Raw genomic sequence first — 56,731 nt, forward strand, 5'->3', positions numbered from 1 at the left:
ACGCCCGCACGGGGCGACGCAGACAAGGACTCCTCAATGCCCGACAACGCCCAGCAATTCGCCAGCGACAACTATTCCGGCATTTGCCCCGAAGCCTGGCAGGCCATGGCCGAGGCCAACCAGGGCCATCAGCGCGCCTACGGTGACGACGACTGGACGGCCCGCGCCGCCGACCACTTTCGCAGCCTGTTCGAAACCGACTGCGACGTGTTCTTCGCCTTCAACGGCACCGCTGCCAATTCCCTGGCCCTCGCCTCCCTGTGCCAGAGCTACCACAGCGTGATCTGCTCGGAGACCGCCCACGTCGAAACCGACGAGTGCGGCGCGCCGGAGTTCTTTTCCAACGGCTCCAAACTGCTCACCGCGCGCAGCGAGCAGGGCAAGCTTACGCCGGCCTCGATCCGCGAGATCGCCGTCAAACGCAAGGACATCCACTTCCCCAAACCGCGGGTGGTCACCCTGACCCAAGCCACCGAAGTCGGCACCGTCTACCGCCCCGAGGAAATCCAGGCGATCAGCCAGACCTGTGACGAACTGGGCCTGAACCTGCACATGGACGGCGCGCGCTTCTCCAATGCCTGCGCGTTTCTCGGCTGTACGCCGGCCGAATTGACCTGGAAGGCCGGCGTCGACGTACTGTGCTTCGGCGGCACCAAGAACGGCATGGCGGTCGGCGAAGCGATCCTGTTCTTCAACCGGGGCCTGGCCGAGGACTTCGACTACCGCTGCAAGCAGGCCGGCCAGCTGGCCTCGAAGATGCGCTACCTGTCGGCGCCCTGGGTGGGCATCCTGCAGGACGATGCCTGGCTGCGCTACGCCAACCACGCCAATCACTGCGCCCAGCTGCTCGCCAAGCTGGTGGAAGACGTACCCGGCGTCAGCCTGATGTTCCCGGTCGAAGCCAATGGCGTATTCCTGCAGATGTCCGAACCGGCCATCGCCGCCCTCACCGCGCGCGGCTGGCGCTTCTACACCTTCATCGGTGCCGGCGGCGCGCGCTTCATGTGCTCCTGGGATACCGAGGAAGCACGAGTGCGCCAGCTGGCTGCAGATATCCGCGAAGTCATGGCCGCCTGAGCAAAGCTTTGGGCCGGCATCGCGCCGGCCCTCATCCACAGCCTCCGCAACGCCCCGCCGCATCACTTCCTAACTGTGGATAACCCGTTCTACCCAGCACAAAAACCGCTGCTAAATCCCGCATGGGCAAGACATGGCCACGCGCTATGCTTCGCACACCAGTGAGCACTGCTCGACTACATCCCCAGATTCCGTGGAAAGCGCTGTGCATAAACTGTCGCTAGATGGCTACGGCCCAGCATTCACGAGGGCTTCCGGCCATCGTACAAAAAACGTTCTATTTCAATAGGTTGTGAATCAGGTTACGCACAATCGTTGTGCAGGAGCGCTTTCACAAGCTGTGCATATGTGGCCTCAGGCCTTGCTACTAAAGGCCTGTAGAAAGCTGATCACATTTTGACCAGTGCCTTTAGGTGCCAAGTAATCCACAGCACCAGCCAAGTGCGTTTATCTCTTGTGGACATCCATCCCCAGCAACCGGGGACGATAATGGGGATAAGCTGTCGGAAAAGTTATGAAATCCTTGCTATCAAAGGGCTACAGCAAATCGAACAAAAAATAATCGGCAACTTCGCCTTGGCAACTTATCTACACACAGAAACTGTGCGCGCTTCTGTGCATAAGTTGTAGTGAATGGGCTGGAGGCCTCAAACCGTGCGGCATTGAGAGAGATGAACGTTTTTTGATCAAGCGTCTGCGCCCAGTATTTTTGAGGCAGCAGCGCCATGAATCCTGCAGCAGGGTGAATAACCCGCCGCCCATTTTCCCCAGACTCCGTGGATCAAGCTGTGAACAAGCTGTCGCCACCAGGCTGAAAGCCTCGTGAACAGGGGCCTCCAGCCAGAAGATCAAAAAACATACAGGCGATCAAGCCGACGCTCAGGCAGCGCGCCGTGCAGGGCTGCATAACGCTGTGAATAGCGCTGTGGATAAGCTGTTCAAGCCTGCGCTCTTGAGCGGATAGCTCGCCGTCTATCCGTTCAAGAGCCGCTGATATAAAGGGTTAGCGAAAGATGTCGCCCGCCTTTCACACAATTACTGTGCGCCGGGCTGTGGACAAACTGTTGGATAGCTGCCACAGCGCCCGTAATCCGGGCGACGCAGCGGCGTGATCATATTTTGATCAGCAGGTCAGTAATCGATGCTAACGTCGTTACGCGGCACGCTGCAGCAGGACAGGATGTAACCCTCGGCCACGTCCTCGTCGGTGATCCCGCCGTTGTGCTCCATGTCCACGTCGCCCGCCGTTTTAAGCACTTTGCAGGTACCACAGATGCCCATACCGCAGGCCTTGGGGATATGCAGGCCGAGCTTGGCAGCCGCCGCGTGCACGGTTTCGCCGGGGCCGACCTGGATGCTCTTGCCGGTGCTGGTGAAGGCCACCTGGTTGCGTTCTGCGGCCGGAACCTCCGGAGCATCAGCGGCCAGCTCGGCCAGTTCCTTGACCTCCTGGCGCACTTCGGCCGGCACCGGGCCGAAGGCTTCCTCATGATAGCGGCTCATGTCGAAGCCCTTGGCCTCGAGCAGACGCTTGACCGCGCTCATGTAGGGCGTCGGGCCGCAGCAGAAGATTTCCCGCTCCAGATAATCCGGGGCCATCAGCTCCAGCATCGGCTGGTTGAGGTAGCCCCGGTAACCCGACCAGGACTCGCCAAGGCCGTGTTTCTCGCAGATCACGTGCAGGTTGAAGTTGGCGATCCGCGCGGCCATGTGTTCCAGCTCGCGCTGATAGATGATGTCCTTGGGCGAGCGGGCACTGTGCACGAACACCATGTCGACGTTGGCGTTGGTGTCGTAGAACCAGCGCGCCATCGACATCACCGGGGTAATGCCCACCCCGCCGCTGAGGAACAGTACCTTGTCGGCCGGAAAGTCGATGGCATTGAACAGCCCGACCGGGCCGTGCACCGCCAGCTCCTGGCCCTCGGACAGGTTGTCGTGCAACCAGTTGGAAACCTTGCCGCCCGGCACCCGCTTGATGGTGATGGAGAAGCTGTAAGGCACCGACGGCGAGCTGGAGATGGTGTACGAGCGCATCACCGGCTGGCCATCGATCTCCAGCTCCAGGGTGACGAACTGCCCCGGCTTGAAGAAGAACAGCACGGGTTGGTCGGCCATGAAACAGAAGGTGCGGACGTCCCATGTTTCCTGGATGACCTTGACGCAGCGCACCAGGTGGCGGCCGTTGCTCCAGGTCTGGGTAGTGACGGGATAGAGGAAGTCGTTCGACATGTCGGTTCTCTCGCGCACGCAGGCCGCTCACCGGCCCATTCTTTGCCGCGATTGTGCGCAACGCATCTGGGCCTCATTTACCTGCCAGCGACATCGGCATGCTAACGGCGACCTGCCCCGTAGACACTGGCGTACCCAGTCGGGAAATGATTCGGCCATGTCGCCCATGGATAAGGTTCGCGCCGCGCCGGGCTCCACACTCGCCCCCAAGCCGAACAGGATAAGAGCGTCCGCCGCAGCCCCTGAGCAATGCGCCACTCGGCAGGCGATCCGGGCCAGGCGACGCCACCTTGCGTCAACCGCAACAGCCTATTTCATAGCGGCCGCAGCGCGTCCGCCACGAGGAGTTTCCCGATGACCGTCACCTCTAATCTGAGCCTTGGCGACCCGCTGGAACCGGCCCGCGCCGCAGCAGCCGAAATGCTGCAGAACCGCGAGCGCACCTTTTCCCTGCCGCAGCCGTTCTACAACGACGAGCGGGTGTTCCAGCTCGACATGCAGGAGATTTTCCACAAGGAATGGCTGATCGCCGGCATGACCTGCGAGATTCCAGCCAAGGGCAACTACCTGACCCTGCAGATCGGCAACAACCCGATCATCGTCATCCGCGGCGCCGAGGGCGTCGTGCATGCCTTCCACAACGTCTGCCGCCACCGCGGCTCGCGCCTGTGCACCAGCGACAAGGGCAAGGTCGCCAAGCTGGTCTGCCCGTACCACCAGTGGACCTACGAAGTGGATGGCCGCCTGCTGTTCGCCGGCACCGAAATGGGCGCCGACTTCAACCTGGCCGACTACAACCTCAAGCCGGTCAACTGCAAGACCGCCGGCGGTTACATCTTCATCTCCCTGGCCGAGAACCCACCGGCCATCGACGAGTTCCTCGCCACCCTGGCGCACTACATGGAACCGTACGACATGGAGAACGCCAAGGTGGCGGTGCAGACCACCCTGATGGAAAAGGCCAACTGGAAGCTGGTGCTGGAAAACAACCGCGAGTGCTACCACTGCAACGGTTCGCACCCGGAACTGCTCAACACCCTACTGGAATGGGACGACACCAACGATCCCCGCGCGACCCAGTCGTTCAAGGACCACGTGGCCGAATCCGCCGCCAAGTGGGAAGCCGAGAAGATTCCGTATCTGCACGCCGGCTTCGGCCTGCGTAACCGTATCGTGCGCATGCCGCTGCTCAAGGGCACCGTGTCCATGACCATGGACGGCAAGCAGGGCTGCAAGAAACTGATGGGCCGCATCCAGAACCCGGACCTGGGCTCGATGCGCATCCTGCACCTGCCGCACTCCTGGAACCACGCCATGGGCGACCACCTGATCGTGTTCACCGTGTGGCCGATCAGTGCCCAGGAAACCATGGTCACCACCAAATGGCTGGTGCGCAAGGACGCCGTGGAAGGCGAGGATTACGACATCGCCCGCCTGCGCGAAGTCTGGGACGCCACCAACGACCAGGACCGTCGCCTGGCCGAGGAAAACCAGCGCGGCATCAACTCCACCGCCTACCAGCCCGGCCCGTACTCGAAAACCTACGAGTTCGGCGTGGTCAACTTCATCGACTGGTACAGCGAGCGCATGCTCAGCAACCTGGGCGCCGCGCCGGCGCCGTATCTGCGGGATGTGAAGACGCAGTAAGCGGCTGAGAACAAAAAGCCCCGCCAGCTAAACCTGGCGGGGCTTTTTTGCGTCACGAGGAAGGCTCAGGGCAAGCCGATCACCCGTCCGGCATAAACAGAACGCGGCGCTCCATGCTGCGCCTCGACCAGCTCAGCAATTCGCTCAGCCACCTCACCATCGAACGGCGCCGAACGACCATTGGCCGTGTCGATATTCATCAGCATCTGTTCGCTTTCCGCCACGATCTGCCCGTCGTCGCAGCGCTCGAGCAGGTGATGGACATGCAGGCGCTTGCGGTCATGACCGAGCAGTTGGGTGCGCACCTGAACCTCGACGCCAAGCTTCACCTCGGCCAGAAAGTTGAGGTGGCACTCCAGCGTATAGAGCGTGTGCCCAGTACGCGCCCTGCCCGCTTCGTCGAGGCCGATGAGATCCATCAGCCCGTCGGTGGCAAAACTGCAGATCAGCAGGTAATAGGCGTCGCGCAGGTGGCCGTTGTAGTCGACCCAGTCGGCCTGCACCGCGGTTGTGTAGGTAACCGGCAGCATGCTCAGTCCTCGAAGGCGAAGCCGTGGCGGGCCTTGGTTTCGCGGATCGCGCCAAGCACGGCCAGCAGGCAATCGTCACGGTAGCGCTCCAGCTCGGCGAGGCTGCGCTGGCCCTGCTGGACCGATGTGCCGGCGACCACGTCGTCGATCAGCTGGTCGGTCAGCTCGGGCGCCTGCAGGTAGGTCCAGGGCAGCTTCAGCGCCGGGCCGAACTGGGCCATGAAGTGGCGCATGCCGGCGTCGCCGCCCGCCAGGGTGTAGGTCAGGAAGGTGCCCATGAACGACCAGCGCAGCCCGGCGCCGAAGCGGATCGCGTCGTCGATCTCGCCGGTGGTCGCCACGCCGTCGTTGACCAGGTGCAGCGCCTCGCGCCACAGCGCTTCGAGCAGGCGATCGGCGATAAAGCCCGGCACCTCCTTGCGCACGTGCAGCGGGCGCATGCCCAGCGCGCTGTAGACGACGATGGCCGCTTCTACCGCCTCGGGCGCAGTACGCTCACCGCCAACCACTTCGACCAGCGGCAACAGGTACACCGGGTTGAACGGGTGACCGACCACGCAGCGCTCCGGGTGCTGCGCCTCGGCATAGAACTCGCTGGGCAGCAGGCCCGACGTGCTGGAGCCGATGATCACATCGGCCCGCGCCGCGGCGCTGATGCGCGCGTGCATCGCGAGCTTGAGGTCGAGCCGCTCGGGCGCGCTCTCCTGGATGAAATCGGCATCACGCACGCAAGCATCCAGCTCGCTGAAAAAGCGCAAGCGCTGCACCGACGCCCCCGGCGCCAGGCCCTGCTTTTCCAGCGCCGGCCAGGCATTGGCGATACGCGTGCGCAGGGCCGCTTCGGCACCGGGCGCCGGGTCCCAGGCGTGCACGTCCAGGCCATGGGCCAGGGCGCGGGCGATCCAGCCGGCGCCGATCACGCCAGTGCCCAAGGCGGCGAAAATCTTGATATCGGTAACGTAGGACATGTCAGGCTCCCGTTCGCAGGCTAGCGGCCTTGCAGATTCATCTTCGCCCGGCCCTCGGCTGGGCTGAGCACACGGCCACCGAGGCGCTCGATGATTTCCACCGCCCGCTCCACCAGCGAGCCATTGCTGGCCGGCACGCCCTTGTCCAGCCAGATGTTGTCTTCCAGCCCCACGCGCACGTTGCCGCCCAGCAGCATGGCCTGGGCGAGCATCGGCATCTGCATGCGACCGATACCGAAGCCGGCCCAGGTCAGGCCCGGCGGCAGGTTGTCGACCATCGCCTTCATGGTCGCGGTATCGGCCGGCGCGCCCCAGGGGATGCCCAGGCACAGCTGGATCAGCGGATCCTCCAGCAGGCCCTCCTTGAGCATCTGTTTGGCGAACCACAGGTGGCCGGTGTCAAAGATTTCCAGCTCGGCTTTCACGCCCAGTTCGGTGATGCGCTTGGCGCCCGCGCGCAGCTGCGCCGGGGTGGAAACGTAGATGAAATCGCCATCACCGAAATTCAGCGTGCCGCAATCCAGGGTGCAGATTTCCGGTCGCAGCTCCTCGATATGGGCCAGGCGGGTCAGCGGCCCGACCAGATCGGTACCGGCACCGAACGCCAGCGGCTGCTCGCCCTTACCGATCTCCAGGTCGCCGCCCATTCCGGCAGTGAGGTTGATGATCACGTCGGTATCGCTCTCGCGAATGCGCTCGACCACCTCGCGATACAACGCCACATCGCGGCTCGGCTTGCCGGTGTGCGGGTCACGCACGTGGCAATGAGCAACGGTGGCACCGGCCTTGGCGGCCTCGATGGCGGCCTCGGCGATCTGCCTCGGTGTAACGGGAATGGCCGGGTGGCGGCCAATGGTGTCGCCGGCGCCGGTGACCGCGCAGGTGATGATGACTTCGTGGTTCACGGTCGTGCTCCTTTATCGAGGACGAACGCCGCCCCCGCGCAGTGCGCGGTGACAGCAAGGGCTTGGGTTATTGGCTGAGTTTCAGGGCCTGGGCGGCCGGCTTGCCGTCGCGGCTGGTCACGCCTTCGAGCCACCCGGCAACCACCTCGGGGTTGGCCGCGATCCACTCGCGCGCCACCTTGTCGGGCGCCTGGCGATCCATGATCGGTTGCATCAGTTCGGCCTCCTGCTCGCTGGTGAAGCGCAGGCTGGTGAGCAGGCGATTGGCGTTGGCGCAGCGCTGTGCGTAGTCCGGCGAAGTCACGGTGGACACAGTCGCGGCGCCGTCGTTGGGGCCGAACACGTCCTCGGTACCGGACAGGTAGGTGATCGGCATCTGCAGGTTCATCGGGTGCGGCTTCCAGCCGAAGAACACCACCGGCTTCTCGTTGCGTACCGCTCGGCCAACGGCAGCGAGCATGCCAGCCTCGCTGGATTCGACCAGCTTGAACTCGCCAAGACCGAACTGATCGCTGTCGATCATCTTCTGGATCGCGGTGTTGGCGCCCGACCCGGCCTCGATGCCGTAGATCTTGCCGTCGAGCTGATCCTTGAAGCGGGCGATGTCGGCAAGGGTCTTGATGCCCTGCTCGGCCGCATAGGTCGGCACGGCGAGTACCGCCACGGCATCGTCCAGCGACGGCTTGTCGGCCACCTTCACGGCACCAGCATCGAGGAAGGGCTTGATGTTGTCGTCCATGATCGGCTTCCAGTAGCCGAGAAAGGCATCGACCTGGCCCTTCTGGATGCCGGCGAAGATGATCTGCTGCGAGGCCTGGGTCTGGGTGGTTTCATAGCCCAGGCCTTGCAGCAACTGGTTGGCCACGGCGGTGGTGGCGACCACATCGGTCCAGCCGACGGCGCCGAGGCGGACGGTCTTGCAACTGGCCTCTTCGGCGGCCAGCAGGGGCGCACTGAACAGGGTGACGGCGCAGCAGGCTGCGAACGCGGTGAGCGTTTTCATGAGCGGGGCTCCTCAACGGTTTAGTCTGGTTTTTAGTACCGTGTGACCGGAACAGCGGGATTCCGATGGCGCCACCTTACGCAGTTACTCGGTTGGCAATTCGCACCATATCGACATAAAACCAGAACATAACGACTTGAAGATCGGGTCACGCTGCCGTTAGATGGAGCTCTACGCAGCGAGTACTCCAATGCCTGATCGCTTCTGCTTTCTACTGTTGCCCGGCTTTTCGATGATGGGCCTGATGTCGGCCATCGAGCCGCTACGGGTCGCCAACCGTTTTCACGCGCCCCATTACCACTGGCGGCTACTCAGCGCCGACGGACAGGCCGTGCCGGCCAGCAATGGCATGTCGCTCAATGTCGATGGTGCTCTGGATGACGACCTGACCGACACCAGCCTCTTCGTGGTAGCCGGCTTCGAGCCACTGGCGGGTTTCGGGCCGCAGCTGGCCGCCCGCTTGCGGCGTGCCGAACGCGAATGCCGGGTGCTCGGCGCCATCGATACCGGCAGCTTTGTGCTCGCCGAGGCCGGGCTGCTGGATGCCCGGCAGCGATTTACCCTGCACTGGGAAGCGCTGGATGCCTTTCGTGAACGTTATCCACAGCTGCAACCGACCCAGGAGCTGTTCGAGATCGATGGCCGGCGCATCACCAGTGCCGGGGGCACCAGCAGCCTGGACCTGATGCTCGGGCTGATCGGCCGTGACCATGGCGAGCCGCTCTCGATCCGCGTGTCCGAGCAATTCGTGCTGGGCCGCATCCGCACCCGGCTGGATCACCAACGCATGCAGGTCAGCAGCCGCTACGGCATCCACGACAAGAAGCTGGCATTAGTGATCGCCGAAATGGAGCGCTGCACCGAGGAGCCGCGCAGCCCGCAACAACTGGCCGACTCCGTAGGCATCACCACCCGCCAGCTGGAGCGGCTGTTCCGCACGCACCTGGCCACCACGCCAGTCACCTTCTACCTCGCCCTGCGCCTGGACAAGGGCCGCCAACTGCTGCGTCAGAGCGACCTCAGCGTGCTGGAAGTGGCCCTGGCCTGCGGCTTCGACTCGGCCTCCTACTTCGCCCGCCGCTACCGCGCGCGGTTTGCAGTCAGCCCGCGGCAGGATCGGCACGAAACAGCCCCACCCACTCTACGACCGTGAAAAGTCGCAAGCATCCTACGGGCTGCAAAGTGGCGCAAGCGGCCGTTATTCGATCCACTGTAGGAGCCGCGACCTCGCGGCGATTCGCTCAGGCACCGCCGAAATAGGCAGTCAGGCTGCAATCGTTTCGCCCCGAGGTCGGGGCTCCCACAGGTTGGTTTGAGTGGCTGCTCATGCCTTGTAGCTGCATACCGTGGAACAGGCCTGCCCAAAGAGGCTTATCCACCGGCGACTCCGGCTTGACGCTTTCGGCAATCCCCCCGTCGTTTTTGCATCGGGTCGCCCTGGCGTCGAGGCATATGCTGCCCACAAAGCGCCAGCAGCGAATCTGGTGCATTCATTCAAGGGGAGCCGCCTGATGAGCCCATCCGAACTGCACGCCGACAGCATCGTCATCGACGGTCTGATCATCGCCAAGTGGAACCGTGAACTCTTCGAAGACATGCGCAAGGGCGGCCTGACCGCGGCCAACTGCACCGTGTCGGTATGGGAAGGCTTCCAGGCCACCGTCAACAGCATCGCCGCCAGCAGCAAGCTGATCCGCGAGAACGGCGACCTGGTGATGCCGGTGCGCACCACCGCCGATATCCGCAAGGCCAAGGAGCTGGGCAAGACCGGCATCATCTACGGTTTCCAGAATGCCCATGCATTCGAAGACCAGCTCGGCTACGTCGAGGTGTTCAAGCAGCTCGGCGTGGGCATCGTGCAGATGTGCTACAACACCCAGAACCTGGTGGGCACCGGCTGTTACGAGCGTGACGGCGGGCTGTCCGGCTTCGGTCGCGAGATCGTCGCCGAGATGAACCGGGTGGGCATCATGTGCGACCTGTCCCACGTCGGCTCGAAGACCTCCGAGGAAGTCATCCTCGAATCGAAAAAGCCGGTCACCTATTCGCATTGCCTGCCTTCGGGCCTGAAAGAGCACCCGCGCAACAAGTCCGATGAGGAACTGAAGTTCATCGCCGACCACGGCGGCTTCGTTGGCGTGACCATGTTCGCGCCGTTCCTGGCCAAGGGCATCGACTCGACCATCGACGACTACGCCGAAGCCATCGAGTACGTGATGAACATCGTCGGTGAAGACGCCATCGGCATCGGCACCGACTTCACCCAGGGTCACGGCCAGGACTTCTTCGAGTACCTGACCCACGACAAGGGCTATGCCCGTCGCCTGACCAACTTCGGCAAGATCATCAATCCGCTGGGTATCCGTACCGTCGGCGAATTCCCCAACCTCACCGAAACCCTGCTCAAACGCGGCCACTCCGAAAGCGTGGTGCGCAAGATCATGGGTGAGAACTGGGTAAGGGTACTCGCCGACGTCTGGGGCGAATGATGAATACCTGCGCAGCCTACTGCGCCCACCGATAGCGGCGTCGCGTCCTCGCGACAAGCTCGCCGTACAGTCGTACTGCTCGCGCTTGTCGCTGCGGGTCTCCTTGCTCTCGGCGTGCTCGCTACGGCTCCACAGGCATTCATCCGCACCGTTCAAACATGCAAGACAACGAATTCTGGAGTTAACAACACATGGCCACCCACGCCCCCGAAATGCCCATTCAGGTCGACGACGAAACCGGCGTATGGACCACCGATGCCCTGCCGATGCTGTACGTGCCGCGGCATTTCTTCGTCAACAACCACCGCGGCATCGAGGAAGTGCTCGGCGCCGACAAGTATGCCGAGATTCTCTACAAGGCCGGCTACAAGTCCGCCTGGCACTGGTGCGAGAAGGAAGCCGAGTGCCATGGCCTGCAGGGCGATGCGGTGTTCGAGCACTACATGAAGCGCCTGTCGCAGCGCGGCTGGGGCCTGTTCGAGATCCAGAAACTGGACATCGACGCCGGCTACGCTGAAGTGAAGCTCAAGCACTCGGCCTTCGTGTACGTGTACGGCAAGGTCGGCCGCAAGGTGGACTACATGTTCACCGGCTGGTTCTCCGGCGCCATCGACCAGATCCTGTCCGCCAAGGGCAGCAGCCTGCGCACCGTCACCGTGCAGGAATATGGCGGCTCGGAAGAAGGCCACGACGATGGCCTGTTCGTCACCCGCCCGCTCTGAATAACAACAGGCGCGCCACTCGCTAGGCGCTCCACCCCGCATTGACCGTGAACGCAGTGCAGCCGTCGAATCGAGGAGAAGGTCATGGCCTTCGAAGCAATGTTCCAGCCGATCCAGATCGGCAAACTGACCATCCGTAACCGCGTACTCAGCACGGCTCACGCCGAGGTGTACGCCACCGACGGCGGCATGACCACCGAGCGTTACGTCAAATACTACGAAGAGAAGGCCAAGGGCGGCATCGGCCTGGCGATCTGCGGCGGCTCCTCGGTCGTGGCCATCGACAGCCCGCAGCAGTGGTGGAGTTCGGTGAACCTGGCCACCGACCGCATCATCCCGCACTTCCAGAATCTCGCCGACGCCATGCACAAGCACGGCGCCAAGATCATGATCCAGATTACCCACATGGGCCGCCGCTCGCGCTGGGACGGCTTCCACTGGCCGACCCTGATGTCGCCGTCCGGCATCCGTGAACCGGTACACCGCGCCACTTGCAAGACCATCGAGGTCGAGGAAATCTGGCGCATCATCGGCAACTACGCCCAGGCTGCGCGCCGCGCCAAGGAAGGCGGCCTGGACGGCGTCGAGCTGTCCGCCGTGCACCAGCACCTGATCGACCAGTTCTGGTCGCCACGCGTGAACAAGCGTACCGACGAATGGGGTGGCACCTTCGAAGGCCGCATGAAGTTCGGCATGGAAGTGCTCAAGGCGGTGCGCGCCGAAGTCGGCGACGATTTCTGCGTGGGCATGCGCATCACCGGTGACGAATTCCACCCCGACGGCCTGTCCCACGAGGACATGAAGCAGATCGCCGCCTACTACGACGCCACCGGCATGCTCGACTTCATCGGCGTGGTCGGCTCGGGCTGCGACACCCACAACACCCTGGCCAACGTCATTCCCAACATGAGCTTCCCGCCGGAGCCGTTCCTGCACCTGGCGGCCGGCATCAAGGAAGTGGTCAAGGTCCCGGTGCTGCACGCGCAGAACATCAAGGACCCGAACCAGGCCACGCGCATCCTCGAAGGCGGCTACGTCGACATGGTCGGCATGACCCGCGCGCACATGGCCGACCCGCATCTGATCGCCAAGATCAAGATGGGCCAGATCGACCAGATCAAGCAATGCGTAGGCGCCAACTACTGCATCGACCGCCAGTACCAGGGCCTGGACGTGCTGTGCATCCAGAACGCCGCGACCAGCCGCGAATACATGGGCGTGCCGCACATCATCGAGAAGACCACCGGCGCCAAGCGCAAGGTGGTGATCGTCGGCGGCGGCCCGGCTGGTATGGAAGCCGCCCGCGTGGCTGCCGAGCGTGGCCACGACGTGACTCTGTTCGAGAAGCAGGACAGCCTCGGCGGGCAGATCAGCATCGCCGCCCGCGCCCCGCAACGCGACCAGATCGCCGGCATCACCCGCTGGTATCAGCTGGAAATCGCCCGCCTCGGCGTCGACCTGCGCCTGGGTACGGCGGCCGATGAAGCGACCATCCTCGACCTGCGCCCGGACATCGTGGTGCTGGCCAACGGCGGCCACGCCTTCCTCGAACAGAACGAACACTGGGGCGCGGCCGAAGGCCTGGTGGTCAGCGCCTGGGACATCCTCAGCGGCAAGGTCGAACCCGGCAAGAACGTGCTGGTGTACGACACCATCTGCGAATTCACCGGCATGTCGGCGGCCGACTACCTGGCCGAGAAAGGCAGCCAGGTGGAGATCGTCACCGACGACATCAAGCCCGGTGTGGCCATGGGCGGCACCACCTTCCCGACCTACTACCGCAGCATGTACCCCAAGGAAGTGGTCATGACCGGCGACATGATGCTGGAAAAGGTCTACGCCGAGGGCGACAAGAAAGTCGCGGTGCTGGAGAACGAATACACCGGCGCCCGGGAAGAGCGGGTGGTCGACCAGATCGTCATCGAGAACGGCGTGCGCCCGGACGAGGGCCTGTACTACGGGCTCAAGGACGGCTCGCGCAACAAGGGCCAGATCGACGTCGAGGCGCTGTTTGCGATCAAGCCGCAGCCGTGCCTGTCCGAGGCGGGCGACGGCTACCTGCTGTTCCGTATCGGCGACTGCGTGGCCCAACGCAACGTGCACGCGGCGATCTACGACGCCCTGCGCCTGTGCAAAGACTTCTGATCTAAACGACGCCCTTGTGGGAGCGGGCGGGGACGCCTAGTCCATGCCCGCGATTGATTTGCGCCAAGGCTGCGCCCGGTTGCGGGCCGGCCCGCTCCCACCACATCTCGTCCGGTGAGGACAGACCGATGCTGAACACCCTTCTACCCATTCTGCTCTTCGCCGCCCTGGCCCTCGCGGTCATCGGCGCGGCCAGGCGCTTCTTCATGTGGCGCCGCGGCCGCCCGGCCAAGGTCGACTGGATCGGCGGCCTGCTGAAGATGCCGCGGCGCTATCTGGTGGACCTGCACCACGTGGTCGAGCGCGACAAGTACATGTCCAAGACCCACGTGGCCACCGCTGGCGGCTTCGTGCTGGCGGCCGTGCTGGCCATCGTCGTGCACGGTTTCGGCCTGCACAACCGCATCCTCGGCTTCGCCCTGCTGGCTGCCACGGTGCTGATGTTCACCGGTGCCCTGTTCGTCGCCAAGCGCCGCCTGGACCCACCCTCGCGCCTGTCGAAAGGGCCGTGGATGCGCCTGCCGAAAAGCCTGCAGATGTTCGCTGGCAGCTTCTTCATCGCCACCCTGCCGGTGGCCGGGATTCTGCCCGCCGACTTCGGCGGCTCGGTACTGGCGGCGATCCTCGCCGTTGGCGTGGCCTGGGGCGTTTCCGAGCTGTTCTTCGGCATGACCTGGGGCGGGCCGATGAAGCACGCCTTCGCAGGCGCTCTGCACCTGGCCTGGCACCGCCGCAGCGAACGCTTCGGTGGTGGGCGCTCCACCGGCCTGAAGGCGCTCGATCTGAACGACCCGAAAGCCCCGCTGGGTGTGGAAAAACCCACCGACTTCACCTGGAACCAGTTGCTCGGTTTCGACGCCTGCGTGCAGTGCGGCAAGTGCGAAGCCATGTGTCCCGCCTTCGCCGCCGGCCAGCCGCTCAACCCCAAGAAGCTGATTCAGGACATGGTCATCGGCCTGGCCGGTGGCAGCGACGCCAAATTCGCGGGCTCGCCCTACCCAGGAAAGCCGCTTGGTGAACACAGTGGCGGCCCGCACCAGCCGATCGTCTCCCTGCAGGGCAAGGCCCTGGTCGATGCCGACACGCTATGGTCGTGCACCACTTGCCGTGCCTGCGTCGAGGAGTGTCCGATGATGATCGAACACGTCGATGCCATCGTCGACATGCGTCGTCATCTGACTCTGGAAAAGGGCTCGACCCCGAACAAGGGCGCCGAGGTGCTGGAAAACCTCATCGCCACCGACAACCCGGGCGGCTTCGCACCCAGTGGCCGGCTGAACTGGGCGGCAGACCTGAACCTGCCGTTGATGGCCGACAAGGGCAGCGCCGAGGTGCTGTTCTGGGTTGGCGACGGCGCCTTCGACATGCGTAACCAGCGCACCCTGCGCGCCTTCGTGAAGATCCTCAAGGCATCCGGCGTCGACTTCGCCGTGCTCGGCCTGGAAGAGCGCGACAGTGGTGACGTCGCCCGCCGACTCGGCGACGAAGCGACCTTTCAGCAGTTAGCCAAACGCAACATCGCCACGCTGAACCAGTACCGCTTCAAGACCATCGTCTCCTGCGACCCGCACAGTTTCCATGTGCTGAAGAACGAATACGGCGCCCTGGGCGGCAATTACCAGGTCATGCACCACAGCACCTTCATTGAAACCCTGCTGCAGCGCGGCAGCCTCAACCTGGGCCAACACAAGGGCGGATCGGTCACCTACCACGACCCGTGCTATCTGGGCCGCTACAACGGTGAGTACGAGGCGCCGCGGGCGGTGCTCAAGGCCATCGGCATCGAAGTCAAGGAGATGCAACGCTCGGGCTTTCGCTCGCGCTGCTGCGGTGGTGGCGGCGGCGCGCCGATCACCGACATCCCCGGCAAGCAACGGATTCCCGACATGCGCATGGAAGACATCAAGGAAACCGGCGCCGAGCTGGTCGCCGTCGGCTGCCCACAGTGCACCGTGATGCTCGAAGGCGTGGTCGAACCGCGCCCGCAGATCAAGGATATTGCCGAGCTGGTGGCAGAGGTGTTGATCGAAAGCGAAGTGCCGCAGAAGAAATCCGTCGCGCAACCCACTGCCGTGGAGGTGGCCTGAATGAGTGACATCATCCGCCGTGACCCGCGTGCCGAGCGTATCGCCCGCAACCGCCTGCATCCGCTGCACGCTGCCCTGCAACCCCAGCAGATCCAATGGATGGGCCCCAACGGCATCGTCCGCAAGAACCCGCACGCCGCAGCGGCCGGCTTTATTGGCCCGGCCGGCATCAAGCGCATCGACCGCAGTGGCGCCCAACAGGGCGGCAGCGGCAAGCGCCAGACCGGCAGCGCCCAGGTACAGCTGCCGCTGCATGTGGTCGAGCAGCCGGCCTTCATCATCGCCGTGGTACCGGACATGGTCGGTGGCCGCCTGAGCAGCCACGACAAGGATCTGCTCGGCCTCGCCCATCAACTGGCCGGCAAGGATGGCGCCGTGCTGGCCGTGGTTTTCGGCGAGCACAAGGAATCCGCTTTCGACAACGCGGGGGTCGATCGCCTGCTGCAACTCGAAGGCGACGAATACAGCGGCTACTCGCCCGAGCAGCGCGTGTTGGCGCTGCGCGCCGTGGAGAACCAGTTCGGTCCGCGCCACTGGCTGTTGCCGGACAGCCGCACTGGCGGTGGCGAACTGGGCCGCCGCCTGGCTTCCGGCCTGGGCGAGCGCCCGGCCACCCGCGTCTGGCAGGTCAAGGATGGGCAGAGCACGGGCCGCGCCGGTGCCGGTCGCGAAGATATCGCGCGGGCAGCGCCGCGGCTGATCCTGGCCGCCGCCGAGTGCGCCGAGCCGGTCAGCGAAACCCGCCATGAAGCACGCCAGGTCGAGCTGTCCGCGCAGGTCCCGCGCAATCTGCCACGCATCGAAGACCTGGGCTCGGTCGCCGTCGACCCGGCGCAGATTCCCATGGCCGAATCCGAATTCATCCTCTCCGGTGGTAACGGCGTGAAGGACTGGGACCTGTTCCACCGCGCCGCCGTCGCCTTGGGCGCCACCGAAGGCGCCTCACGGGTGGCGGTGGACGACGGCCACATGCCGCGGGCCCGTCAGGTCGGCGCCACCGGCACCTGGGTTACCGCGCGGGTCTACGTGGCGGTGGGCATTTCCGGGGCGATCCAGCACCTGCAGGGCATTGGCGCCTGCGACAAGGTGGTGGCGATCAACCTGGATCCGGGATGCGACATGATCAAGCGCGCCGACATGGCGGTGATCGGCGACTCGGCGGCGATCCTCCAGGCCTTGATCGAGCGCGTGGAAGCACACCGCAACGGAGCCAAGCGCGATGCCGCATGACTCTCTCGGTCGCTTCTGGTGGGAGCGGGCCATGCCCGCGAAATCGCACACACAACGGGAGATCCGGCATGGCTGATCTGAACGTCGTCACCCTGGTCTCCATCGGTTCGCACCCCGCCTCGGGCCGCCCGCGGCGCGCCGAACAGGATGCCCGCGCCGTCGAGCTGGGCCTGCGCCTGGCCGGTGAAAAACTCAACGTCGTGCATGCCGGCGACCCGCAGGAAGACACCCTGCGCGCCTACCTGGGCATGGGCTTGCCGGGTCTTACCGTACTCGAGCAGAGCCGCGAGGCCGACGCCCTGCCAGCCCTGGCCGAACACCTGCAACTGGCCAAGGCGCAGCTGGTGCTGACCGGCAGCCAGGCAGAAACTGGCGAAGGCTCGGGCATGCTGCCCTACCTGCTGGCCGAGCGCCTGGGCTGGCCGCTGGTCGTCGGCCTGGCAGAAGTGGAAAGCATCGAAGGCGGCAGCGCCCAGGTGCTGCAGGCCCTGCCCCGCGGGCAACGGCGGCGGCTGAAGGTGCGGCTGCCCTTCGTCGCCAGTGTCGATGGCGCCGCACCGGCAGCCCGGCAGAGCGCATTCGGCCCGGCACGGCGCGGCACCCTTGAGCGTGAAGCGGTGGAACTGGTCGACGACCCGCTATATGCCGACGCGCAATGGCAGCCGGCCCGACCGCGCCCCAAGCGCTTGAAAGTGATCAAGGCCAAGACCGGTGCCGAGCGCATGAAGGCGGCGACCGCAAAAGCGGCGGGCGGTGGTGGTCAGGTAATCACCGGCGTCTCGCCACAGGAAGGCGCAGAGGCTATCTTCAAGCTACTGCTGGATGAGGGCGTGCTGCGCTGACGGTACGCCGAATTCGAACTTGCCGCGAGGACGCCCACGATGATGCATACCGAACTGATCGACCAGGAAGATCTGCGCGAACGCCTGGTCGCCCTTGGCTTCAGCGTTCCCAGCGGCGCCACCGCCGAGCAGGCCTGCGAATACGCAGTGACCGGCTTGTGCCCGGAGCGCGCCCTCGCCCTGCGCCACATGGTCGAAGACATCCTCGCTGGCAGCGCGACCGTGCTACCGACCGTGCGCGAAGCCATTTCCCGCACATTGTTGCCGGCGCTGGTGCCTAGACCACGCTGAGTTGCAATCGAAGCACACTTGCGAGAGCTGCCATTGCTGTTTCAGCTCGCCCTCGTTTTTAAAAAGTGCAACTGCTTACCTTGCTAGCAGTAGCCGATGACTTGAGTTTGGAGGCCTACGGCTCTCCAGCGCTTCACACAGCCATCAGGACTCTGCGCGTGTATTGAAAAACGCCGCATTCCTGTATCTGTCGCACTCCCCCCTCCCAGCCGCACCATCGCTCCTGTAGCGCTAGTCGGCGCACTTAAATGCCAACGCAAAACAATATAAGCACCATCATTTCTACGGATGGAAAGCGAATTTGTAAATAGCCGCAGAGCAGGCAAGTACGCCGCAGGTAGTTACTTCCCCGAGACCCTCTATTTCCAAGCCAAACGGCGCTGTGGCCTCAGGCCCCGTTTCGTTCAGGAAGGCTTTACAAGGATGTACTCATGATTAATAAATTAATAAATGAAGACAATTACGTCCAAATTGATCAGCTGTGCAGCGCCAAAGTGCAACTCAAGATCGAAGGACTTAACCCGGCAGGCTCAATCAAACTCAAAACTGCTTATGCCGTCATTTCGGATCTTGAAAGCCGCGGGCTGATCACCCCCAGAACGCGGCTGATCGAATCCTCGTCGGGCAACCTCGGCGTGGCCCTGGCGATGGCCTGCGCGGCCAAGGGCTACCAGTTCGTCTGCGTCATCGACCCGAACACCTCGGCGCCCAACCGCAAGCTGATCCAGGCCCTCGGTGCGCAGGTGATCGTGGTCGACCAACGCGACGAAAACGGTGGTTTCCTCTACTCACGCATCCGCCTGATCGAACAGATGGTCGCGCAGAACCCCGACTACATCTGGCTCAACCAGTACCAGAACCCGAACAACCCCCTGGCCCACTACAACGCCACCGCGCGGGCCATCGCCGAAAAGTTCGGGCATGTCGACTACCTGTTCGTCGGCGCCGGCACCACCGGCACGCTGATGGGCTGCAAGCGCTACTTCGCCGAACACCATCCGCGCACCAAAGTGATCGCGGTGGACTCGGTGGGTTCGGTGACCTTCGGCCTGCCCGGCGGCACCCGCCACATCCCGGGGCTCGGCACCAGCCGCCGCCCTGAGATCTACGAGCCCAGCGACATCCACGCCTTCCTCACCGTGCCCGAGGTGCGCACGGTACAGGTATGCCGCTGGCTGGCGCAGCGCTACGGCCTGCTGTTCGGTGGTTCCACCGGCACGGTGCTGGCCGGCGTGCAGCAGTGGGCGGCGCAGATCCGCCCGGACGATGTGGTGGTGGCGATCTCCCCGGACATGGGCGAGCGCTATCTGGAACCCCTCTATTCAGACGATTGGGTCAGCCAACGCTTGGGCCCGGACGCGCTGCAACCGTTGTTCCCCGAACTCCCTCTCTCCCTTACGGCGTAACCAGTCATGACCGCACAAGCTTCGATTCCCACGTTTCACGTGATCCCCGGCGCCACCGTCAAGGACATCCTTGCTGGCATGCGCCAGGAGGCCATCGAGGTGGTCGCGCAGACCTACCTCACCCACGAGCGCGGCGAAACCGTAAACCCGGACAGCTATTTCCTGCGCTTCCCCGAAGAGTCGGCCAACCGCATCATTGCCCTGCCGTCGGCGATCGTCGACAAACAGGGCAAACAGTCGGTATCAGGCATCAAGTGGATCGCCAGCTACCCGGACAACATCCACGCCGGCATCCCAAGGGCCTCAGCAGTACTGATCCTCAACGACCCACAAACCGGCTACCCCTACGCACTGCTGGAAGGCGCGCTGATCAGCGCCGTACGTACCGCCGCCTCGGCCGTGCTGGGCGCCTGGCTGCTCAATAACAAACAAAAGCGTGCCGGTAGCCTGTCGATCATTGGCGGCGGCGTGATCGCCCGCAACATCCTCGACACCTTCATCGTCGGCGACTGGTCGTTCGGCCAGGTCGGCGTGCATGACCTCAACCGCGAATCAGCCGAAGCACTGGCCGGTTTCGGTGAGCAACTGGGCCTGCCGCAGGTGCAACTCTGGTCGCTGGAAGAAGCGCTCAAGGCCGATATCGTGGTGTTCGCCACCAGCGCCGGCACCCCCTACGTCAGTGGCGACGATATCTTCCACCCAGGCCAGATCGTGCTGAACATCTCGCTGCGCGACATCGATGCCGGCATCGTCGCCGCCAGCTACAACTACTTCGACGACGTCAGCCACTGCCTCAAAGCCAACACGTCGCCGCACCTAGCCGAGCAGCGCTTCGGCCACCGCGATTTCGTCACCGGCACCGTGGCGCAGATCCTGCGCGGCGAACTGCAGGTTAACCGTGACAAACCCCTGATCTATTCGCCGTTCGGCATGGGCATCCTCGACCTGGCCCTGGGCCGGCGTATCCATGACGTCGCCCTTGAGCAAGGCTCGGCTTTCGAGGTGCCGTCGTTCTTCGGGGAGGAGCGCAGATGGTGAGCAAATCCCTGCACATCGGCCTGGTAGGCTGCGGCTCGCGCGGGCTGTCGATCTTCGAGCGCCTGCTGAGCATCGCCGAAACCCGCCCGCAACAGCCGCTGCTGATCGACATCTTCGACCCCAATGTTTTCGGCACCGGTGCCCACTGGCCCAACCAGCCGGACTACCTGCTGCTAAACACCGTAGCCGGACAACTCGGGGTGTACCCCGACGCGGCGGCCTTCGGCCCCCTGCACGATGCCCGCGAACGCTCGGGCCCGGATTTTCTGGAGTGGTGCCGGGCCAAGGGGGTCAAGGTCGACCCGAAGACCGGCCTGGTTGCCGACGACGGGCGCGCGGTGGAGCCAGAGGACTTCCTCCCGCGCCGGCTGCTCGGCGCCTACCTGGCCGACGCTTTCTCGCACATCCTGAGCAGCGCGCCAGCCTGGGTGGCGGTGCGCCTACACCCGCACCCGGTGGTCGGCCTGCGCACCGATGCGCAGCAGGCCTACCAGCTCAAGCTGCCGTCGGGCGACTCTGTAACCGTTGGCCGCTTGATCCTGACCGTCGGCCATACCGGGCGGGTGCGGGCAGACGAGGAAGGCCGGGTGGGTGATATCTACCCGCTGCCGGGCAGCCTAGACAGCATCGCCGCCGGCGAAGCCGTGCTGCTCGAAGGGCTGGGCCTGGGGGCGATGGATACCCTGGCGGCGCTGACCGCTGGCCGCGGTGGCGCCTACCACCGTATGGCTGACGCCAGCCATGTGTACTTCCCATCCGGCAAGGAGCCGGTGATCTATATCCAGTCGCGTGACGGCCTGCCGTTCCGCGCGCGACCCAATGGCCTGACCCGGGCGCCACGGCATAAGCCGATCTTCCTCACCAGCACCCACATCGATGCGCTGCGCCAGCAGGCGCCAAACGGCCAGCTGGACTTTGAACGTGACGTGCTGCCGCGCATGCTCTTGGAAATGCGCGTGGCCGGCACGGCGGTGCTGCACGCCAAGACCGACCCGGCGCGCCAACGTGAAGTGCTGGAACAACTGCGCACAGTCAGCCTGCAAACGCCCACCGATACCCGCGAGAGCGAAAGCCTGCTGCGTCACTACGAGACGCTGTCCGGCGCCATCGACCCGCATGCGCTGATCCTGCACAGCCTGCCGGCGCAGGTGAACGCGCACAACTACCATGCGTGGATCTACGACGCCATCGAGGCCGACCTGCACGAGGCCCGCATCGGCCGCACCGAATCGCCGGTCAAGGCGGCCATTGAGGTGTGGCGCGACCTGCGTGACCGGCTGCGCGAGGCGGTCGACTTCGACGGCCTCACCGAGGCTTCGCACCGGCAGTTCTACGGCCGCTGGCACAAGGCGATCAACCGCCTGGTGGCCGGGCCGCAGAAGGAGCGCCACGCCGACCTACTGGCCCTCAGCGACGCCGGGCTGCTGACCTTCCTGCCGCCGGGCGCCGTGCCAGTCGCCAAGCCTTACCGGCGAGTGGCCGGTTACGTGCAGGGCAGCGGCGTGCGCGACAGCGACTGCGCCCCGGTGCGCGACCTGGCGCGGCTTGGCCTGATCCGCCCGCGCACTGACGTGCCGGCCCTGGATGGCATCGATGTCGACGCGGCCTGCCACCCTCGCGCCAGCAGCGGCGAATCGGTGCGCAACCTCTGGGTGCTCGGGCCGCTGGCCGAGGGCTCGTGCTACTACAACCACTACGTCACCTCGGCCGGCGCGCCGTCGCGGCTGTTCATCGACGCCCACAAGGTCGCCTCGGCCATCCTCGACACAAGGACCGCCCCATGAAGCTCTACTACCAGACCCACTCGCCCTACGCCCGCAAGGTGCTGGTGATGGCCCATGAACTCGGGCTCGCCGAGCGCCTGGAGGTGATCCACCACGAGACCAGCCCCACGACCCGCAACGAGACCATCTACCAGGCCAACCCGCTGGGCAAGGTGCCGGTACTGATGCTGCCCGAGGGCGAGGCGCTGTTCGACTCGATCGTGATCTGCGACTACCTCGATACCTTGCACCAGGGGCCGAAGCTGATCCCGCTGCAAGGCCCCGAGCGCTACCAGGCCCTGCGCCTGCAGGCGCTGGCCCAGGGCCTGTGCGATGTCGGCATCAAGCTGCGCTGGGAAGTCGAGCGCCGCCCGGCGCACCTGCGCTACCCGGCCTATGGCGAGGGCCAGAAGTACAAGCTCGAAGAGTCGTACCGCTACCTCGAACAACAAGTCGAACTCGACGGCCCGCTGAACGTTGGCCACGTTGCCCTGGGCACCGCTCTGGACTGGATCGTGTTCCGCGAGCTTTGCGACTTCGCCCAGCACCTACGCCTGAACGCCTGGTACCAGCGTTTCTGCGACCGCCCCTCGATGCGCGCTACCGAGTACAGCGGTCAGACCCACGATTAAGGAACACAGCACATGGCTGCTCTCTTGTTGCAAATGTCGCCCATCGGCCTGGTGATCGCCCTGATCCTGCTGGTGCGTCGCCCGCCGGTGCAGGCAGCGCTGGCCGGCGTCGCGGTGGTGTTCCTGCTGTGGGGCATGGGCGCCGCGGCACCGCTGTCGGCCGCCGCCAGCTCGGCGATCATCAAGGACACGATGATCCTGTTCCTCAGCACCGCCTGCGTGATCGTGCCGGGGCTGGCTTTCGTCATCCTGGTGGAGCGCGGCGGCGCGCCGCAGGCCATCGGTGCCTGGGTGCGCGAGCTGGGCTGGAAGCCACCGGCGCAGGTGATCTTCATCGTGCTGGGGTTGGCGCCGCTGCTGGAAGCGATGACCGGCTTCGGCGTCTCGCTGATCGCCACCGTGCCGCTGCTGATGGGGCTGTTCTCGCGCCAGGCCGGGATGAAGATCGCCCTGGCCGGCATGGTCATCATGCCGTGGGGCACCCTGGGCCTGGCCACGGTAATCGGCGGCTTGCTCACCCATGTGCCGGCCAACGAGCTGGGCAGCCATTCGGCGCTGATCAGCGCGCCGGTGTTCCTGGTGCTGGCGGGCATCGCCCTGTGGCAGGCCGGCATTCGCAGCGCCCTGCCATGGCTGGGCTTATGTGCGGTATCGGTGCTGTTCAGCGCGGTGCTGTACGGTATCAACCGCTTTGTCGGGCCTGAGGTATCGGGGGTGCTGGCGGGGCTGACCGTGGCCGCCGTGGGCCTGGTGATTTCGTACCTGCAGCGCAAGCGCCTGGTGCGCTGGCCGGCGGCAGCCTGGCCGTACCTGGCGCTGCTGGGGGTGATCGTCGCCTCGCGCGCGGTGTTCGTACTGTCGGGCTGGGATGGCGTGTGGGTGATCAGGGGCGAGCATGTTTCATGGAAGCCGCTGGCCTCGCCAGGGCTGGCGCTGCTTATCGTCACCGTGCTGATGACCCTGCGTCAGCGCGCCGACGGCAGCTTCCCGTGGGCTTCGCTGCTCAAGCGCGCCAAGTTCCCGGTGGCGACCATCTTCCTGTTCCTACTGCTGTCGCAGGTGATGGTCAACGCGGGCTTTCTGGTCGAAGCGCAGCGCGCCCTGCAATCGCTGTCGGGGATTTCCCTGGCGCCGACCGTGGCGCTGCTGGCGGGTATCGCGGGCTACGTCACCGGCTCCAACGTGGGCGGCAACACCCTGGTGATGCCGTCGATCGCCGCCCTGGGCAGCGACTACGGGCCGTGGCTGGCGGCGATGGTCAACAGCGCCGCCGGGCATGGTGCGCTGGGTTCACTGTCGATCCTGTCGCTGATCACCGGGCTGGCGGCCGCCAACCGCGATGAAGAGCACGGGCTGATCCGCTTCGCCTTCGGCCTGGTGGCGCTGAACATCGCCATCGTTGCTGCAACCGGGGTGGTTTTACTTTATGTTCTGGGAGGTCATTCCTGAGCTGACAAGAGACCCCATGGATCGGTTTGAAACTCCTGATAAACGCTGGCGGAGAGTCAAGGACTGGATCATCCGCCAGATCGACAGCGGTGAATGGCCGGCGCGAACCAAGCTGCCGTCGATCCGCACCCTGGCACGCCTGTTCGACACCAGCATCACCACCGTACAGAGGGCCCTGGCCGACCTCGAGGCCAACGCCTATGTGCTGACCGAGCCGCGGGTCGGCTACTTCGTCTCGGCGACTGGGCGCGCCAACCCGGCCAGCCGCTTCGACTTCTCCAGCGTCACGGTCAACGTCAACCACGCGGTGGTCGCCATGCTTTCCCAGGCGGCCAGCCGCACTACCCTGTCGCTGAGCTCGGCCGTGCTGCACGGCGACCTAACCCCCCACGTGCTGCTCAACAAGTGCATGGCTGCACTGGCCAGCAAGGCCGACCTGACAATCGCCGGACTGGTTACGCCACCCGGGCATGCGGCGCTACGTCGGCGCGTTGCCGGGCTGATGCTGGCCCGGGGCGTGGTCTGCGGTCCGGACGAAGTGCTGGTGACCTCCGGCGATACCGTCGCCCTGGAACTGGCTCTGGAGGCCGTGGCCCAGCGCGGTGCCACGGTGGCCATCGAAACTCCCACCTACTATGGCATCCTGCAGACCATAGAGCGTTTGGGAATGCGCGCACTGCCCATAAGCACCCATGCCGAAAGCGGAATCGATATAGATCATCTGGAGGAGGCACTGACGCAGAAGAAGGTCGATGTGATCTTTCTCAACCCTACACTGCAGAATCCACGCGGCTTCATCATGTCCGAAAATGACCGCGCTAAGCTTTCGCAGCTAGCCCGTGAAGCCGATATACCGATCATCGAAGACGATATTTTTTTCGATCTGGTGCCGGAGGGCGAACGGCCAAAAGCAATCAAGAGCTATGACCGAACCGGGCAAACCATCTACTGCTCATCGTTCTCCAAAACCGTCGCACCGGGTTATAGAGTGGGTTGGTGCGTCGCTGGCAAGTACCGCGATGCGATCCTCGCACAGATGTTTTCGCGCAACCTGGCGGTGTCGAGTCTCGCGCAATGCACACTCAATGAGTTCATTGGGCGCGGCTATCTGGAAGAACACTGCGCTCAACTGCGTAAACAACTGACGGCCATAAACAATATGGTACAGGCACTGGTGCACTCAGCATTCCCGCCAGGGACGACATACGTGCCACCGCGTGGGGGATTCATTCACTGGCTGGAATTGCCGGAAGAGACAGATATGGCCCGCTTGCAGCAGCTTGCCCAAGTGCGGGACTACCACATCGCCGACAGTGGAATCTTCTTCGCAGATGGCCAAGCCACCAAGGGACTAAGACTATGCCTAGGCAGGCCGCTTTCTCCAGAACTGGTTGCGGGCCTAACAGTATTAGGTGAGTGCGCCATGCAGGCTCAGCAGATTCGGCTAGCAACGGCCTGATATTTGGGCACATGAAATCGAAGCCAAATGGCCCCGGCAGCGCATGGGTTGAAAGACGCGGGCGTTGCTCCAAACACTGTGCGCAGGCCTGTGGATAAACTGTTGGATAACCGCGCAACGACAGGGTATCGGGCACTCCGCCAACTGGCGATTTATTGCTCAGCCCCTAACCGGCACGCTCAGCGAAACGGCCGGTTTGATTGGGTTTCAGGCAGGTCTCACCGGCAAGCCCCGCGGTATTCGGCTCACTGGTATCTTGCGCACAAATACTCTGTGCATAACTGTGGATAATCTGTGAAAGGCCGCGCAGACGCCGCGGATGGCGGGCGTCTGCGCCAGTTGCGCATTTTTTGCGCAGGCCGCCAGAATGGCGGGTCAGATCACCCGCACGCTGGCGAACGTCGACTCGCCCTGGGCACGGCTCAGCGCCGCCATGGCCGATGACGACTCGTGCAGCAGTTCATCGTGTACCGGCACCAGTGCCACGACGTTGGAGCTGCTGCCGGCACGCTCGTCACGCGGTGGAATGCCGAAGTACTCGCGGTAGCACTTGGAGAAGTGCGGCGTGGATACGAAGCCGCAGACCGAGGCCACTTCGATGATCGACATGGACGTCTGCTTGAGCAACTGGCGAGCACGGATCAGGCGCAGCTTCAGGTAGTAGCGCGACGGCGAACAGTGCAGGTATTTCTGGAACAGCCGCTCCAGCTGGCGACGCGATACGTCCACGTAGAGCGCCAGTTGGTCGAGATCGATCGGCTCCTCCAGGTTGGCTTCCATCAGCGCGACGATTTCCTGCAGCTTCGGCTGGTTGGTACCGAGCATGTGCTTGAGCGGCACACGCTGGTGATCCTGCTCGTTGCGAATGCGCTCATAGATGAACATTTCGGAAATCGCCGCCGCCAGCTCGCGGCCATGCTCGCGGCCGATCAGGTGCAGCATCATGTCCATCGGCGCAGTGCCGCCGGACGAGGTGTTGCGGTTACGGTCGATGGAGAACAACCGCGTGGTGATGGCCGCGCGTGGAAAGGCCTCCTGCATGGCGGCGAGAAATTCCCAGTGCACGCTGCAATCGTAGCCGTCGAGCAGGCCGGCCTTGGCCAACGCCCAGCTGCCGGTGCATACCGCGCCCATTTGCCGACCCTGACGAGCCTGGGCCTGCAGCCATTGCACATGATCGCGGGTGACGCTGCGCTGAATATCCACACCACCGCAGACGATCACGGCGCTCAGTGCCGGGGCGTTGGCCGTGCTGGCATCAGGGGTGATCTTCAAACCGTCGCTGGCGCATACCGGCTGGCCGTCGAGGGTCAGGGTGTGCCAGCGATACAGTTCCTTGCCGGAGAGCTGGTTGGCCATGCGCAGGGGTTCCACCGCCGAGGCCAGGGAGATCAGGGTGAAGTTGTCCAGCAGCAGAAAACCGATGGACTGGGGAACGCGACTCTGGAGCTGCGCTCCCTGATTGAACTGGGACATCAATGAACCCTCACGCTAACCAGGTTATGAGCCTTCATGGCGAGGCTCTGTTTTCTTGTAATTACGCCCGACTGGCAGTCAAGCAGATGACCTATGTAACGCAAAGGCCATGCCGACATTGAACGCCCGTTCAAACAAGAGCTGGCAGTAACTGAGAAGGCCGGTTGTCGGGCCTTGAAGGCACCCTGAAGCGGCAACGGGAAAAGGGCGCAATGTGCCATGCCACAAGGGCTTGAGCATTTTGGTAGCAGTAGCTGGCGTAACGGTGTTTCCGCACAGTCTGCAGGGGTAACCGAGCAGCACGACAAGAATATGACTGACCGGTCACGCAGGCGACATATCGGCCAGAAGCACCCATGCACCAAAAGCTGGCGAAAGCCCGCTGCGCTGAGCAAAAAATGCTCACTGCCGTGGGGCATCGACGCTTTTCTATCGGCTGGCCGATCGCTCCTCGGCTGCAGCCGCTGGCGGGTGCGATGAATGCCGGAAAAGCGCCGGCGGTTAGATGAAAACCACCGCCAACTATTCGCCCTCCGACGGTGGAAGACGCCATCGAACGGCTCGAAAACGACCGCAGCTGATACGCTTTTTGCTCACTACCAACAGCTTTACATACGTTTTTTTGAAATTAGCTGTAGCCCGCATGGCCCCTGGCCTTCACTGTGCTGAGGGCTGAAAACCGCGCCATGCGCGGCCTCCAGCCTTGGGCAAGTACAGAAAGAATCTGTTATGGTTTTTTTAGGCGAGGGCTCCGTGTCGTCGCCCAACACGTCAGGGTCGTAATTCGATAATTGCCACGACCGCAAGACTATATCGTTGAGTCAGCCGATTTCGTCGCTGCCGCTCTTGACCAGAGCGGCAGACTGGGGCCCACCGCCCCGGACCGAAGAACAGATAAGTGCTGGCTACCGCAACAGGGCGCCAGCCCAACAAGAAATTTCGGATGTACGCGCATCTCGGATGAGATGTGAATACCCAAAGGATTGGGCTTCGTAACACTGCCAGAGGGTTTGGAAAGCAGTTTGCAGCACGGCCACGCATTACATCATTCGTCACGTTCACCTATTGCGCTCGCCTCGGCGACCGCTCTGGGACGCGCTCGAGTGCCTGCAGAACGCCTTGTGACAGAACGCTGTCCAAACCCAGGAACCGTGTATATACCCACAAGCAAGAACAGTCTGCATCGCATGACGGGTGCCCGGTGGGCGCTCGGCAAGCTGCGTGTGACTGCTCTGATGTCTACTGAAGGGGAAACATCCCATGCAGTCTGGAAAAATCGTCGTCGAAAACCTCTACAAGGTGTTCGGCGACAAGCCGCAAGAAGCCATCGACCTGCTCAAGCAAGGATGGAGCAAGGACAAGATCCTCGCTGAAAAAGGCGCCGTGATCGGTGTCAGTGACGTGTCGTTCAGCGTCGAAGAGGGCGAGATCTTCGTCCTGATGGGCCTCTCGGGCTCGGGTAAATCCACCCTGATCCGCCTCATCAACCGGCTGGTCGAACCCACCGCCGGCAATGTCTACATCGACGGCCAGAACGTCGCCAAACTTCCCAAGGACCAGCTCATCGACCTGCGTCGTCGCGACATGAGCATGGTCTTCCAGTCCTTCGCCCTGATGCCCTCGCGCACCGTGCTCGAAAACGCCGCCTTCGGTCTCGAAGTCGCCGGCAAGGGCCGCAAGGAGCGTGAAGAACGCGCCATGCAGGTGCTCAAGCAAGTCGGCCTGGACACCTTCGCCAGCAAATTCCCCCACGAGCTGTCCGGCGGCATGCAGCAACGGGTCGGCCTGGCCCGCGCGCTCTCCGTGGACCCGTCGATGATCATCATGGACGAAGCCTTCTCGGCCCTCGACCCGCTCAAGCGCCGCGAGATGCAGGACATCCTGCTGGAGCTGCAGAAGACCCATCGCCGCACCATCATCTTCGTATCCCACGATATCGAAGAGGCCATGCGCATCGGCAACCGTATCGGCATCATGGAGGGCGGCAAGCTCGTCCAGGTCGGTACACCGCAAGAACTTATCGACAATCCTGCCAACGAATACGTACGCAACTTCTTCGATACGGTCGACACCAGCCGCTATCTAACCGCTGGTCAGCTGAAGGCCAACAGTGTTCCGGTCTACGTGCACAACGGCAAGGCACCCGATGCGCAGACCGTGTGCCGTGAACTGCAGGCGCAGGACAAGCACTACGCCTTCATCGTCGACGAAGACAACAAGTTCCGCGGCTCCATCAGCCTGGAGAAGATCGCATTGCTGGTCGAAGGCGGCGACTCCCCGGCACTCGATGGTGACGTGCTGAAAGCCATCAGCCCGGTTCCCGAAGACCTGCCTCTGGATCAGGTGATCAACCGCCTGGTGGACAACGAAGGTCCGATCCCGGTGGTCGACCAGGATGGCCATTACAGCGGCGCCATCAGCAAGGGCCGCCTCCTGACCCGCCTGCAGGGAGAATGACATGAGCGAGAAACTGGATCTGGGTAGCTGGGTCAACGACGCGGTCCAGCACATGCTGGACAACTACAGCGGCGTGTTCGACAGCATGGGCAGCGTGGTCAGCGGCTTCTCCGAAGCGATCGAGAACGTGCTGATGCTGCCACCGGCGTGGCTGCTGATCGCCATCTTCGTGGCCCTGGGCCTGTGGCGCATCGGCTTTCGCTTCGCGGTGTTCACCACCGTGGCCTTCGTGCTGATCGTGATGACCGGCTTCTGGGAGCAGACCGTGGTGACCCTCGGGCTGACCTTCTCGGCGACCCTGATCAGCCTGCTGATCGGCATTCCGCTGGGCATCTGGGCAGCCAAGAGCGAGCGCGTGTCGACCATCATCCGGCCGATTCTGGACTTCATGCAGACCATGCCGGCGTTCGTCTACCTGATTCCGGCGGCCATGCTGTTCGGCCTCGGCCGCGTGCCCGGCATCATCGCCACGGTGATCTTCGCCATGCCGCCGGCCGTGCGCCTGACCAGCCTGGGCATCCGCCAGGTCAACAAAGAAATCGTCGAGGCCGGCCAGTCGTTCGGCTGCAACAGCCGCCAGCTGCTGTTCAAGGTGCAGCTGCCCAATGCCATGCCGTCGATCATGGCGGGCGTCAACCAGACCATCATGATGGCCCTGTCGATGGTGATCATCGCCTCGATGGTCGGTGCCGGCGGCCTGGGTAACGACGTGCTGGCGAGTATCCAGCGTCTGGACATCGGCCTGGGCTTCGAAAGCGGTATGGCCGTGGTGCTGCTGGCGATCATTCTCGACCGCATCACCGAAAGCTTCGGTACACCGCAGACCGCCGCAAACCGCGCGGGTTGGCTGAGCTGGTTGAGTGCGCGACTGCAGCGCCAGTAAAAGGCCATACTCAGCTTCCTCTCAATCACACAAGGATTCGCGGATGAACATATTCCACAAGGCAGCGGGTGTCGGTTTGTTGTCCTGCGCCCTGGTGCAGGGCGCCTGGGCGCAGGAGCCGGCGAGCTGCAAACAGGTACGCTTCGCCGAAATCGGCTGGGCCGATATCGCAGCCACCACTGGCGTGGCCATGACCCTGACCGAAGGTCTCGGCTACACGCCGCGCAAGACCATGGCCTCGGTGCCGATCGCCTTCACCGGCGTGAAGAACAAGCAGATCGACGTGTTCCTCGGCTACTGGGCTCCCTCCATGGACTCGGTGATCGAACCGTTCACCAAGGACAACAGCGTCAAGGTGCTGGCCAAGCCGAATCTGGAAGGCGCCAAGTACACCCTGGCGGTGCCGACCTACGCGGCCGAAGCGGGCCTGAAGAGCTTCCAGGACATCGCCAAGTTCAAGGATCAGCTGGGCGGCAAGATCTACGGCATCGAGCCGGGTAACGACGGCAACCTGCTGATCGACGGCATGATCAAGGAAAACAAGTTCGACCTGGGCGACTTCAAGATGGTCGAGTCCAGCGAAGCCGGCATGCTGGTGCAGGTGCAGCGCGCGATCCGCAAGAAGGAGCCGGTGGTGTTCCTCGGCTGGGCGCCGCACCCGATGAATACCCAGTACGACATGACCTACCTGTCCGGTGGCGATGACGTGTTCGGCCCGGACTACGGCGCGGCCAAGGTCTACACCGTGGTGCCCACCGACTACGAGGAGCGTTGCGCCAACGTCGGCAAACTGCTGAACAACCTGCAGTTCAACGTCGAGATGGAAAGCCAGCTGATGGAGAAAGTCCTCGAGAAGCAGGACCCTGCCGACGTCGCCAAGCAATGGATCAAGGCCAACCCGCAGGTGCTCGATGCCTGGCTGCAAGGCGTGACCACCTTCGACGGCCAGGATGGTGCGGCCGCCGTGAAGAAATTCGTCGGGCTCTGAGCCCGCACTCACCGCGACCCGCCTGCACCTGGGCGGGTCAGGTACAGCAGGCGAGGCGGCACGCATCGCCTGTCAGCCGGGGGCCCAGGCCCTCTGCGCCGGTGCCAACAGGGCTATGCCCTGCTCTGCACAGCTGGTGCCGCAAGGCCCGCGATCAGAACGAGCCAGTAAACCACCTGAACTGCCACTCACTGACGGAGCAAGACCTATGCACAACTTCAAACGCCTCTGCCTGCAGAGCCTCGGTGCTGCTGCCCTGGCCCTGGGCATGTCCGGTGCCATGGCCGCCGACAAGCCGGCCCTCAAGATCGGCTACGTGAACGGCTGGGACGACAGCGTCGCAGTCACCCATGTCGCCGGTGAAATCCTCAAGACCAAGCTCGGTTACGACGTGACCCTGCAACCGGTCGAGCCGGCCATCATGTGGCAGGGCATCGCCCGTGGCGACCTTGACGCCACCCTCTCCGCCTGGCTGCCCGCCACCCACGGCGAGTACTACGAGAAACTCAAGGACAAGGTGACCGTGCTGGGCACCAACTACGACGGCGCCAAGATCGGCCTGATCGTTCCCGAATACGTTGAAGCCAAGACCATCGCCGACCTGGAGAAATACGCCAAGGACTTCGATGGCAAGATCACCGGTATCGACGCCGGCGCCGGTGTGATGCGCCGTACCGAAGACGCGATCAAGGAATACGACCTCAAGAGCATCAAGCTGATGCCGAGTTCCGGCCCGGCCATGACCACCGCCCTGACCCGCGCCGAGAAAGCCCAGAAGCCGATCGTGGTGACCGGCTGGATCCCGCACTGGATGTTCGCGCAATGGAAACTGCGTTTCCTGGAAGACCCGAAGAACGTCTTCGGTGAAGCCGAGCACGTCGACACCGTGGCCAACCCGGGCCTGGAAGCCAAGGCACCGGAAGCGGCGGCCTTCCTGAAGAAGATTTCCTGGAGTGCCGAGGAAGTCGGTTCGGTAATGCTGTCCATCCGCGACGGCGTGAAGCCGGATGAAGCGGCCAAGCAGTGGATCGCCAAGAACCCGGATCGCGTGGCCGAGTGGCTGAAGTGATCTGAGCGTTCGCTAGCGCGACGTCCCGCAAATGCCAGTCAGCCACCTGACTGGCATTTTTCGTTCAATGCCCCTCGTGACTGCCTGCCCGATCAAGTTTGGCTTCCCTACCGTCATATATTTTTGTATATAGCGGTAGCAAAAGTGGCCGCCATCTGCGGCCCTCACCCAGGAGCCATTCATGCACAGCCGCCTCGTTCGTCCGCTTCTTCTGCTTTGCGCCAGCTTCGCCCTGGCCGGCAACGTCCTCGCCGACCAGGTTCAGGTCGCGGTCGCCGCCAACTTCACCGCCCCCATGCAGGCCATCGCCAGCGCCTTCGAGAAGGACACCGGGCACAGCGTGCAGGCGTCCTACGGCGCCACCGGGCAGTTCTACGCGCAGATCAGCAACGGCGCACCGTTCGAAGTGTTCCTCTCTGCCGATGACAGCACGCCCGCCAAACTCGAGCAGGAAGGCCAGAGCGTAAAAGGCTCGCGCTTCACCTACGCGATCGGCACGCTGGTACTGTGGTCGCCGAAGCAAGGCTTCGTCGATGACCAGGGCGCGGTGCTGAAGAAGGGCGAGTTCAAGCACCTGTCCATCGCCAACCCGAAAGCGGCACCCTATGGCCTCGCCGCCACCCAGACCCTCGACAAGCTGGGCCTGAGCGACGCGCTCAAGGGCAAGATCGTCGAGGGCCAGAACATCACTCAGGCGCTGCAGTTCGTCTCTACCGGCAACGCCGAGCTGGGCTTCGTCGCCCTTTCCCAGGTCTACAAGGACGGGACGATCACCAGCGGCTCGGCCTGGGTGGTGCCGGAGACGATGTACGAGCCGATCCGCCAGGACGCGCTGATCCTCAAGAAGGGCGAAGCCAACCCGGCCGCCAAGGCGCTGGTCGAGTACCTGAAAGGGCCGAAAGCCGCCGAAATCATCAAGGCCTACGGTTACCAGCTCTAGAGAGCATGTCGGAACCCTTTGCGGGTCGATGCCGCAAGGGGCTGCTAGGTGGCGGTAGCGGCCGTTATCCGATCCATTGTGCCGCGACCTCGCGGCGAATCGCTCAGGCACCGCCGAAATAGGCAGTCAGGCTGCAATCGTTTCGCCCCGAGGTCGGGGCTCCCACAGGTTGGCTTGAGTGTCTGCTCCTGCCTTTTTACAGCCCTCCATTTGCAATGCCGGAACCAGCGTCGGAAGATCGTCAGCCGGCTATGGCACCCGTCTCACCGCCAACTTTTGAAAGGCCACCGAATGCCCCTGGGCCCCAATGACTTCGCCGCCATTCTCCTCACCCTGGAGCTGGCGACCCTGACCACCGTGCTGTTGCTGCTGGTCGGCACGCTCATCGCCTGGTGGCTGGCGCGCACAGACTCGTGGCTGAAGCGGCCGATCGGCGCCATCGTCGCCTTGCCGCTGGTGCTGCCACCAACCGTAATCGGCTTCTACCTGCTGATCAGCATGGGGCCCAACGGTTTCTTCGGCCAGCTGACCCAGGCGCTCGGCCTGGGCACCCTGACCTTCACCTTCGCCGGGCTTTTGATCGGCTCGGTGTTCTATTCCCTGCCGTTCGTGGTGCAGCCGCTGCAGAACGCCTTCGAGGCCATGGGCAGTGCCCCGCTCGAGGCTGCCGCCACGCTGCGCGCCGGGCCCTGGGATACCTTCTTCAGCGTGGTACTGCCGCTGGCCAGACCGGGTTTTCTCACCGCGGCGATTCTCGGCTTCGCCCACACCGTCGGCGAGTTCGGCGTGGTGCTGATGATTGGCGGCAACATCCCCGGCAAGACCCAGGTGGCTTCGGTACAGATCTACAACCATGTGGAAACCATGGAGTACGCCCAGGCCCACTGGCTGGCCGGCGGGATGGTAGCGTTCTCGTTTCTGGTGCTGCTGGCGCTCTACTCCAGCAACCGCCGCGCGCAGAAGGCCTGGACATGAACGACCTGCAGATCCACGCCCGCTTCGCCCTCAGCCATCCTGGCTTCACCCTGGACGTCGACCTGCAACTGCCCGGCCGCGGCGTCAGCGCGCTGTTCGGGCCCTCCGGCTCGGGCAAGACCACGGTACTGCGCTGTGTTGCCGGGCTGGAGCGATCTGGCAGCGGTTACCTGAAGGTCAACGGCGAAACCTGGCAGGACAGCGACAATGGCATCTGGCTGCCGGCCCACCAGCGCCCGGTTGGCTACGTGTTCCAGGACGCCAACCTGTTTCCCCACCTTTCGGTGCGGCGCAACCTGGAGTTCGGTTTCAGGCGCATCGCCAAAACCGCGCGCCGCGTGCCCTTCGAGCAAGCGGTCGAGCTACTCGGCATCAGCCACTTGCTCGAACGCCTGCCCGATCGCCTCTCCGGCGGTGAGCGCCAGCGCGTCGGCATGGCTCGCGCCCTGCTCACCAGCCCGCGCCTGCTGCTGATGGACGAGCCCCTGGCAGCGCTGGATCTCAAGCGCAAGGGCGAGGTGCTGCCCTATCTGGAGCGTCTGCACGACGAGCTCGACATTCCGATTCTCTACGTCAGCCACGCGCCGGATGAGGTAGCACGCCTCGCCGATCATCTGGTAGTGCTCGACGAAGGCAGCATCACGGCCAGCGGGACGCTCAAGGAAACCCTGATCCGCAATGATCTGCCATTCATCTTCGAGGACGAGGCAGAAGCGGTGATCGACGGGCTGGTCGCCCACCATGATGGCCACTATGGGCTGCTCGGCATCGACCTGGCCGGCACCACGGCAAGCCTGCGGCTGGCGCACGCGCCGCTGCCAGCGGGGCGGTCGGTGCGCATCAAGATAAAGGCCCGCGACGTCAGCCTGAGCCTCGAGCAGGCACGCGACAGCAGCGTACTGAATCTGCTCCCGGTGACGGTGCAGCGCTGGTTCGATCTGCCCAACCCGGCGCACCGTCTAGTGGAACTGCAGCTGGGCGAACAGCGCATCATCGCGCGCATCACCCGCTATTCGTTCGATCAGTTGAGCATCCAGGCCGGCCAGGCCTTGTGGGCACAGGTGAAGTCGGTGTCGCTGCTGGCGTCATAGCGCGCGCCAGAGCAACCCACCGTGGGAGCGGGCGGGGACGCCTGGTCCATGCCCGCGAAGCGATTTCGCGCATGCCGCCCCCAGGGAGTCGCTACCATCGCGTCCCGGGTGGGTGGAGCGACGTCAAACCAAGAATTGGCGATAACCGCGAGTCCAAGCACCGCGTAGCCCAACAGGCATCAACCTCCAAGCCGACGCTCGGCCTGTCGCAACACGTCGCGCAGCGCTGCCAGTTGATTCGCGTCGCCAGCCTCAAGCAGCTGCTCGAACGCCTGCTCGATCCGCTTGAGCGGTGGCGTGGCCGGCAGGTTGAGGTGCCGCGCCTCGATCTGCTCGGCTCCGCACACCAGCAGGGCAAAGTGCACCACGTTTTCCAACTCCCGCGTGTTGCCCGGCCAGTCATGCCGTTCCAGCACCTTCTGGGCAGCATGGCTGATGTTCGGCAACGGCAGGCGCAAGCGCTGGGTGTAAATACCCAGGAAATACTCGGCCAGGGGCAACACATCGCCGACCCGCTCACGCAGTGGCGGCAGTTCCAGATGGCCGTCACTGAGGTAATGGGCCAGACGCTCGTCGAACTTGCCGGCCTCGACCGCCCGCCACAGGTCGATGCTGGTCGCCGCGACCAGCCGCACATCCACGGGTGTCGGCGCCGATGCGCCGGCGCGCCAGGCCTCGCCGGTTTCCAGCACGCCCAGCAACTGCGCCTGCAACGCCAGGGGTAGGTCGGCGATCTCGTCCAGATACAGGGTGCCGCCATTGGCCGAGCCCAACCAGCCGGCGCGGCTGCTCGGCGCACCTTGATGGGCACCCGCGGTGTAGCCGAACAACTCGGCCTCGCCATGGTTGGGACTCAGGCCGCTGCAACTCAGGGCCACGAACAGGCCGGGGCGCTCACTGGAGCGATGAATATGGCGGGCCAACAGCTCCTTGCCGGTACCGGTTTCACCCTCGATCAGGATCGGCACTGGCAAGCCGGCGAGGCGCTCGACCTCCTCACGCAGCTTCCGGGTACGCGGGTCGATGAATACCAGCGCCTTGGCACGAATGCTCAGCGGGCTCTTGTCGGCGTCGGGAAAAATCAGCAGCGACGGGTCAGCTGCCGTAGACGGGCTCATACATGACTCTCCATGACGGTCAGGCCGCAAAAGGCCAGGCAGCGGCTACCGATCAGGCACGCAGGCGCAACTGCTGTTCGATGCGGCTCTGTAGGCGGAACAGGTAAGCGAAACCCTGATCCCAACGCTGGTGACCGGATTTCACGTTGATGTGCCCGGCACCGCTTAGAATGGCGACTTCACTGCCCCAATCCCGGGCCAGTTCGATGGCACGTGCGGCGCTGGCGGCCGAGTCGTTGTCGGAGCCCACCAACTGGCTGGGAAATGGCAGCGCCTGGCGTGCGATCGGCGCGAAGTTGCGCAGGGCCTCCGGGCAGTTGGGGCGCTCCACGTCGGCCGGCGCCACCAGCAGCGCGCCGCGCACGCGGCGTATGGATTCCGTCGACGCTTGAGCAGCCCAGCGGGCGACGGTGACGCAACCCAGGCTGTGGGCGATCAGGATCGCCGGGCGCGGATCGGCAGCGATCTGCCGTTCCAGCGCAGCGATCCAGTCCTGTTGGCGTGGCGCCAGCCAGTCCAGCTGCTCGACCCGCGCACTATTGGGCAGGCTGCGTTGCCAGTGGCTCTGCCAATGGTCATCACCCGAGCCCTGCCAGCCAGGGACGATCAGGTAGCGAACCGCTTCACTGCGCATAGAGCGCCCTCCGTATCTACATGACTTGCAGTGTACGAGGGCAAAATCCGATGTAAAAAGAATAAGAACTTATTTGCTTATTCCCTAATACGGCTCGTCGACTGATAGAAGCAAAACACTCGCATATTCTTAAAAGATATATAAATGTTCTTAAACAGTATTTTTAAGAATATTTCTAGCTGCTTAGTATCCGCTCCACGCCCCGCCACCGACAGCCGTCGCACCACGATTCGAGGGCAAGGAGCCAAAACCATGACCGCCACGCTTCGCAATCTGGAAGGCCAGGATGACGCCACCATCTTGCGCGAGATCCAAAGCGCCCTGAACGGCCTCAAGTTCGGCTCGGTTGAAATCACCGTGCACAACGGCCAGGTGGTGCAGATCGAGCGCAAGGAAAAATTCCGCCTCCAGCAGCCCGGCAGCAAGAACGCCTGAGCGCCTGAGCGCCTTTCGCCAACCCGACCACGGGCAGCCAACCATGAACCGCTACCAGTACTGCCGATGTAACCCGCGAATGCCGGCCTAGAGAGCAGACATCGCCTCGCCAGACACACAACACCGAATTCAGTATTTAGGAGCATCACCATGTCCATCCGCCGTTTCGCACTCGCTGCACTCGCCAGCGCCCTGGTTGCCGGCCCGGTAGCGGCCCAGACCCTGCTCAACGTGTCCTACGACCCGACCCGTGAGCTGTACGTGGAATTCAACAAGGCCTTCAACAAGCACTGGCAGGAACAGGGCAACGAGCCGCTGACCATCCAGCAGTCCCACGGTGGTTCGGGCAAGCAGGCTCGCGCGGTGATCGACGGCCTGCAGGCCGACGTGGTGACCCTGGCGCTGTCCGGTGACATCGACGCGATCAACCTCAACCAGCCACTGATCGACAAGGACTGGCAGAAGCGCCTGGCCGACAACAGCACGCCGTACACCTCGACCATCGTGTTCCTGGTGCGCAAGGGCAACCCGAAAGGCATCAAGGACTGGGATGATCTGGTCAAGGATGGCGTCGAGATCATCACCCCGAATCCGAAAACCTCCGGTGGTGCCCGCTGGAACTTCCTCGCCGCCTGGGCGTACGCCAAGAAGAAGTACGGCAGCGACGAAAAGGCCCTGGAATACGTGACCGAGCTGTACCGCCATGCACCGGTGCTTGACACTGGCGCCCGCGGCGCGACCATCAGCTTCGTACAGCGTGGCCTGGGCGACGTGCTGCTGGCCTGGGAGAACGAGGCCTACCTGTCGCTCGCCGAAGAAGGCGGTGACCAACTGGAGATCGTCACGCCGTCGCTGTCCATCCTCGCCGAGCCACCCGTGGCCGTCGTCGACAAGAACGTCGACCGCAAAGGCACCCGCAAGGCGGCCGAGGCCTACCTGCAATACCTGTACAGCGAAGAAGGCCAGCGCATCGCCGCGAAGAACTTCTACCGCCCGCGTGACGCCAAGGTGGCGGCCGAATTCAAGGATCAGTTCAAGAGCCTGGAGCTGGTCACCATCGACAAGGACTTCGGCGGCTGGGCCAAAGCTCAACCCAAGTACTTCGATGATGGTGGTGTGTTCGATGACATTTTCAAGAAGATCAACCAGTAAGTTCAGCTGATCGATCTGGCCCGCCATTGCGCAACTCAATGGCGGGCTTTGTTGTGGACCTGATCAAAAGGACTCTCCATGTCTCGTCGAACTTCCTCGGTCATACCCGGCTTCGGGCTGACTCTGGGCTTCACGCTTACCTACCTGGCGCTGATCGTGCTGATCCCGCTGGGTGCGATGTTCCTGTTTTCCATGCAGCTGTCCGCCGAACAGTGGTGGAGCCTGCTCAATAACCGCCAGCTGCAGTTCTCTCTGAAGCTGTCGTTCGGCACTGCCCTGGCCGCCGCGCTGCTCAATGGCATTCTCGGCACCATCATCGCCTGGGTGCTGGTGCGCTACACCTTTCCCGGCCGACGCCTGATCGACGCCATGGTCGACATGCCGTTCGCCCTGCCCACTGCCGTGGCCGGCATCGCCCTCACCGCGCTGTACGCGCCAAATGGCCTGATCGGCTCGCTGTTCCCGTTCAAGATCGCCTACACACCGCTGGGTATCACCCTGGCCTTGGTGTTCGTCACCCTGCCGTTCGTGGTGCGCACCCTGCAGCCGGTGCTGGCCGACATCCCCAAGGAAGTCGAGGAAGCCGCTGCGTGTCTGGGCGCCAAGCCGTTGCAGATATTCCGCCATGTGCTGCTGCCCAGCCTGCTGCCGGCCTGGCTGACCGGTTTTGCCCTGGCCTTCGCCCGCGGCGTGGGTGAGTACGGCTCGGTGGTGTTCATCGCTGGCAACATTCCTCTGAAGACCGAGATTCTGCCGCTGCTGATCGTCTCCAAGCTGGATCAGTACGACTACCCGGGCGCCACCGCCATCGGCGTGATCATGCTGGTGGTCTCGTTCATCCTGCTGCTGCTGATCAACATTCTGCAGCGCCGCATCCAGCCGCAACTCTGAGGAGCCCGTCATGAGCCTTGCAACCCTTGGCAAGAACGCGGCGCGCCCAGCGAGCCGCTCCCCCGGCGCCATCGCCCTGATCGTCGTGGCCTGGGCGGTATTCGCGGTGATCCTGCTGCTGCCGCTGTACATCGTGCTGACCCAGGGCCTGAGCCGCGGCCTGGAATTCTTCTGGGAGGCGATCCGCGAGCCGGATGCCATCTCCGCGCTCAAGCTGACCCTGCTGGCCACCGCCATTTCGGTACCGCTGAATCTGGTGTTCGGCGTCGCTGCCGCCTGGGCGGTGACCAAGTTCGAGTTTCGCGGCAAGAGCATCCTGGTCACTCTGATCGACATGCCCTTCTCGGTGTCGCCAGTGGTCGCCGGCCTGATCTACGTGCTGCTGTTCGGTGCGCAGAGCAAGCTCGCGCCGTACCTGCAGGACCATAACCTGCAGATCATCTACGCCGTACCGGGCATCGTGCTGGCGACCATCTTCGTGACCTTCCCTTTCGTCGCCCGCGAGCTGATCCCGCTGATGGAAGAACAGGGCACCACCGAAGAGGAAGCCGCGCGCCTGCTCGGCGCCAATGGCTGGCAGATGTTCTGGCATGTCACGCTGCCTAACGTAAAATGGGCGCTGGTTTACGGTGTGGTGCTATGCACCGCCCGGGCGATGGGCGAGTTCGGGGCGGTGTCGGTGGTGTCCGGCCACATCCGCGGTTACACCAACACGCTGCCGCTGCATATCGAGATTCTCTACAACGAATACAACATCGTCGCTGCGTTCAGCGTCGCCATCCTGCTGCTGGTGATGGCCCTGATCGTCCTGCTGCTGCGCCAATGGAGCGAAGCGCGGCTTAGCCGCCAGCTCAAGGCCAACGACGACTGAAACCCTTTTCGCCGGCGCCGCGCCCCTGCGCGAACCGGCCAGACCGACACAGGTGTATCCCATGAGTATCGAAGTCAGCGGCATCAACAAACACTTTGGCCAGTTCAAGGCGCTCAACGACATCAACCTCAACATCCAGAGCGGCGAGCTGGTCGCCCTGCTCGGCCCGTCCGGCTGCGGCAAGACCACCCTGCTGCGCATCATCGCCGGCCTGGAAACCCCTGACAGCGGCAACATCGTGTTCCACGGTGAAGACGTTTCCGAGCATGACGTGCGTGATCGCAAGGTTGGCTTCGTGTTCCAGCACTACGCCTTGTTCCGCCACATGACGGTGTTCGACAACGTCGCCTTCGGCCTGCGCATGAAGCCCAAGGGCGAGCGCCCGAACGAGAGCACCATCAAGAAGAAGGTCCACGATCTGCTCGGCCTGGTGCAGCTCGACTGGCTGGCCGACCGCTACCCGGAGCAGCTCTCCGGTGGTCAGCGCCAGCGTATCGCCCTGGCCCGAGCCCTGGCGGTCGAGCCCAAGGTGCTGCTACTCGACGAACCCTTCGGCGCCCTCGACGCCAAGGTGCGCAAGGAGCTGCGGCGCTGGCTGGCGCGCCTGCACGAAGAGGTGCACCTGACCAGCGTGTTCGTGACCCACGACCAGGAAGAAGCCATGGAAGTGGCCGACCGCATCGTGGTGATGAACAAGGGCGTGGTCGAGCAGATCGGCTCGCCGGCCGAAGTCTACGAAAAGCCGGCCAGCGACTTCGTCTACCACTTCCTCGGTGACGCCAATCGTCTGTACGTCGGTGACGACCACCACGTGCTGTTCCGCCCCCACGAAGTGAGCCTGTCCAGCGAGGCGCTGGAAGGCCATCAGGCCGGCGAAGTACGTGATATTCGCCTGCTCGGCGCCATCACTCGCATCACCCTGAAGGTCGAGGGACAGGACGAGCTGATCGAAGCAGAAGTAGCCAAGGACCACCTCAGCCTGGACAACCTTGCCCGTGGCACCACCCTGTACTTCAAGCCCAAGGGCGGCAAGCCGGTAAGCATCGCTAGCTAAGCGATCCGTGGGCGCCCGCACCTGATGCGGGGCGCCTGCGGCCAATCCCACGGCTGATCGGCGGAAGCCGCAAGTTCGGGCAAATGCAGTATCCTGCGCATCGTTCTAGACGACTGCCAGAACTGCCTTGACCCTAATCGCCTCCAGCAAGAATCTCGTGCTCCGGATCATCGCGCTGATGCAGCGCCATCCGGGCGCGATCGCCATTTTCGGATTTCTTTCCGGTGTCGCCAGCTTCGTGCTGGTCGATCGCCAAGCCGGGCTGGCCAAGGTGCTGGCCCTGGTGCTGCTGGTCAGCTGGCTGTGGCTGATTCTGGAAAACGTGCTGCGCGAACGCATCGCCGCGCGTTTCGGCTTCGAGCTGCCCCGGCCGTTGCTGCGCTACGCCACGCAGATGATTCACCAGGAAAGCCTGTTCTTCGTTCTGCCGTTCTTCTTCATCACCACCACCTGGAACAGCAGCCAGGCGTTGTTCAGCGGCTTGCTCGCCGCCGCCGCACTGGTATCGATCACCGACCCGCTGTACTACAAGTGGCTGGCACCGCGGCGCTGGATCTTTCTGGCCTACCACACACTGGCCCTGTTCGCGGTGATGCTCACGGCGCTGCCAATCATCTTCAAGCTCAACACCACCCAGAGCTACCAGTATTCACTGGCCGCAGCGGTGGTGCTGTCGTTTCCCAGCCTGTTCACCATCATCACCGTACGCAAATGGTGGCGTGGCCTGCTGCTGGTCGGCCTGACCCTGGCCATCGGCGCCTTCGGCTGGGTGACCCGCACCTGGGTGCCGCCGGCCACGTTGTGGCTGACCGAGGTGGCGATCACCACCGAATTCGACGACCAGAACCGCTCACCTGGTGAAGGCATCGATCAGTTGACCGTCAGCCAGCTACGCAGCACCGGGCTTTACGCCTACACGGCGATCAATGCGCCGCGCGGGCTGGACGAGCGCATCTATCACGTCTGGGAACACAACGGCCAGGAGCTGGAGCGCATCGCGCTGGACATCCACGGCGGCCGCGAGAAAGGTTACCGCGCCTGGACGCACAAGCAGAACTTCCCACAGGACGTGGAAGGTGACTGGCAGATCCAGGTACTGACCGACGCCGGGCAGTTGATCGGCGTACTGCGCTTCGAGGTCACCCCGGATGCCGACGCGGCGCAGAGCAGTGAAAAGACTCAGGACGAGTCCTTCCAGGAGCCCGGGCAGCCAGACGCCACGCCGCAAACCGAGCCAGAGCCGTCAGTCGATTCCATACCTGAACCTGCCGAGCCGGCGGATCAGCCGTCAAGCCCGCCGGATGGCGAGCCCGCCGCTCAACCGAAGAACCAGTAGCACACGGCGATCGCGGCAACTACGCCGGAGAACTCGGCCAGCAGCGCACACCCCACCGCATGCCGGGCACGCTGGATCCCCACCGCACCAAAATAAACGGCCAGCACGTAGAAGGTGGTTTCGGTGCTGCCCTGGATAATTGCCGCGGCCAGGGCCGGGAAGCTGTCGACGCCCTGGGTCTGCATGGTTTCGATCAGCATCGCCCGCGCCGCGCTGCCGGAGAAGGGTTTGACCATCGCCGTTGGCAGCGCATCGACGAAGCGGGTATCCCAGCCGCCCCAGGCGACGATCCAGCGGATGCCGTCCAACGCCAGTTCCAGGGCACCGGATGCACGCAGCACGCCGACCGCGCAGAGCATCGCTACCAGGTAGGGCAGCAGGCTCTTGGCTACGTCGAACCCTTCCTTGGCTCCTTCGATGAATTGCTCGTAGACCTGCACCTTGCGTAAAGCACCGATCACCAGAAACGCGATGATGATGCCGAACAGCGTCAGGTTGCCGAGCAGCGAAGAAAGCGCCGCCAGTGCCGTGGCGGACATGCCGGCAAGCATGGCCATGAAACCGCCGAGCAGCAGTGCGCCGGGAATCATGTAGGCCAGTACCACCGGATCCCACAGGCGCAGGCGCTGCATGATGGCCACCGAGAACAGGCCAACCAGGGTCGACACGCTGGTGGCCAGCAGAATAGGCAGGAATACCAGGGTCGGATCGGGCGCCCCCTGCTGGGCGCGGTACATGAAAATGGTGACCGGCAGCAGGGTCAGCGACGAGGCATTGAGCACCAGAAACAGGATCTGCGCGTTGCTCGCCGTGGTGCTGCTGGGGTTGAGCTCCTGTAGCGAGCGCATGGCCTTGAGGCCGATGGGCGTGGCGGCGTTGTCCAGGCCCAGGCCATTGGCCGCGAAGTTCATGGTGATCAGCCCAAGGGCGGGGTGGCCGCGCGGCACCTCCGGCATCAACCGTGCGAACAGCGGCCCGAGCACGCGCGCCAGTGCGTCCACCAGGCCAGCCTTCTCGGCGATGCGCAATAGCCCGAGCCAGAGGGTCAGCGTGCCGAACAGCAGCACCATCACTTCGACGGACAGCTTGGCCATGGCGAACAGGCTTTCCACCATCGCGCCGAATACGGCCGGATCGTCAGCCAACAGCCAACGGCTGAGCCCTGCTACCGCTGCCACTACGAAAAAGCTCAGCCACAAGCCATTGAGCATAAGTCACCCCCTAGAACATGGGGCGATGATAACGCGGGGAAAGGGGGAAAGAGTAAGGGTTGGAGGACGCGCAAAGCACGATTTGGTAAATGCCAGACGGAGCAACGGCGCCAATAGGCGCCGTCAGTAGCATCAGTACCAGTTGGGGTCTTTCTTCAACTGTTCCTGCAGCAGCTGCTTGACTCCATCGTCCGGCTCACCGAGCCAACGCAGATCAGCGTGCTTGCTGGGTGCCTTGTCCTGCGGCAAGCCGTCGGGCACCTGAACCCACAACGCGTAGGCATCATCCTTGTCAGGCGTGAAGGCGACATAAAGGCGCTGATTGAAACAATTGGAGGTTTCGCACAACTGCCCGACCAGATACTGGTCGCCGTCCTCTTCCAGCGTTTTCATCGGAGTGGCGACGCCGCTGAGGTTGATCACCCATTCGGGTAGTCGTTCCTCGTCCTGGATCAGATCCTGCCAGGCTTCACGATAGTCCGGGTTGCTCCCGAGCAGTTCGTTCAAGCGAAACTCGCCATCCGTGTTGGCGGCCAAGGCCGCCGCGCTGCCACCCAGCATCAGGGCAGCAGCGAGCGTCTTGAATCGATTCATCGTCATGCCTCGCCTAGCCCCGTGGGCGACGACCCATGATGAACGAAACGATGAACATGACCAGGAACACCACGAAAAGGATTTTCGCGATACCTGTGGCAGTGCCTGCGATACCACCGAAACCCAGTACAGCGGCAACAATGGCGATGATCAGAAAGGTAATGGCCCAACTCAGCATGGCGTTTCTCCTTGGTTTTTTGAGGTCTTGCGGGTGTAACACTAAAAATTTGGTCAGAAGGTCTCAGAACACCCAGCGGGTCTGCTTGGCAGGTGCTTCGACGGAGTCGGCGCGGACCCAGTCGCTATCGCTGTGCGTCTGGGGTGCGCTGATGGTCTGAAAAGTGGCCGGTACGGCCTGAATGGCTGCGGCGCGTGCCTCGGCAGGCGCTTGCATGGATACCGGCACCACCGCCTGGCCCGATACCTGCGGCGCCACGACCCGCTGCACGGGGGCTTTGGTCGCCACGCTCACCAGCAGGACCATCACAGCGGCGACGGCCAGAATCAGGATCTCGGTATGGGCGCGGTGAAGGTTCATGCTGGGCTCCTCAAGATCGTCGTCGAACGGCTTGGCGTTCAGTTCATGAGGAGATAATTGCAGCCTGCGTGCCAGCTTTTTGAAAAAATAAAATTTTTATAAATCAATAAGTTAAATTATGTAAAACAAATGCCATCGTTGGCATCCTGCACGATGGCCGTCTGCGGCTCGGGCGTTTTGCACGACGCCGCAGACGCCGCGATCAGCCGTTCTTGAGCTCGCGCATGCGCTGGTGACAGGCGCGTACCTTGGGCATTTCCACGGCGAGCAGCGCGCGGACATCGGGCTGAGCGGATTCCATGGCATCTTCGAAAGCCTCGAGAATGCGGTCTTCGGCCTCTTCGAGCTGCGCAACGTAGGTCGCCTCTTCGTCACTCGACAGCGTGGCGCGGGCGTCGGCATAGGCTTGGCGCAACTTGCCGACCAGGGTTCCGCTGCTGGTGGGCTCCTCGTGATTGGCGGCGACCTTGACGGCAAGCGCCTGGATCACCTGATGCTTGGCCTGCGCCATTTCGCGGAACAGGGCCTGCAGGCGCACGTCCTCGATCTCGTCGTGGGCATGCTCATAGAAGCGCTGGCCATCACGGATGATGGCGATCAGTTCGTTCAGTTGCTCGGTCTTGTAGCTCATGGTGGCTCTCCTGAAGAGGTTGGCGGCGCCGGCGACGCTGCAAAAAGTCGGCAGGCCGGGCGGCCTGCCTTGCTGTAGCGGCGTTAGCTGGCGATACGCAGGGCGTCGGCATCGACGCCTCGCACGCCACGAATGTTGCGGGCGGTCTCCACGGCCAGGCGCTTTTCGGCATTGCTGAGCACCGTGCCGCTGAGGCTGACGAAGCCCTCGCGGGTATCGACCTTGATGTTCAAGGCGTCGAGGTTGCGGCTATAGAGGAAGCTGGCCCTCACCTTGTTGGTGATCCAGCTGTCGCTGATCGAGGCCGCTGCATCGTTGGCGGCGTTCTGCGCTTCGGCGGTGGCGCTGTCGGCAGTGTTGATGCTCAGGTGGTTGTGCACCTCGCGTACGCCGTCGGTATTGGTCACCAGGTCACCGGCCAGTTCCTTGGCAGCCGGCGCTCCGGCATTGCCGCTGAGGCTTACCACGCCGTTCTCGGCACGCACCTGGATATCGAGCCCTTCGGTATTGCTGTTCCACAGCAGCTTGGATTTCACCGTGGCAGCCAGCGTCGCGTCGTCGAAACGTTGGGCCAGGGTCTTGTCGGTGACGAGCCTGGCCTGCTCCTCGAGGACCGGCGGGGCCAGGTCGGGATCGATCTGCAGCTTATTGTCGACTTCACGGACGCCTTCGATGCTGCCCGCCAGCTCACTGGCCAGCTCATGTTCGGCAGTGTTCTCGACCGCACCACTCAAGGTGGCGACGCCATCCTCCACGGATACCTGGATATCGAACGGATCCAGATGCCGATTGAGCGCGAATGCAGTGTCGATGGCCCCCTGCTGGCGGGCATCGCTCAATTGCCGTGACAGATCGCCTTCGGCTGCCTGCACCAGCGGAGCCAGGGTGATCAGACCGGCAATGGCCATGGCCAACGTGGATTGTCTCAACAGCATGTAACGCCTCCTTCTTTGCCAAAAAAGCCGCTCGAAAGCGGACCGGTTAAGGTCGCAAGTGATATGCCAGCCACCTGTAAAAATAAAAACCAACTAAAATCAGCTGGTTAAATCCAATGCCTGGCTAATGACCGCTTGCACGATGCAAGATCGCGCCATACTAGCCGTGCAACTTGCACGAAGATTTCCAGATAATCTCTGCCATTCACCCCATGGAGCACGTAAATGGAAGCAACAGGTCAGAGCGGGCGCATCCTATTGGTCGACGACGAAGCGGCTATCCTGCGTACCTTCCGCTATTGCCTGGAGGACGAGGGCTACCAGGTCACGACCGCCAACAGCGCTGCGCAAACCGAATCGCTGCTGCAGCGCCAGGTATTCGACATGTGCTTTCTCGATTTGCGCCTGGGGGATGAAAATGGCCTGGACGTGCTTGCCCAGATGCGTGTCCAGGCACCGTGGATGCGCGTGGTGATCGTCACCGCGCACTCGGCCATCGACAGCGCGGTGGATGCCATGCAGGCCGGCGCCGCCGATTATCTGGTCAAGCCGTGCAGCCCCGATCAGCTGCGCCTGGCCGCTGCCAAGCAGCTCGAAGTGCGCCAGCTCTCCGCGCGCCTCGAGGCCCTGGAAGGTGAAGTGCGCAAGCCCAGCGACGGCATCGACTCGCACAGCCCGGCGATGATGGCGATTCTGGAAACCGCGCGGCAGGTGGCCACCACCGACGCCAACATCCTCATCCTGGGCGAATCGGGTACCGGCAAGGGCGAACTGGCGCGCGCCATTCACGGCTGGAGCCGACGCGCGAAGAAATCCTGTGTAACCATCAACTGCCCGTCGCTGACTGCCGAGCTGATGGAAAGCGAATTGTTCGGCCACAGCCGCGGCGCGTTCACCGGCGCCAGCGAAAGCACCCTGGGCCGGGTCAACCAGGCGGATGGCGGTACCCTGTTCCTCGACGAGATCGGCGACTTCCCGCTGACCCTGCAGCCCAAGCTGCTGCGTTTCATCCAGGACAAGGAATACGAGCGCGTCGGTGACCCGGTGACCCGCCATGCCGACGTGCGCATCCTCGCCGCGACCAACCGCGACCTCAACGAAATGGTCAGGGAGGGTCACTTCCGCGAAGACCTGCTGTACCGCCTCAACGTCATCACCCTGACCTTGCCGCCGCTGCGCGAACGGGCCGACGACATACTCACCCTGGCCAACCGTTTCCTGGCCCGCTTCGTCAAGGACTACGCTCGCCCGGCCCGCGGCTTCAACGAAGATGCCACCAAGGCGCTGCTCGCCTACCAGTGGCCTGGCAACATCCGCGAACTGCGCAACGTCATCGAGCGCGCCAGCATCATCTGCCCAGGCGAATGGGTGGATGTCGCTCACCTGGGCATGAGCGCGCCGGCAACCAACAGTGCGCCGCGGGTCGGCGCCGACCTGAGCCTCGAGGAACTGGAAAAGGCGCATATCGCCGCCGTGCTGGCCAACAGCGACACCCTTGACCAGGCGGCCAAGACCCTGGGCATCGACGCCTCGACCCTGTATCGCAAACGTAAGCAGCTCGGCCTATGAAGCTGCGCAGCAAGCTGTTTCTCAGCACCAGTGCGCTGCTTACCGTTGCCTTGCTGGGGTTGAGCCTGGGGATATTCAGCGTGCTGCAACTGACCCAGTCGCAAAGCCGTTCGCTGGCGCACAACCTGGAAGTCATCAGCACCAGCCTCGACCTGCGCCAGGAACTGGGCAGGCAGCTGTTCATGATGCTCAGCGAGGATTTCAACGAGCGCACCGTGCAGACCCTGCAGGACTCCGACCGGCGCGTTCGCGGCTGGCTCGACGACAGCCTGAACGGCACCGTGAACGAGGGTGACCGCCAGGCGATCCTGGAAATCCAGACGGCCTATCAGAAATTCAGCACCCTGCTCGAAGACCCCATGACGGTTCGCCACGAGCTGCTGACCAACGACGATTTCGCCAAGACCATCGAGACCGTTCGCGATCGACTCAACGCCTTGCAGATTCGCTACGTATCCGCCGTCAAGGACGCGGAGGCGCAATCCCAGGAGCGTGCCTGGCTGATCGCCGGGCTATTGGGCTTGGTCGGCCTCGCGGTGCTGGTGATCGGTTTCATCACCGCCCACACCATCGCCCGCCGCGTTGGCCAGCCGATCGACGCCTTGGCCCGGGCCGCCGACCAGATCGGCCGCGGCGATTTCCAGGTCACGCTGCCGATCACGCCGGTTGCCGAGCTGTCGGCGCTGAGCCGCCGCTTCGGCCTGATGGCCGAGAGCCTGCGCCAGCTCAAGAGTAGCAACGTCGAAGCGCTGATGTCCGAGCAACGGCGCCTGCAGGCGGTACTCGACAGCATCGACGATGGCCTGCTGATCTTCGGCCGCGACGGCCTGCTGGAACACTTCAATCCGGTCGCTCAGCGCCAACTGGGCTGGGACGATCAGCCGCTCGGCCAGCGGCCCAGCCAGGCACTGGGCCGCCCCGAGCTGGACGAGCAGTTACAGCACGTTCTGCAGGGCCACAACCTGGAGCAGCGCCTGGCGGACCTGCAGGTCGAGGCCAACGGCGAGACGCGCCTGCTCAACTACAGCCTGACACCGGTAAGCCACAGCCAGGGGCACATTCTCGGCGCGGTGATGGTGCTGCATGACGTGACCGAGCAGCGCGCCTTCGAACGGGCGCGCAACGAGTTCGTGCTGCGCGCCTCCCACGAACTGCGCACGCCGGTGACCGGCATGCACATGGCCTTCGGTCTGTTGCGCGAACGCAGCAAGTTCGCCGAAGAGTCCCGCGAAGCCGATCTGGTGCGCATCGTCGATGAAGAAATGGAACGGCTGGTGCATCTGATCGAGGACCTGCTGAACTTCTCGCGCTATCAGAGCGGCGTGCAGAAACTCGAACTGGCGCCCTGCGACATCCCGGAGTTGCTCGAAAACGCAGCCAAGCGCCACATCGGCAAGGCCCAGGCCAGCAAGATTCACATGGAGTTGGAAGTAGCCGACGGCCTGCCACGCACCCACCTGGATCGGGCACAGATCGAGCGCGTGCTCGATCACCTGATCGACAATGCCCTGCGCCACAGCCCGGAAGGCGGAACGGTGCGGCTATCCGCCCAGCGCCAGGACGAACGCCTGCTGATCAGCGTCGAGGACGAAGGGGAAGGCATCGCATACGGCCAGCAAGCCCGCCTGTTCGAGCCGTTCGTGCAGATCGGCCACAAGAAAGGCGGTGCCGGCCTGGGCCTGGCGCTGTGCAAGGAGATCGCCCAGCTCCATGGCGGGCGTATCGGCGCCGAATCCCAGCCGGGCCAGGGCGCGCGCTTCCACCTCGCCCTGCCGCTGTAACCACTGCCCGGTGCTGCCGGGCTGCGGCTCAGCCCTTGGCCAGGCGGTTGACTTCCAGCAGCAGGGCCGCAGTTTCCGCGTCCGGCTGCCCGTCATAGAGCGCCTGGCGATACTTCATCTGGAAGGCACGAATTACGTTGCGCGTGGCTTCGTCGAGCACACCCGTGTTCGGCACCGTATAGCCCTGCTCCGCCAGCTGCTCCTGGAACCAGGCAACGCTCGGCAGGCTGGCGCTGAACACCGCCTGCTGGCGAGCGACCACCTCGGCATTCGGCCAGGGCATCAGCCCCGCGTCGGCCAGTTGCTTCCAGGGAAACAGCGGGCCTGGATCGACCTTGCGCTGCGGGGCGATGTCGCTATGCCCGATGATGCTGCCTGGCGGCAGATGGTGGCGCTGCATGATGTCCTTGAGCAGCACGATCAGCGTATCGATCTGCGCCTGGGCGTAAGGCTGCCAATAGCGGCCCTTGGGCGTGTCGAAATAACCCTGGTTGATCAGTTCGATACCGATGGTCGTGCCATTGAGCCAGGTGCGCCCCTGCCATTCGCTGACCCCGGCGTGCCAGGCGCGGCGGTTTTCGTCCACCAGTTGGTAGACGGTCGGCGGCACGGCGTTGATCAGATAATGGGCGCTGACTTCTTCCTTGGTCAGCAACTCCAGCGAGTGCGGCAGATCGGCCGAGGTGTAATGAAGCACGATGTACTGCACACGGCTGCTTTGCCCGCTGGCCGTGTAGCTGTGGTCGATGCGTGGGCCACTGCTGCAGCCGGCGAGCAGGATGGCGAACAAGGCAAGGCTGAGAACTTTCATGGCTGGATATGCAATACGCTCTGAATGTTGTCCAGCAGCATGTCGACGCTGAGCATGATCAACAACATGCCCATCAATCGCTCCACTGCGGTCAGCCCGCGAGGGCCGAGGAACCGCTGCAGCAAAGACGCCTGCAGCAGGATGAATGCGGTCGCGGCCCAGGCCATGATCAATGCCAGGTAGAGTTCCCAGAGCGCGCCTTCGTGGGTGTTGCGCAAGGTCATCAGCACCGCCAGCGCCGATGGCCCGGCCACCGCCGGTGTGGCCAGCGGCACCAGCATCGGCTCGCCGTCCGGCACGTCACCCAATACGCCTTGGGGGCTGGGAAAGATCAAGCGCATGGCGATGACGAACAGGATGATACCGCCGGCGATGGCCGTTGCCTCCCGCGACAGGCCCAGCGCGCTGAGCACTTTGTCACCAAAGGTAAGGAACAGCAGCAGCAGCGCCAGGGCGAACAGCAGTTCGCGCGCGGCCACCCACAGGCGTCGCTCGGGCGCGACGTTCTTCAAGGCGGCGATGAAGATGGCGATATTGCCGAACGGGTCGGTGACCAGAAACAGCAACACGGCGATGCTGAAGATATCCATTGTGCAAGGGCTCCTGAAAACAGCCGCGCAGTTTAGAGCTTACGGGCCGTCACGTCAGTGCCACGACCTTTGATCGCCGCCGGACGGCGCTGAACTTGTCATATCTCTACACGATCCAAATGCGGTCACTATGAGGGAATATGTCATGCGTGCGCTGCTCTGGTTCAAACAGGATCTTCGTCTCGATGATCACCCTGCCCTGCAGGCCGCACTCGGGTCCAATTGCCTGCTGCCGCTTTACGTGCTCGACCCGGCGCTGCTGCAGTTCGACGAATTCGGCAGTCGGCGCATCGGCGTGCATCGCGCGCGCTTCCTGCTGGAAAGCCTGACCGCCCTGGACAGTGCACTGCGCCAGCGCGGCTCCAAGCTGCTGGTAGTGACCGGCAAGCCGGAAGAAGTGATCGCTCAATTGGTCGGCCAGTTCGACATGCGCCAGGTGCTGACCCTCGACGAAATCGCCCCTCAGGAACGCGCCGTGCTCGCCCGCGTGCGTGAAAGCCTGGGCACGGTGCCGTTGCGCACCGCCCAGGGCAATGGCCTGTTCAGCGAAGCGGAATTGCCGTGCACGCTCGATCAACTGCCCCAGGTCTACAGCCAGTTCCGTGCGCTGATCGACGCCCGCCAATACGTGTTCCAGCCGCAGTCGGCTCCCGACCAGCTGCCGCCGTTACCGGAAGGCCTGGATGCGCAGGCATACGCGCTGCCGACCCAGTCGCAGATGGGCCTGGGCGATGCCCTGAGCCTAACGCCGAGCGCCTTCCCCTTCTCGGGTGGCGAAACCGCCGCTTTGGCGCGCCTGCGCGATTACCTGTGGGACAGCCAGAACGTGCGGGCCTACAAGGAAACCCGCAACGGCATGATCGGCAGCGAGTACTCGTCCAAGTTCTCGCCATGGCTGGCCAACGGTTCGCTGTCGCCACGCCGCACCGCCGCCGAACTACGCCGCCATGAGTCGCTTTACGGCGCCAACGAATCCACCTACTGGCTATGGCTGGAGCTGCTGTGGCGCGAATTCTTCCGCTGCACGCTGCAACGCTATGGCCAGGCGCTGTTCGAAGCTGGGGGCCTGAAGGCCACCGAGCGGGCACCGCAGCAGATCGACGAGCGCTTCGAGCAGTGGACTCAGGGCCGCACAGGCATGCCGCTGGTGGATGCCAACATGCGCGAGCTGATCGCCACCGGCTACATGTCCAACCGCGGTCGTCAGGTGGTCGCCAGTTATCTGGTCAGCGACCTGCAGCAGGACTGGCGCCACGGCGCGGCCTGGTTCGAGGAGCATCTGATCGACTATGACCCATCGAGCAACTGGGGCAACTGGGCCTACCTGGCCGGAGTCGGCAGCGATCCTCGGCTCAAGCGCACCTTCAACGCGCTCAAGCAGGCCCGTGAATACGACCCCAAGGGGGAATACGTAAGCTTGTGGATACCGGAGCTGCGTGCCTTGCCAGAGCACCTGCGCCATACGCCGTTCCTGCTGCAGGCGCAGCAGCTCGACGCCATCAACTACCCACGGCTGGAGCGGATTCCGGATTCCTGGCAGCGCCACCTCAACGAAGTGGCCTGAGGGCGAGCCGAGCCTGTCTCAAGACAGCTCGGCGCCTGGCAGCGCCTGTTCAAGCCCCGGGCGTGAAGTGCTTCTGGGTGGTGCCGCGTGCGATCAGGCGGGACAGATAGTCCAGCTTCTGCGGGTCGCGATCAACGAAGCGAAACACCACCTGCAGCCATTCGCTGTCCGGCTTCGGCTCGAACGCCGCAATGCTGTGCAGGTAACCGTTGAGGCGAGCCACTTCCGAGGCTTCACCCTGCTCGAGGTCGAGCACCGCGCTTTCCAGTACCTGGGGCAACAACTCGCCGCGCTTGACCACCAGCAACGCTTCCTTGAGGCTCAAGGCCTTGACCACGCAGGCCATCATGCCGCCCGGCAAGCGCAGCTGGCCCTGGCTACGGCCCACCGGTGCCGCCGCGGCGGCCTTGGCAGGCGCAACGGCCGGGGCGGGTGCAGCGGTCGGCTGCGCAGGCGCGGTTGGGCGCACCACTTCGCTCTTGCCTCCGGTCAGGGCGGCCAGCGAATCATTGGCGAAGGCACCAGTGCTGAGCATTTTCGGCGGAGCGGCCGACATCAGCGCAGCCAACTTGCCGGCGCGCTGCAGGGCCTTCTTGACCTTGGTGATCAGTTGCTCGTTGGAGAACGGCTTGCCGATGAAGTCCGAGACGCCGGCCTGGATGGCCTGCACGACGTTTTCCTTGTCGCCACGGCTGGTGACCATGATGAACGGCACGCCCTTCAGCGCTTCCTGCTCACGGCACCATTGCAGCAGCTCGAGGCCGGACATTTCCGGCATCTCCCAATCACAGAGAATCAGGTCGATCGGATTTCGGCCGAGAATCTGCTGGGCCTTGCGCCCGTTGACCGCTTCCTCGATCTGGATACCAGGAAGGTGGTCACGCAGCCCCTTCTTCACCAGATCGCGGATAAAGGTGGCGTCGTCCACCACCAGTACACTGACTTTGCTCATCGACCACTCCCTCGAATGGCCATTAGCATAGACGTGTGCACTGGCTCATTGCCAACACTAAAGCATAACCCTGCGGGACTGAGCACAGCGTGCCGCAGGGCCGGGCGTCACTGCTTGGCGCCGCCCTGCACTTCTTCCTGCATGCGGGTCAGGCCAATGTGTTTGACGTCGGTGCCGCGCACCAGGTAGATCACCAGCTCGGCGATGTTGCGCGCGTGGTCGCCGATGCGCTCCAGCGAGCGCAACGCCCAGATCACGTTGAGCACGCGGGAGATCGAGCGCGGGTCTTCCATCATGAAGGTGACCAGTTCACGCAGGGCGGTCTTGTACTCGCGGTCGACGGTCTTGTCGTACTGGGCGACCGACAGCGCCAGGTCGGCGTCGAAACGGGCAAAGGCATCCAGCGCTTCCTGCACCATCTTGCGCACCTGATCGCCGATATGACGAACCTCGACGTAACCGCGCGGCGACTCACCCTCTTCGGTCAGCAGGATCGCGCGCTTGGCGATCTTGGTGGCTTCGTCGCCGATACGTTCGAGATCGATCACGGACTTGGAGATACTGATGATCAGGCGCAGGTCCGAAGCGGCCGGCTGACGTCGGGCGAGAATGCGCACGCACTCCTCGTCGATGTTGCGTTCCATCTGATTGATCTGATCATCGATCTCGCGCACCTGCTGGGCCAGACCGGAGTCGGCCTCGATCAGCGACGTGACCGCGTCATTGACCTGTTTCTCGACCAGGCCGCCCATGGCCAGCAGGTGGCTGCGCACCTCCTCCAGCTCGGCGTTGAACTGCTGGGAAATGTGGTGGGTCAGGCTGTCTTTGTTGATCATCTGTGTCGCTCCGCGGGCTCAAAGCTCCAGGCTCCGAGCTCCAAATTAATCGTCGTCAGGTTCGCGTACCGCTCGCCACGTACGGTTTGCTGGGGCAATCAACCATAACGGCCGGTGATGTAGTCTTCTGTCTGTTTCTTGGCCGGGTTGGTGAACAGCGCGTCGGTATCACCGAACTCGATCAGCTTGCCCATGTACATGAACGCCGTGTAGTCGGAAACCCGCGCAGCCTGCTGCATGTTGTGGGTCACGATGACGATGGTGTACTTGGATTTCAATTCATAAATCAGCTCTTCGACCTTCAACGTCGAGATCGGGTCGAGTGCCGAGCACGGCTCGTCGAGCAGCAATACTTCCGGCTGCACCGCCACGGTACGGGCGATCACCAGGCGCTGCTGCTGGCCGCCGGACAGGCCCAGGGCCGATTCATGCAGGCGATCCTTCACTTCGTCCCACAGGGCGGCGCTCTTCAGGCCCCACTCGACGGCTTCGTCGAGCACGCGCTTCTGGTTGATGCCCTGGATGCGCAGGCCGTAGACCACGTTCTCGTAGATGCTCTTGGGGAATGGGTTGGGCTTCTGGAACACCATGCCGACGCGACGACGCAGCTCGGCCACATCCTCGCCCTTGCGGTAGATGTTGCGCCCGTCGATGTTGATCTCGCCTTCCACGCGGCAGCCGTCGACCAGGTCGTTCATGCGGTTGAAGGTGCGCAGCAGGGTCGACTTGCCGCAACCCGATGGGCCGATGAAAGCCGTCACGCGCTGCTTGGGGATGTTCATCCTGACGTCGTACAGCGCCTGCTTGTCACCGTAGAACAGGTTCAGGCCGGGCACTTCGATGGCGACGGTTTCATTGGCCAGGTTCAGGCTCTGCCTGTCACGGCCCAGGGCCGAAATGTCGATGCCGTGGGTAGCGGTTTCGTTTTGCATCAATAATCTCCTTCGGGGCTACAGGCTTCAAGCGGCAGCGCTGGCCGGCTCACACTCGGCGCCTCGCGCTGCGGCCTGTAGCCACCTTAATGATCCAGGGCCTTGTACTTCTCGCGCAGGCGGTTGCGCAGGTAGACGGCCGTAAGGTTGAGAATCGCGATGACCATGACCAGCAGCAGCGCAGTGGCGTACACCAGCGGGCGAGCGGCCTCGACGTTGGGGCTCTGGAAGCCGACGTCATAGATGTGGAAGCCCAGGTGCATGATCTTCTGGTCGAGGTGCAGGTAAGGATAGTTGCCATCCACAGGCAGGCTCGGCGCCAGCTTGACCACACCGACCAGCATCAGCGGCGCCACCTCACCGGCGGCGCGGGCCACGGCGAGAATCAGGCCGGTCATCATCGCCGGGCTGGCCATTGGCAGCACCACCCGCCACAGGGTTTCTACCTTGGTCGCACCGAGCGCCAGGGAACCCTCGCGCAGCGAACGGGGAATCCGCGCCA

Annotated in this window: 52 protein-coding genes (1 of these 52 only partly in view); 32 read left to right on the forward strand and 20 right to left on the reverse strand. The window is 63.6% G+C overall.

The window, feature by feature from the left end:
* Nucleotides 1-36 precede the first annotated feature (36 nt).
* Nucleotides 37-1,077, forward strand: a complete 1,041-nt coding sequence (locus tag BVH06_RS06095; protein WP_075933530.1) for a low specificity L-threonine aldolase — start codon at nt 37-39, stop codon at nt 1,075-1,077.
* Nucleotides 1,078-2,208: 1,131 nt separating this feature from the next.
* Here BVH06_RS06095 and gbcB read toward each other — a convergent pair.
* Nucleotides 2,209-3,309 (reverse strand): glycine-betaine demethylase subunit GbcB, encoded by a 1,101-nt coding sequence (gene gbcB / locus BVH06_RS06100; RefSeq protein ID WP_075929737.1) that lies wholly within the window; start codon nt 3,307-3,309, stop codon nt 2,209-2,211.
* A 354-nt stretch (nt 3,310-3,663) separates the two neighbouring features.
* On the opposite strand from gbcB, the gene gbcA reads away from it, so the two are divergent.
* The gene (gbcA, locus tag BVH06_RS06105) at nt 3,664-4,956 is read left to right on the forward strand and encodes a glycine-betaine demethylase subunit GbcA (RefSeq protein ID WP_075933531.1); all 1,293 of its coding nucleotides are present in this window, start codon (nt 3,664-3,666) and stop codon (nt 4,954-4,956) included.
* A gap of 65 nt (nt 4,957-5,021) precedes the next feature.
* Here the strand turns inward: gbcA and BVH06_RS06110 are convergent, their stop codons facing one another.
* The 4 genes from BVH06_RS06110 to choX form a co-directional block, all read right to left on the reverse strand.
* Nucleotides 5,022-5,486, reverse strand: coding sequence for a thioesterase family protein (locus BVH06_RS06110; protein WP_075933532.1), 465 nt, complete (start codon nt 5,484-5,486; stop codon nt 5,022-5,024).
* Nucleotides 5,487-5,488: 2 nt separating this feature from the next.
* On the reverse strand, nt 5,489-6,454 hold the full coding sequence (locus BVH06_RS06115) for an L-carnitine dehydrogenase (protein WP_075933533.1): 966 nt from the start codon (nt 6,452-6,454) through the stop codon (nt 5,489-5,491).
* 20 nt (nt 6,455-6,474) lie between these two features.
* Nucleotides 6,475-7,359 carry a 3-keto-5-aminohexanoate cleavage protein gene (locus BVH06_RS06120; RefSeq protein ID WP_075933534.1) on the reverse strand — a complete coding sequence of 295 codons (885 nt, stop codon included), beginning with the start codon at nt 7,357-7,359 and terminating at the stop codon, nt 6,475-6,477.
* 67 nt (nt 7,360-7,426) lie between these two features.
* Complete coding sequence (choX, locus tag BVH06_RS06125) at nt 7,427-8,362, reverse strand: choline ABC transporter substrate-binding protein (protein ID WP_075933535.1); 936 nt, start codon at nt 8,360-8,362, stop codon at nt 7,427-7,429.
* A gap of 190 nt (nt 8,363-8,552) precedes the next feature.
* Between choX and BVH06_RS06130 the strand changes: the two genes are divergently transcribed.
* The 14 genes from BVH06_RS06130 to BVH06_RS06195 all read left to right on the forward strand — a co-directional run bounded on the left by BVH06_RS06130 (nt 8,553) and on the right by BVH06_RS06195 (nt 25,915).
* Nucleotides 8,553-9,515 (forward strand): GlxA family transcriptional regulator, encoded by a 963-nt coding sequence (locus BVH06_RS06130; protein WP_075929745.1) that lies wholly within the window; start codon nt 8,553-8,555, stop codon nt 9,513-9,515.
* Nucleotides 9,516-9,873: 358 nt separating this feature from the next.
* Nucleotides 9,874-10,851 (forward strand): dipeptidase, encoded by a 978-nt coding sequence (locus tag BVH06_RS06135; protein WP_075933536.1) that lies wholly within the window; start codon nt 9,874-9,876, stop codon nt 10,849-10,851.
* Nucleotides 10,852-11,042: 191 nt separating this feature from the next.
* Entirely contained in the window at nt 11,043-11,573 is a 531-nt protein-coding gene (locus BVH06_RS06140; protein ID WP_075933537.1) for a DUF5943 domain-containing protein, read from the forward strand.
* 84 nt (nt 11,574-11,657) lie between these two features.
* Nucleotides 11,658-13,718 (forward strand): dimethylglycine demethylation protein DgcA, encoded by a 2,061-nt coding sequence (dgcA, locus tag BVH06_RS06145; protein WP_075933538.1) that lies wholly within the window; start codon nt 11,658-11,660, stop codon nt 13,716-13,718.
* Between the two features lie 128 nt (nt 13,719-13,846).
* Nucleotides 13,847-15,805 carry a dimethylglycine demethylation protein DgcB gene (dgcB, locus tag BVH06_RS06150; RefSeq protein WP_075933539.1) on the forward strand — a complete coding sequence of 653 codons (1,959 nt, stop codon included), beginning with the start codon at nt 13,847-13,849 and terminating at the stop codon, nt 15,803-15,805.
* Nucleotides 15,806-17,035 (forward strand): electron transfer flavoprotein subunit alpha/FixB family protein, encoded by a 1,230-nt coding sequence (locus BVH06_RS06155; protein ID WP_075933540.1) that lies wholly within the window; start codon nt 15,806-15,808, stop codon nt 17,033-17,035. It abuts the gene before it with no gap.
* A 68-nt stretch (nt 17,036-17,103) separates the two neighbouring features.
* Nucleotides 17,104-17,877: an electron transfer flavoprotein subunit beta gene (locus BVH06_RS06160; protein WP_075933541.1), complete on the forward strand. Its 774-nt coding sequence runs from the start codon at nt 17,104-17,106 to the stop codon at nt 17,875-17,877.
* Between the two features lie 39 nt (nt 17,878-17,916).
* Nucleotides 17,917-18,168 (forward strand): hypothetical protein, encoded by a 252-nt coding sequence (locus BVH06_RS06165; protein WP_075933542.1) that lies wholly within the window; start codon nt 17,917-17,919, stop codon nt 18,166-18,168.
* Between the two features lie 431 nt (nt 18,169-18,599).
* Nucleotides 18,600-19,574, forward strand: coding sequence for a 2,3-diaminopropionate biosynthesis protein SbnA (gene sbnA, locus BVH06_RS26010; RefSeq protein ID WP_075933543.1), 975 nt, complete (start codon nt 18,600-18,602; stop codon nt 19,572-19,574).
* Between the two features lie 6 nt (nt 19,575-19,580).
* Entirely contained in the window at nt 19,581-20,612 is a 1,032-nt protein-coding gene (gene sbnB / locus BVH06_RS26015) for a 2,3-diaminopropionate biosynthesis protein SbnB (protein WP_075933544.1), read from the forward strand.
* Nucleotides 20,606-22,396, forward strand: a complete 1,791-nt coding sequence (locus tag BVH06_RS06180; protein WP_075933545.1) for an FAD/NAD(P)-binding protein — start codon at nt 20,606-20,608, stop codon at nt 22,394-22,396. The genes sbnB and BVH06_RS06180 overlap by 7 nt, the downstream gene beginning before the upstream one ends.
* Nucleotides 22,393-23,007: a glutathione S-transferase family protein gene (locus tag BVH06_RS06185; RefSeq protein WP_075933546.1), complete on the forward strand. Its 615-nt coding sequence runs from the start codon at nt 22,393-22,395 to the stop codon at nt 23,005-23,007. Before BVH06_RS06180 ends, BVH06_RS06185 begins: the two co-directional genes overlap by 4 nt.
* Before the next feature lie 12 nt (nt 23,008-23,019).
* Nucleotides 23,020-24,456 (forward strand): L-lactate permease, encoded by a 1,437-nt coding sequence (locus BVH06_RS06190; RefSeq protein ID WP_075933547.1) that lies wholly within the window; start codon nt 23,020-23,022, stop codon nt 24,454-24,456.
* Between the two features lie 16 nt (nt 24,457-24,472).
* Entirely contained in the window at nt 24,473-25,915 is a 1,443-nt protein-coding gene (locus BVH06_RS06195) for a PLP-dependent aminotransferase family protein (protein ID WP_075933548.1), read from the forward strand.
* Nucleotides 25,916-26,290: 375 nt separating this feature from the next.
* Here BVH06_RS06195 and BVH06_RS06200 read toward each other — a convergent pair whose 3' ends face one another.
* A complete protein-coding gene (locus BVH06_RS06200; RefSeq protein WP_075933549.1) occupies nt 26,291-27,391 on the reverse strand; it encodes a GlxA family transcriptional regulator in 1,101 nt (366 codons plus the stop codon).
* Nucleotides 27,392-28,651: 1,260 nt separating this feature from the next.
* Between BVH06_RS06200 and BVH06_RS06205 the strand changes: the two genes are divergently transcribed.
* The 7 genes from BVH06_RS06205 to modC all read left to right on the forward strand — a co-directional run bounded on the left by BVH06_RS06205 (nt 28,652) and on the right by modC (nt 35,794).
* Nucleotides 28,652-29,848, forward strand: a complete 1,197-nt coding sequence (locus BVH06_RS06205) for a glycine betaine/L-proline ABC transporter ATP-binding protein (protein WP_075929754.1) — start codon at nt 28,652-28,654, stop codon at nt 29,846-29,848.
* A 1-nt stretch (nt 29,849) separates the two neighbouring features.
* Complete coding sequence (locus BVH06_RS06210) at nt 29,850-30,731, forward strand: proline/glycine betaine ABC transporter permease (RefSeq protein ID WP_075929755.1); 882 nt, start codon at nt 29,850-29,852, stop codon at nt 30,729-30,731.
* 43 nt (nt 30,732-30,774) lie between these two features.
* Nucleotides 30,775-31,719: a choline ABC transporter substrate-binding protein gene (locus BVH06_RS06215; protein ID WP_075929756.1), complete on the forward strand. Its 945-nt coding sequence runs from the start codon at nt 30,775-30,777 to the stop codon at nt 31,717-31,719.
* Between the two features lie 208 nt (nt 31,720-31,927).
* Nucleotides 31,928-32,788, forward strand: a complete 861-nt coding sequence (locus BVH06_RS06220; RefSeq protein WP_075929757.1) for a glycine betaine ABC transporter substrate-binding protein — start codon at nt 31,928-31,930, stop codon at nt 32,786-32,788.
* A gap of 181 nt (nt 32,789-32,969) precedes the next feature.
* Nucleotides 32,970-33,728 (forward strand): molybdate ABC transporter substrate-binding protein, encoded by a 759-nt coding sequence (gene modA / locus BVH06_RS06225; RefSeq protein WP_075929758.1) that lies wholly within the window; start codon nt 32,970-32,972, stop codon nt 33,726-33,728.
* 291 nt (nt 33,729-34,019) lie between these two features.
* Nucleotides 34,020-34,703, forward strand: coding sequence for a molybdate ABC transporter permease subunit (gene modB, locus BVH06_RS06230; protein ID WP_075933550.1), 684 nt, complete (start codon nt 34,020-34,022; stop codon nt 34,701-34,703).
* Nucleotides 34,700-35,794 carry a molybdenum ABC transporter ATP-binding protein gene (modC, locus tag BVH06_RS06235; protein WP_075933551.1) on the forward strand — a complete coding sequence of 365 codons (1,095 nt, stop codon included), beginning with the start codon at nt 34,700-34,702 and terminating at the stop codon, nt 35,792-35,794. The genes modB and modC overlap by 4 nt, the downstream gene beginning before the upstream one ends.
* 179 nt (nt 35,795-35,973) lie before the next feature.
* On the opposite strand, the gene BVH06_RS06240 is transcribed toward modC, so the two are convergent.
* Together BVH06_RS06240 and BVH06_RS06245 are read right to left on the reverse strand one after the other, a co-directional pair.
* Nucleotides 35,974-36,912 carry a sigma-54 dependent transcriptional regulator gene (locus tag BVH06_RS06240; protein ID WP_075933552.1) on the reverse strand — a complete coding sequence of 313 codons (939 nt, stop codon included), beginning with the start codon at nt 36,910-36,912 and terminating at the stop codon, nt 35,974-35,976.
* A 52-nt stretch (nt 36,913-36,964) separates the two neighbouring features.
* Entirely contained in the window at nt 36,965-37,546 is a 582-nt protein-coding gene (locus BVH06_RS06245) for an alpha/beta hydrolase (RefSeq protein WP_075929762.1), read from the reverse strand.
* 252 nt (nt 37,547-37,798) lie between these two features.
* Between BVH06_RS06245 and oscA the strand changes: the two genes are divergently transcribed.
* The 6 genes from oscA (at nt 37,799) to BVH06_RS06275 (ending at nt 43,285) form a co-directional block, all read left to right on the forward strand.
* Nucleotides 37,799-37,981, forward strand: coding sequence for a sulfur starvation response protein OscA (oscA, locus tag BVH06_RS06250; protein ID WP_013793331.1), 183 nt, complete (start codon nt 37,799-37,801; stop codon nt 37,979-37,981).
* A 150-nt stretch (nt 37,982-38,131) separates the two neighbouring features.
* The gene (locus BVH06_RS06255; RefSeq protein WP_075929763.1) at nt 38,132-39,133 is read left to right on the forward strand and encodes a sulfate ABC transporter substrate-binding protein; all 1,002 of its coding nucleotides are present in this window, start codon (nt 38,132-38,134) and stop codon (nt 39,131-39,133) included.
* Nucleotides 39,134-39,211: 78 nt separating this feature from the next.
* A complete protein-coding gene (cysT, locus tag BVH06_RS06260; protein WP_075929764.1) occupies nt 39,212-40,024 on the forward strand; it encodes a sulfate ABC transporter permease subunit CysT in 813 nt (270 codons plus the stop codon).
* Between the two features lie 10 nt (nt 40,025-40,034).
* Nucleotides 40,035-40,895, forward strand: coding sequence for a sulfate ABC transporter permease subunit CysW (cysW, locus tag BVH06_RS06265; RefSeq protein WP_075929765.1), 861 nt, complete (start codon nt 40,035-40,037; stop codon nt 40,893-40,895).
* 61 nt (nt 40,896-40,956) lie between these two features.
* Complete coding sequence (locus BVH06_RS06270) at nt 40,957-41,949, forward strand: sulfate/molybdate ABC transporter ATP-binding protein (protein WP_075929766.1); 993 nt, start codon at nt 40,957-40,959, stop codon at nt 41,947-41,949.
* A 136-nt stretch (nt 41,950-42,085) separates the two neighbouring features.
* A complete protein-coding gene (locus BVH06_RS06275; protein WP_075933569.1) occupies nt 42,086-43,285 on the forward strand; it encodes a DUF5924 family protein in 1,200 nt (399 codons plus the stop codon).
* On the opposite strand, the gene BVH06_RS06280 is transcribed toward BVH06_RS06275, so the two are convergent.
* The 6 genes from BVH06_RS06280 to BVH06_RS06305 form a co-directional block, all read right to left on the reverse strand.
* Nucleotides 43,267-44,496: a nucleoside recognition domain-containing protein gene (locus tag BVH06_RS06280; RefSeq protein WP_075933553.1), complete on the reverse strand. Its 1,230-nt coding sequence runs from the start codon at nt 44,494-44,496 to the stop codon at nt 43,267-43,269. The two genes, BVH06_RS06275 and BVH06_RS06280, sit on opposite strands and share 19 nt — an antisense overlap.
* A gap of 132 nt (nt 44,497-44,628) precedes the next feature.
* The gene (locus BVH06_RS06285) at nt 44,629-45,096 is read right to left on the reverse strand and encodes an inhibitor of vertebrate lysozyme family protein (RefSeq protein ID WP_075929768.1); all 468 of its coding nucleotides are present in this window, start codon (nt 45,094-45,096) and stop codon (nt 44,629-44,631) included.
* A 7-nt stretch (nt 45,097-45,103) separates the two neighbouring features.
* On the reverse strand, nt 45,104-45,268 hold the full coding sequence (locus BVH06_RS06290) for a DUF1328 domain-containing protein (RefSeq protein WP_013789335.1): 165 nt from the start codon (nt 45,266-45,268) through the stop codon (nt 45,104-45,106).
* Nucleotides 45,269-45,331: 63 nt separating this feature from the next.
* The gene (locus BVH06_RS06295; RefSeq protein ID WP_075929769.1) at nt 45,332-45,628 is read right to left on the reverse strand and encodes a hypothetical protein; all 297 of its coding nucleotides are present in this window, start codon (nt 45,626-45,628) and stop codon (nt 45,332-45,334) included.
* 202 nt (nt 45,629-45,830) lie between these two features.
* Entirely contained in the window at nt 45,831-46,259 is a 429-nt protein-coding gene (locus BVH06_RS06300) for a PA2169 family four-helix-bundle protein (protein WP_075929770.1), read from the reverse strand.
* A gap of 83 nt (nt 46,260-46,342) precedes the next feature.
* Nucleotides 46,343-47,194, reverse strand: a complete 852-nt coding sequence (locus tag BVH06_RS06305; protein ID WP_075933554.1) for a BON domain-containing protein — start codon at nt 47,192-47,194, stop codon at nt 46,343-46,345.
* 225 nt (nt 47,195-47,419) lie between these two features.
* On the opposite strand from BVH06_RS06305, the gene algB reads away from it, so the two are divergent.
* On the forward strand, nt 47,420-48,763 hold the full coding sequence (gene algB, locus BVH06_RS06310; protein WP_075929772.1) for a sigma-54-dependent response regulator transcription factor AlgB: 1,344 nt from the start codon (nt 47,420-47,422) through the stop codon (nt 48,761-48,763).
* Entirely contained in the window at nt 48,760-50,544 is a 1,785-nt protein-coding gene (locus tag BVH06_RS06315) for a KinB sensor domain-containing domain (RefSeq protein WP_075933555.1), read from the forward strand. Before algB ends, BVH06_RS06315 begins: the two co-directional genes overlap by 4 nt.
* A gap of 28 nt (nt 50,545-50,572) precedes the next feature.
* Here BVH06_RS06315 and BVH06_RS06320 read toward each other — a convergent pair whose 3' ends face one another.
* The gene (locus tag BVH06_RS06320) at nt 50,573-51,355 is read right to left on the reverse strand and encodes an N-acetylmuramoyl-L-alanine amidase (protein ID WP_075933556.1); all 783 of its coding nucleotides are present in this window, start codon (nt 51,353-51,355) and stop codon (nt 50,573-50,575) included.
* On the reverse strand, nt 51,352-51,945 hold the full coding sequence (locus BVH06_RS06325) for a MarC family protein (protein ID WP_075929775.1): 594 nt from the start codon (nt 51,943-51,945) through the stop codon (nt 51,352-51,354). The genes BVH06_RS06320 and BVH06_RS06325 overlap by 4 nt, the downstream gene beginning before the upstream one ends.
* 145 nt (nt 51,946-52,090) lie before the next feature.
* Between BVH06_RS06325 and BVH06_RS06330 the strand changes: the two genes are divergently transcribed.
* Nucleotides 52,091-53,509 (forward strand): DASH family cryptochrome, encoded by a 1,419-nt coding sequence (locus tag BVH06_RS06330; protein ID WP_075933557.1) that lies wholly within the window; start codon nt 52,091-52,093, stop codon nt 53,507-53,509.
* 49 nt (nt 53,510-53,558) lie between these two features.
* Here BVH06_RS06330 and BVH06_RS06335 read toward each other — a convergent pair whose 3' ends face one another.
* From BVH06_RS06335 to pstA, 4 genes are all read right to left on the reverse strand, one after another.
* Entirely contained in the window at nt 53,559-54,461 is a 903-nt protein-coding gene (locus BVH06_RS06335; protein WP_075933558.1) for a response regulator, read from the reverse strand.
* A gap of 107 nt (nt 54,462-54,568) precedes the next feature.
* Entirely contained in the window at nt 54,569-55,297 is a 729-nt protein-coding gene (gene phoU / locus BVH06_RS06340; protein WP_075929778.1) for a phosphate signaling complex protein PhoU, read from the reverse strand.
* 98 nt (nt 55,298-55,395) lie between these two features.
* Entirely contained in the window at nt 55,396-56,229 is an 834-nt protein-coding gene (gene pstB, locus BVH06_RS06345) for a phosphate ABC transporter ATP-binding protein PstB (RefSeq protein ID WP_075933559.1), read from the reverse strand.
* An 86-nt stretch (nt 56,230-56,315) separates the two neighbouring features.
* Nucleotides 56,316-56,731, reverse strand: the 3' portion of a protein-coding gene (gene pstA, locus BVH06_RS06350) for a phosphate ABC transporter permease PstA (protein WP_168172889.1). It continues 1,261 nt past the right edge of the window; only the last 416 of its 1,677 coding nucleotides appear in the window; its start codon lies beyond the right edge, outside the window — the gene reads right to left on this strand; the stop codon is at nt 56,316-56,318.

This window comes from Pseudomonas sp. PA27(2017), from assembly GCF_001945445.1.
Taxonomy (GTDB): Bacteria; Pseudomonadota; Gammaproteobacteria; order Pseudomonadales; family Pseudomonadaceae; genus Aquipseudomonas.

Excerpts from the sequence above, each read along its gene's own strand:
- BVH06_RS06095 (WP_075933530.1), top strand. The coding sequence starts at position 37 with ATGCCCGACAACGCCCAGCAATTCGCCAGCGACAACTATTCCGGCATT.
- gbcB (WP_075929737.1), bottom strand. The coding sequence starts at position 3,309 with ATGTCGAACGACTTCCTCTATCCCGTCACTACCCAGACCTGGAGCAAC.
- gbcA (WP_075933531.1), top strand. The coding sequence starts at position 3,664 with ATGACCGTCACCTCTAATCTGAGCCTTGGCGACCCGCTGGAACCGGCC.
- BVH06_RS06110 (WP_075933532.1), bottom strand. The coding sequence starts at position 5,486 with ATGCTGCCGGTTACCTACACAACCGCGGTGCAGGCCGACTGGGTCGAC.
- BVH06_RS06115 (WP_075933533.1), bottom strand. The coding sequence starts at position 6,454 with ATGTCCTACGTTACCGATATCAAGATTTTCGCCGCCTTGGGCACTGGC.
- choX (WP_075933535.1), bottom strand. The coding sequence starts at position 8,362 with ATGAAAACGCTCACCGCGTTCGCAGCCTGCTGCGCCGTCACCCTGTTC.
- BVH06_RS06130 (WP_075929745.1), top strand. The coding sequence starts at position 8,553 with ATGCCTGATCGCTTCTGCTTTCTACTGTTGCCCGGCTTTTCGATGATG.
- BVH06_RS06135 (WP_075933536.1), top strand. The coding sequence starts at position 9,874 with ATGAGCCCATCCGAACTGCACGCCGACAGCATCGTCATCGACGGTCTG.
- BVH06_RS06140 (WP_075933537.1), top strand. The coding sequence starts at position 11,043 with ATGGCCACCCACGCCCCCGAAATGCCCATTCAGGTCGACGACGAAACC.
- dgcA (WP_075933538.1), top strand. The coding sequence starts at position 11,658 with ATGGCCTTCGAAGCAATGTTCCAGCCGATCCAGATCGGCAAACTGACC.
- dgcB (WP_075933539.1), top strand. The coding sequence starts at position 13,847 with ATGCTGAACACCCTTCTACCCATTCTGCTCTTCGCCGCCCTGGCCCTC.
- BVH06_RS06155 (WP_075933540.1), top strand. The coding sequence starts at position 15,806 with ATGAGTGACATCATCCGCCGTGACCCGCGTGCCGAGCGTATCGCCCGC.
- BVH06_RS06160 (WP_075933541.1), top strand. The coding sequence starts at position 17,104 with ATGGCTGATCTGAACGTCGTCACCCTGGTCTCCATCGGTTCGCACCCC.
- BVH06_RS06165 (WP_075933542.1), top strand. The coding sequence starts at position 17,917 with ATGATGCATACCGAACTGATCGACCAGGAAGATCTGCGCGAACGCCTG.
- sbnA (WP_075933543.1), top strand. The coding sequence starts at position 18,600 with ATGATTAATAAATTAATAAATGAAGACAATTACGTCCAAATTGATCAG.
- sbnB (WP_075933544.1), top strand. The coding sequence starts at position 19,581 with ATGACCGCACAAGCTTCGATTCCCACGTTTCACGTGATCCCCGGCGCC.
- BVH06_RS06180 (WP_075933545.1), top strand. The coding sequence starts at position 20,606 with ATGGTGAGCAAATCCCTGCACATCGGCCTGGTAGGCTGCGGCTCGCGC.
- BVH06_RS06185 (WP_075933546.1), top strand. The coding sequence starts at position 22,393 with ATGAAGCTCTACTACCAGACCCACTCGCCCTACGCCCGCAAGGTGCTG.
- BVH06_RS06190 (WP_075933547.1), top strand. The coding sequence starts at position 23,020 with ATGGCTGCTCTCTTGTTGCAAATGTCGCCCATCGGCCTGGTGATCGCC.
- BVH06_RS06195 (WP_075933548.1), top strand. The coding sequence starts at position 24,473 with ATGGATCGGTTTGAAACTCCTGATAAACGCTGGCGGAGAGTCAAGGAC.
- BVH06_RS06200 (WP_075933549.1), bottom strand. The coding sequence starts at position 27,391 with ATGTCCCAGTTCAATCAGGGAGCGCAGCTCCAGAGTCGCGTTCCCCAG.
- BVH06_RS06205 (WP_075929754.1), top strand. The coding sequence starts at position 28,652 with ATGCAGTCTGGAAAAATCGTCGTCGAAAACCTCTACAAGGTGTTCGGC.
- BVH06_RS06210 (WP_075929755.1), top strand. The coding sequence starts at position 29,850 with ATGAGCGAGAAACTGGATCTGGGTAGCTGGGTCAACGACGCGGTCCAG.
- BVH06_RS06215 (WP_075929756.1), top strand. The coding sequence starts at position 30,775 with ATGAACATATTCCACAAGGCAGCGGGTGTCGGTTTGTTGTCCTGCGCC.
- BVH06_RS06220 (WP_075929757.1), top strand. The coding sequence starts at position 31,928 with ATGCACAACTTCAAACGCCTCTGCCTGCAGAGCCTCGGTGCTGCTGCC.
- modA (WP_075929758.1), top strand. The coding sequence starts at position 32,970 with ATGCACAGCCGCCTCGTTCGTCCGCTTCTTCTGCTTTGCGCCAGCTTC.
- modB (WP_075933550.1), top strand. The coding sequence starts at position 34,020 with ATGCCCCTGGGCCCCAATGACTTCGCCGCCATTCTCCTCACCCTGGAG.
- modC (WP_075933551.1), top strand. The coding sequence starts at position 34,700 with ATGAACGACCTGCAGATCCACGCCCGCTTCGCCCTCAGCCATCCTGGC.
- BVH06_RS06240 (WP_075933552.1), bottom strand. The coding sequence starts at position 36,912 with ATGAGCCCGTCTACGGCAGCTGACCCGTCGCTGCTGATTTTTCCCGAC.
- BVH06_RS06245 (WP_075929762.1), bottom strand. The coding sequence starts at position 37,546 with ATGCGCAGTGAAGCGGTTCGCTACCTGATCGTCCCTGGCTGGCAGGGC.
- oscA (WP_013793331.1), top strand. The coding sequence starts at position 37,799 with ATGACCGCCACGCTTCGCAATCTGGAAGGCCAGGATGACGCCACCATC.
- BVH06_RS06255 (WP_075929763.1), top strand. The coding sequence starts at position 38,132 with ATGTCCATCCGCCGTTTCGCACTCGCTGCACTCGCCAGCGCCCTGGTT.
- cysT (WP_075929764.1), top strand. The coding sequence starts at position 39,212 with ATGTCTCGTCGAACTTCCTCGGTCATACCCGGCTTCGGGCTGACTCTG.
- cysW (WP_075929765.1), top strand. The coding sequence starts at position 40,035 with ATGAGCCTTGCAACCCTTGGCAAGAACGCGGCGCGCCCAGCGAGCCGC.
- BVH06_RS06270 (WP_075929766.1), top strand. The coding sequence starts at position 40,957 with ATGAGTATCGAAGTCAGCGGCATCAACAAACACTTTGGCCAGTTCAAG.
- BVH06_RS06280 (WP_075933553.1), bottom strand. The coding sequence starts at position 44,496 with ATGCTCAATGGCTTGTGGCTGAGCTTTTTCGTAGTGGCAGCGGTAGCA.
- BVH06_RS06285 (WP_075929768.1), bottom strand. The coding sequence starts at position 45,096 with ATGACGATGAATCGATTCAAGACGCTCGCTGCTGCCCTGATGCTGGGT.
- BVH06_RS06290 (WP_013789335.1), bottom strand. The coding sequence starts at position 45,268 with ATGCTGAGTTGGGCCATTACCTTTCTGATCATCGCCATTGTTGCCGCT.
- BVH06_RS06295 (WP_075929769.1), bottom strand. The coding sequence starts at position 45,628 with ATGAACCTTCACCGCGCCCATACCGAGATCCTGATTCTGGCCGTCGCC.
- BVH06_RS06300 (WP_075929770.1), bottom strand. The coding sequence starts at position 46,259 with ATGAGCTACAAGACCGAGCAACTGAACGAACTGATCGCCATCATCCGT.
- BVH06_RS06305 (WP_075933554.1), bottom strand. The coding sequence starts at position 47,194 with ATGCTGTTGAGACAATCCACGTTGGCCATGGCCATTGCCGGTCTGATC.
- algB (WP_075929772.1), top strand. The coding sequence starts at position 47,420 with ATGGAAGCAACAGGTCAGAGCGGGCGCATCCTATTGGTCGACGACGAA.
- BVH06_RS06315 (WP_075933555.1), top strand. The coding sequence starts at position 48,760 with ATGAAGCTGCGCAGCAAGCTGTTTCTCAGCACCAGTGCGCTGCTTACC.
- BVH06_RS06320 (WP_075933556.1), bottom strand. The coding sequence starts at position 51,355 with ATGAAAGTTCTCAGCCTTGCCTTGTTCGCCATCCTGCTCGCCGGCTGC.
- BVH06_RS06325 (WP_075929775.1), bottom strand. The coding sequence starts at position 51,945 with ATGGATATCTTCAGCATCGCCGTGTTGCTGTTTCTGGTCACCGACCCG.
- BVH06_RS06330 (WP_075933557.1), top strand. The coding sequence starts at position 52,091 with ATGCGTGCGCTGCTCTGGTTCAAACAGGATCTTCGTCTCGATGATCAC.
- BVH06_RS06335 (WP_075933558.1), bottom strand. The coding sequence starts at position 54,461 with ATGAGCAAAGTCAGTGTACTGGTGGTGGACGACGCCACCTTTATCCGC.
- phoU (WP_075929778.1), bottom strand. The coding sequence starts at position 55,297 with ATGATCAACAAAGACAGCCTGACCCACCACATTTCCCAGCAGTTCAAC.
- pstB (WP_075933559.1), bottom strand. The coding sequence starts at position 56,229 with ATGCAAAACGAAACCGCTACCCACGGCATCGACATTTCGGCCCTGGGC.